Here is a 43,733-nt window from a genome sequence, read left to right as displayed (position 1 = left end):
TAGGGGGAAGTCCCAATGACAAGTGTGGCAATTATGCTAGAAGTTGCTAGCTCCGCGTAGCGGCTTTGTTCAACAGCTTATTGAACACCACTTTGGGGGTTTATAACACCCCAAAACGGCGTATATTACATGGCTCAATAGTTCCACTAAATAACTACAATGTAAACAAGTAATTACGTATGTTATAAAATCACCGTTGTTAAAATACCCCAAAACGACTTTTAATAATGTTATTGGACAAAATACAAGCAACTGTCTATATATACAGTATCAGACTTAAATAATTGAATATCATTTATGAAATCTCTCTTTCTAACCATGATTAAAGATCATATGTATAGCAAGCGTTATGCAAAGAGCACTATTGAAGCTTATTTGTTTTGGATAGCTGCCTATATCCGCTTTAATAATATGCAACACCCAAGCTCTATGGGGGATACTCAAGTGGAATTATATTTAAATCATTTAGTAAACTCGCAAAATGTAGCGCAAGGCACACAAGCCCAGGCATTGAATGCGCTAAGTTTTCTATATAAAGAAATAATTAAAAGTCCTCTCTCATTATCATTAGATTTTGTAAAAAGTGAACGCCCTAGGAAATTACCCGTTGTGCTTACACAAACAGAAGTTTCAGCGTTATTTAAACACTGTATTACAAAGCATTATTTAGCGTGTGCACTACTTTATGGTAGCGGTATGCGGTTAATGGAGGTACTACGTTTGCGGATACAAGATATTGACTTTGATTATAACTGTGTTCGAATTTGGGATGGTAAAGGGGGCAAAAATCGTGTTGTAACGCTTGCAGGAGAACTGATACCACAAATACGAACACAAATTCAATTAGTCGATAATTATTTACAATTAGACCTAAATAACCCGCTGTTTTGTGGCGTGTATATGCCGCATTTATTACGTAAAAAATATCCAAATCATAACAAACAGCTGGGTTGGCAATATTTATTTCCATCTTATAAACTCAGTATTGATCCTGAGAGTAAACAGCTAAGGCGCCATCATATTGATGAAAAGCAATTACAGCGCGCTGTAAAAAAAGCGGCTTTTAATGCACACATTAATAAACACGTTACGCCACATACTTTGCGCCACTCATTCGCTACGCACTTACTGCAAAGCGGCGCTGATATACGCACAGTACAAACACAACTCGGGCACAGCGATATTCGTACAACACAAATATATACCCATGTTTTACAGCAAGGTGCTAATGGTGTTATTAGCCCTTTTTCAAGATTATAAGCTTCCCTATTTAAAACAAAAAAGCACAACCCACACGAGTTATGCTTTTTTAATTAATCTTAAACCAACTCATTTTACAAACGAATGCCGCCGTCTATTTCTACTACGCGACCGGTAAAAAAGTCGTTTTCGATAATATATTGTGCGGTATGGGCTATTTCTGCAGTTTCACCTAAACGCCCTACTGGGGTTACGCTAAGCATGCGCTCTTTAGCTTCTGGTTTCATTACGTCGGTCATTGCGGTGCTTATAACACCTGGTGCAATTGCGCCTACGCGAATACCAAAACGGCCAAGCTCTTTAGCCCATGTAGTAGTAAGCGCTACAACGCCTGCTTTTGAAGCAGCGTAGTTTGTTTGCCCTATGTTTCCGGCGCGCGCTACACTCGACATATTAACAATAACGCCGCCTTTGCCCGACTCAATCATATGGCTGGCAGCTTCTCGGCCTGCCAAAAACACGCCAGTAAGGTTTACGTCTATTACTGATTGAAATTGCTCAAGCGACATTTTTTTAACTACTTTGCCGTCTTTTGCTTTAATAAACATGCCATCGCGTAAAATACCGGCGTTGTTGATCAATACACCAATATGGCCAAAGTCGCTATTAATGGTGTTAAATACCGCTTCCATTTCGCTCTCGTTGGTAACGTTGGCAGCGTAGCCTTGAATACTCGTAGTTACGCCGTCAAGTTGACTTAATTGCTCAGTTGCTGTGTTAAGTGCATCTTGCGCCATATCGATTAGGGCAATGTTTGCGCCCATTTTTGCAAACTTTTGCGCCATGGCAAAACCCAAGCCTTGTGCGCCACCGGTTATTACTACCGTGTTATTTTTAATTTCCACGCGTTACCCCTACTTCGAAAATAATTTAAATATGGCACTAAAATCTTCAGTACCCGCACCTTGGTGCTGCAGTGTAGCGTATAAGTCGTTGGCCATTGAGCCCATTGGCGTGGCTGATTTACTTTGTTTTGCTGCTTCCATTGCCAAGCCTAGATCTTTCGCCATTAGATCGACCATAAAGCCTGGTTTGTATTCGTTACTTGCAGGAGCCGACTCCATTACACCTGGGCACGGGTTATATAACTCTAACGTCCAGTTACGCCCTGAGCTTGCGGTCATTATGTCGCTAAGCACTTTAGGATCTAGGCCATTATTTATACCCATTTGTAGTGCTTCGCTGGTGCCTGCCATTAAAATGCTCAACAGCATATTATTACATATTTTTGCTACTTGCCCTGCGCCAATGTCGCCTGCATGAAAAATATTTTTGCCCATATCAACCAGCACAGTATTGGCTTTGTCGAACGCGGCTTTATCGCCACCTACTATAAAGGTAAGTGTGCCGGCGGTTGCGCCTGCAACGCCACCCGATACCGGTGCATCTACAAAGCTAATACCTTGCTGTGCTAACTCTTTACCAACCACGCGCGCCGATTCGGCATCTATGGTTGAGCAATCAATAACTAAGGTGGTTTTGCTTAAGCTGTTAATTAGCCCGTTTTCGCCCAAATAAAGCGCTTTAACATGCTTGCCAGCAGGTAACATGCTAATAAGTATGTCTACGTTGTTGGCACATTGCGTTGCATCTGCGGCTGCGTTTGCACCTTTGCTTTTTAGCTCGTTAACTGTATTTTGGTTTAAGTCGAACACACTTACTGTGTGCCCTGCTTTAATAAGGTTTGCCGCCATTGGCCCACCCATATTGCCTAAACCAATAAATCCTATATTGAGTTTGCTCATAGCTTTAGCCTTGTTGTAATTGTTTAAGTGGGTGGTTATTGCCATAGCGATCTTCAAAAAAGCTATCTACCACTGAGCTTGGCACGTCGCTGAGTGTTTTGTATTGCCAGTTTGGCGCACCGTCTTTGTCGATTAACAATGCACGTATACCTTCTTGAAACTCACCCACTTCGCCGGCACGTACCGACATACCTAGCTCCATTCTAAAACACTCAGCAAGGCTTTTGCCTTTACTGGTTTTTAATTGGCGGCTTACTAACGCACAGCTTAGCGGACAACCATGCTTAAGCGATTTTTGCGCTTTTAGTAGCCATTTGTCGTCTGTGTTTAAGTTTAAAATATAGTCAACCTGTTGTTGTAGCGTAGTAAACTCAGCAAGTTCTTGAATAGTTGCCAAATTTGCTTTGATATTACCTTTAGGTAAACGCCCTGATTGCTGATCTAAATCAGTTAACAGCGTAGTAAGTTTTTCGTGATTTAAGCTGGCCGTTTTACCCCACTTAATGCTGAGTAAACCCGCTAAAAGTGCATCGTATTTGTCTGCTTTTACATAGTGATCGGCAAGGGCAACAAAACGGGCATCGTCGCAATTTATAGACGCTGACGTAAGCCCTAAAAATAATCCAACACTGTGAGGCATTTTATGTAAAAAATAACTGCCGCCAACATCTGGGTATAAGCCAATAGTTTGCTCAGGCATTGCTATACGCGATGTTTCGGTTACTACGCGGTGGCTTGCACCGGCCATTAAGCCTAAGCCGCCGCCCATTACAATACCGTTACCCCACACTAATAATGGCTTTTCGTAACAGTGAATTAAATAGTCAAGGCGATACTCTTGCGTAAAAAAATCCTCTACTAAGTCGCTTGCGCTGCCTTGAGCCATAGCGTGGTGCAAACTTACAACATCGCCGCCAGCACAAAAGGCTTTGTCGCCTGCGCCTTTTAATACCACCATGGCAATACTGCTGTCTTGCGCCCATGCTTTTAGTTGCGGCTCTAATAGTTTGATCATTTCAAAATTAAGGGCGTTTAACGACTTTGGTGCATTTAGCGTAGCAAACGCTATTAAAGCACCGTTTGACGCGGTTGCCGTTTCGAATACGACTGCGTCATCTGCATGATTTAATAATGTTAAGCCGCTCATTAGCCGTTCACCCAATTTGCACGACGCTTTTCTAAAAAGGCACTTACGCCTTCTTGCTGATCTTCGGTGTCAAATAAGGCCACAAATAACTCACGTTCTAGCGGTAAAATGCTCGCCATAGGCTGATGACGCCCTTTTTGAATCAATGTTTTACATGCTGCAACCGAAGACGGACTTTGATCGGCCACTTGGTTAGCTAGTTTAAGTGCTGCAGCAAAGCTTTCGCCTTGTGGAACAACTTCTTCAATTAAGCCAATTTGCAGTGCTTTGTCGGCTTTTAAGCGCTCGCCACATAAAATCATGCGTTTTGCCCAGCCTTCGCCAACCAGCCATGCTAGGTTTTGTGTACCACCAGCGCACGGTAGTAAACCTACTTTAGCTTCAGGAAGCGCCATTTGTGCTTGCTCTTCAGCAATACGAATATCACACGCGAGTGCTACTTCTAAACCACCGCCCATGGCATAGCCATTAATAGCCGCAACCGACACGCCCCTAAAGTTACTAAGTGCTTCAAATGCTTCGCCAAATACGCGCGACATTTCGGCGGCTACGCCTTTATCGCCACCGGCAAACAAGTTTAAGTCGGCACCGGCACTAAAAAACTTTTCGCCTTCGCCGGTAAGCACTAGTGCATAAATATTTTTATTTTTGTTTAGCTTATTAACGGTGTTTTTTAAGGCAATTAATGTGTCTTTGGTCCAGGTATTTGCTGGCGGGTTTGACATAGTTAATATGGCTACATGACCTTCGGTCGTTAATTCAATGCTAGGATTAGACTTAGTATTTGACTCTGACATAAATAACTCCTTATAAAACTTCGCTGGCTGACTCTGCTAAAATACGACGCGCTATAATAACGCGCATAATTTCGTTAGTGCCTTCTAAAATTTGGTGTACACGTACATCACGTACATGGCGCTCTAATGGGTATTCTTTAATATAACCATAGCCACCATGAATTTGCAGGGCGTCGTTACATACGGTAAAGCCCACATCGGTTGCAAAACGTTTTGCCATAGCACAATACGTGGTTTTTTCGCTGTCGTTATTATCAAGCTTAAACGCAGCCAGCCTTACCATTTGGCGCGCGGCTACAAGCTCGGTGTTCATATCGGCAATTTTAAACTGCAGCGCTTGAAACGCGGCCAGTGGTTTACCAAACTGAGTACGTTCTTTTAAATATTCGCGGGCCGTATTAAGCGCCGCTTGCGCCGTGCCAATTGAACAGGTTGCAATATTAATGCGCCCACCATCAAGGCCTTGCATAGCAAATTTAAAACCTTCGCCTTCTGCACCTAATAAGTTATGCGCCGGAATACGTACATCTTCAAAGCTAATTAAGCGTGTAGGTTGTGCGTTCCAGCCCATTTTTTCTTCGGCTTTACCGTATTCAACACCTTTAGCGTCGGCAGGCACTATAAAGGCCGAAATACCTTTAGGGCCATCGCATCCGGTGCGCGCCATCACCACTAATACTTCGGTTTCGCCCGCGCCCGAAATAAACATTTTTGAGCCGTTAATTACGTATTCGTCGCCATCGCGTACTGCTTTGGTTTTTAGCGATGCGGCGTCTGAACCAGAGCCTGGCTCTGTTAAACAATACGATGCCAGTAAGTCGCCAGTAACTAGTTGTTCGCAGTATTTGTCTTTAGCGGCGTCAGTACCAAAGCTTGCTACCATCCAAGTGGCCATATTATGTATGGTTAACATGGCTGTTGTTGCGGTACAGCCCATAGCAAGTTGTTCAAAAATAATGCTTGAATCTAAGCGCGATAAGCCAAGGCCACCGGCTTCTTCTGGCGTGTAAAGGCCACAAAAACCTAGTTCGCCTGCCGCTTTAATCGTGTCTTTAGGAAAAATATGTTCGCGGTCCCACTTAGCAGCGTAAGGTGCGAGTTCTGAGTCAGCAAACTGACGTGCTGTTTGAGCAAATGCTTGCTGATCATCTGATAAATTAAAGTCCATATAGACCTCTTCAATTAGTTATGTGTTGTCTAGGTGATTAGTGAAGAGCAACGAAGGTAATAGGAGTTACCTTCGTGCCCTTCTTTATTATTAATTATGCTTTTTAAACTATTTATTATGAGTAATTACTTTAAGTTAATGCTCATATTTGGACCCGACGCTATGTCGTCTTCAAACCAACGTGAAGTAATGGTTTTAGTTTCGGTATAAAAACGAATACCTTGCTTACCGTAAGTGTGAGTGTCGCCATAAAACGAGCCTTTCCAACCAGTAAACGAAAAGAACGGCAGTGGCACCGGAATTGGCACGTTAATACCTACTTGGCCTACTTCAATTTCGTGTTGGAACTTACGCGCAACCGCGCCGCTTGAGGTAAACAGCGATGTGCCGTTACCATATGGGCTGTCGTTTATTAGCGCAATGGCTTCATCTAATGTATCTACAAACATACACGCCAGTACGGGACCAAAAATTTCTTCTTTATATAAGTCCATGTCTTTAGTTACATCGGTAAACAACGTTGGGCCTACCCAGTTACCTTGCTCGTAGCCTTCAACCGTAAAGTTTGAGCCGTCAATTAAACACTTAGCGCCTTGCTCTTTACCACCGGCAATAAGCGATAAAATACGTGCTTTTGCAGCCGGTGACGTTTGCGGGCCATACGCTGCGCCTGCATCATCCCATACGCCTGGGCGTACACCTTCAAAACCCGCTTTAATTTCATCAACCCAGTCTTTTGCTTGGCCAACAAATACCGCAACCGAAATACCCATACAACGCTGACCAGCGGCACCAACCGACGCGCCAACTAAGTTATTTACCACATGCGATTTGCTGGCATCAGGCATAATAACCATGTGGTTTTTAGCACCCACACACGCTTGTACGCGTTTAAGATTTGCTGTGCCTTTTGAATAAATATAAGCGCCAACGCCACACGAGCCAACAAACGAAATAGCGCGTACTGCTTTATCCTCTAATATGCGATCTACTTGTGGTTTTGTACCATGTACTACTTGTAACACGCCTTTTGGCGCGCCAGCTTCCATAAATAACTCAGCTAAGCGCATTGGCGTAAGTGGATCTTGTTCAGACGGTTTTAAAATAAAGGTGTTACCACACACAATTGCCAGCGGAAACATCCACAATGGGATCATTGCCGGAAAGTTAAACGGCGTAATACCCGCACACACACCTAATGGTTGCATGTAAGAATACGTATCGATTTTACGCGCTACGTTTTCCATGGTTTCGCCCATCATTAATGACGGTGCGTTAGCCGCTTGCTCAACTACTTCAATGCCACGCCATACGTCGCCTTTAGCGTCTTCAAAGGTTTTACCCAGCTCATGACAAATAATAGTGGCAAGCTCGTCGTGATGCTCTTTTAATAGCGCAGCGTATTTCATCATAATGCGCGCACGTTCAGTAATTGGCACATCTTTCCACGTTTTAAACGTTTCTGAAGCCGAGGCAATAGCTGCATCCATTTCTGCGTCTGTGGTGCAAGGTACTTGGGCTAGCACTTCTTGGTTGGCTGGGTTTATTACGTCAATAAGTTCTTTTGAGCTTGATTGAATAAATTCGCCGTTAATCAGTAGTGGTACTTGGTGCATAATTAAATCCTGTTTTATAAGAGTGTTAGTGCAGCTTTATTATTATAATTAGCGCTGCATTGATTATTATTTTATGATAAAAAATTAAAGTGCTTCTACTGCCATGGCCACGGCTTCACCGCCACCAATACATAAAGACGCTACGCCTTTTTTAAGGCCGCGATTTTTAAGTGCATGAATAAGCGTTACTAAAATACGTGCGCCGCTTGCACCAATTGGATGGCCCAATGCACATGCACCGCCGTTTACGTTTACTTTGTTTTCATCTAGTTTAAGCTCGTTAATAGCAAGCATAGTAACCATGGCAAACGCTTCGTTAATTTCCCACAGGTCAACATCGGCTGTAGTCCAACCGGCTTTTTCTAGTACCTTGTTCATTGCGCCCACTGGCGCTACTGTAAATTCGCTTGGTTTTTGAGAATGCGTGCTGTGCGCTACAATTTTACAAAGCGGGGTTAAGCCCTGCTCTTTGGCTTTTGACTCGCTCATTAAAATAAGTGCTGCGCCACCGTCTGAAATTGACGATGAGTTAGCGGCTGTAATAGTGCCGTCTTTTTTAAATGCAGCACGCAGGCTCGGAATTTTTTCTGGGCGGGCATTACCTGGTTGCTCGTCAATCGCAACGGTAACGTCGCCTTTGCGTGTTTGCATAGTGTGCGGTGCAACTTCGTTATTAAAGCTGCCGTTTTCAATTGCGGCTTTTGCTTTGGTAAGCGAGCTTAGTGCAAAGTTATCCATTTGTTCACGGCCTATACCGTATTCATCAGCGGTGTCTTGTGCAAAACAACCCATTGCTTTGTTGTCGTAAGCATCTTCAAGGCCATCGCTCATCATGTGATCTTTAATTTCGCCATGCCCCATGCGCATGCCGCCGCGAGCTTTAGGAATAAAGTACGGTGCATTACTCATACTTTCCATGCCACCAGCCACTGCTGAGTTTATAGAGCCCGCTTTAATTAGATCATGTGCCAACATTGCCGCTTTTAAGCCAGAGCCACACACTTTATTTATAGTGGTAGCGCCCGTGCTAAGTGCTAGGCCTGCTTTTAACATTGCTTGACGAGCAGGCGCTTGGCCTACACCAGCAGGTAATACACAGCCCATAATTACTTCATCAATAGCATCTGTGCTTAGGCCTGTTTCTGCCAATGCACTAGCAATAGCGGTTGCCCCCAGCTCAGTTGACTGCGCATCATTGAGTGCGCCCATAAATCCCCCCATAGGGGTGCGTTTTGCTGCTACAATAACAACGGCTTCAGTAGTCATAAAAAGGCTCCATTTAGTAATTGGCCCCGTGCAATTTAATGCGCTGAACCAAACAATTTATTTATAATCTGTTTACGAGCATACATAATATTTACGTTTACGCCAACGTAAATCTAAAATCAACTTTTAGTTGACTGTAAAAACTGTAAACTTATTTGTATTATGTTTCATTACACTTCAGTAAAAACGCCTACGCAGGCTTTAAAGCCTAACTTTAATGAAAGTTTACTCGCCATTTTCATTAGTCTAAAGTATTACACAAACATCTTACTTTACCTTTACGTAAACTTCACTTATATTGGGGTTATTCGAATGAGGTAAAACACTATTATGAAACCAGATAATCAAACAAGCTTTGCAACGTCGGCCACTGTGCCTGCCAATAATGAACAAACTTTTAGTATTAGCGAACTCGCAAAGGAGTTTGACATTACCACCCGCTCTATCCGCTTTTATGAAGACCAAGGGCTTGTTACGCCAAGTAGAAATGGCCAAACCCGTATTTACTCTAAACGCGATAAAGTCCGCTTAAAATTAATTTTACGTGGTAAACGCTTAGGTTTTACGCTGGCAGAAACAGGACGTTTGTTTGAACTTTACGACGCCGACAAATCAAGTGCTAAGCAGCTGGTAACTATGCTGGACCTTATTAGCGAGAAAAAAGCCGACCTATCACAACAAATGGACGACATTAAAGTTGTTCTTATGGAATTGGTAACAGCCGAGCGCCGTTGCCGCGACACACTTAATAAAATAGATGAGTAATACGCGGTATTAACTTAATCAATCACACAGGAATGAATCATGAGCACTATTTCACTATATAAAGAAATGAACTTTGGCCTTGGCGAAACCGCCGATATGATCCGCGGACATGTAAACAGCTTTGCCAGCCAAGAAATTGCCCCACTAGCCGAAAAAACTGACCTTGATAACGCTTTCCCAAATCAACTTTGGCCACAAATGGGCGAAATGGGTTTATTGGGAATGACAGTAGCTGAAGAATTTGGCGGTGCTGGTTTAGGTTATTTAGAGCATGTTATTGCCATGGAAGAAATTAGCCGTGCAAGTGCTTCTATTGGCCTAAGCTATGGTGCGCATTCAAACCTGTGTGTAAACCAAATTAATCGTAACGGCACGCAAGCCCAAAAAGAAAAATACTTGCCTAAGCTTATTAGCGGTGAGCACATTGGTGCCCTTGCTATGAGCGAGCCAAATGCGGGTTCAGACGTAGTTTCAATGAAACTTAAAGCCGAGAAAAAAGGTGATAAGTACATTTTAAACGGTAATAAAATGTGGATCACCAATGGCCCAGATGCGCATACTTTAGTTATTTACGCTAAAACCGATTTAACTGCCGGCGCAAAAGGTATTACTGCATTTATTGTAGAGAGCGACTTTCCTGGTTTTTCAACCGCGCAAAAGCTCGACAAACTTGGTATGCGTGGCTCAAATACCTGTGAACTGGTATTTGAAAACTGCGAAGTACCCGAAGAAAACATTTTAGGTAACTTAAACGAAGGCGTTAAGGTATTAATGAGCGGCCTAGACTACGAGCGCGTAGTACTTGCAGCAGGCCCACTGGGTATTATGCAAGCGTGTATGGATATTGTTGTACCTTATATTCATGAGCGCAAACAGTTTGATACGCCTATTGGTCAGTTTCAGTTAATTCAAGGCAAAGTAGCCGACATGTATACGCAAATGAACGCCGCACGCTCGTATGTATATACAGTGGCTCGCTCGTGTGATCGCGGTGAAACCACCCGTAAAGATGCTGCCGGTGCTATTTTATATGCAGCAGAGCTGGCAACTAAAATGGCGCTAGATGCCATTCAAATTTTAGGTGGCAATGGTTATATAAATGAATACGCAACGGGCCGCCTATTACGTGACGCCAAATTATATGAAATTGGTGCAGGTACCTCAGAAATACGCCGTATGCTAATTGGCCGCGAACTTTTCACTGAAAGCCGTTAAGGATTAAATAATGACGATTTTAACATCGAGCGTTAATCCTCACGATCCAACGTTTGTACAAAACCATAAAAATATGTCGGCGTTGGTAGATGATTTACGTAATAAAGTGGCAACCATTAGCCAAGGTGGCGGCGCTGCATTAAAAGAGCGCCACGAAGGCCGCGGTAAATTATTTGTACGTGACCGTATTAGCACTTTAATTGACGAAGGTTCGCCATTTTTAGAAATTTCGCAATTTGCCGCCTTTGGTGTTTACGAGCAAGAAATTGCGTGTGCCGGTGTAGTAGCAGGTATTGGCCGTGTTAAAGGTGTTGAATGCATGATTATTGCAAACGATGCCACGGTTAAAGGCGGTACTTACTTTCCGCTAACGGTTAAAAAGCATTTACGCGCGCAAGATATTGCTGAACGTTGCCATTTACCTTGCATTTATTTAGTTGATTCGGGCGGTGCAAACTTGCCAGAGCAAGATGATGTATTTCCCGATAAGCTGCATTTTGGTCGTATATTTTACAACCAAGCCCGTATGTCGGGTAAAGGTATTCCACAAATTGCTGTGGTTATGGGTTTATGTACCGCAGGCGGTGCCTATGTACCGGCCATGGCCGATGAAAGCATAATTGTAAAAGATCAAGGCACTATATTTTTAGCGGGTCCGCCTCTTGTTAAAGCTGCAACCGGTGAAGTAGTAACCGCCGAAGAGCTTGGTGGTGCCGACGTGCACTGTAAAACATCGGGAGTTGCCGATCATTACGCGCAAAATGACGAACATGCGTTGTCGATTGCGCGCCAATGTATAGCGCGTATTAATTACACCCGCCCTACTGCGCCGTTGCTAGAGGAAGTTAAAGCACCTCGTTATGATATTAACGAGCTTTACGGCATTGTTGGCACCGATCTTAAAAAGCCATTTGATGTACGCGAAGTAATAGCGCGCACAGTTGATGACTCATCGTTTGACGAATTTAAACGCTACTTTGGCGAAACCTTAGTAACGGGGTTTGCGAGTATTTATGGCCACCCAGTGGGCATAGTCGCTAACAACGGTATTTTGTTTAGTGAGTCGGCGCAAAAAGGCGCGCACTTTATTCAGCTATGTACGCAGCGCAACATTCCTTTAGTATTTTTACAAAACGTAACCGGCTTTATGGTAGGTAAAAAATACGAAGCCGAAGGTATAGCTAAACACGGCGCTAAAATGGTTATGGCGGTATCGTGCGCCGATGTGCCTAAATTTACCGTACTGATTGGTGGCTCATATGGCGCAGGTAATTACGGCATGTGTGGCCGTGCATTTGAACCTACCATGATGTGGATGTGGCCCAATGCGCGTATTTCTGTAATGGGCGGCGAGCAAGCAGCCGGTGTAATGACGCAAGTTAAGCAAGACGGTTTAGCCCGTAAAGGCCAAAGCATGAACGAGCAAGAAGTAAGTGACTTTAAACAGCCAATAATTGATCAGTACGAAGAGCAAGGACATCCGTATTATGCCAGCGCCCGCTTATGGGATGACGGCATTATTGATCCTGCCGACACACGTAGCGTTTTAGGACTTGCCTTAAGTGCCGCTAGTAATGCACCAGTGCAAGAGTCAAAATTTGGCGTATTTAGAATGTAATCGGAGCGTAAAATGTCAGTTACTCTACAAATAACAAAATCAAATGTGGCGGTACTCGTTTTAAGCCGCCCCGAAAAACGCAATGCATTTAACAGCGAAGTCATTCAAGAGCTTATAAAATGTATTGAACATGCTAATACGCTCGATATTCGCGCCTTGGTGTTAAAAACTGAGGGCAAACATTTTTCAGCCGGTGCCGATTTAGCCTGGATGAAATCGATGGCAGATAACAATGTTAACGATAATTTAGCCGATTCAATGCAGTTAGCTAAATTAATGCAAGTGTTAGCAACAAGCCCGCACCCTACTATTTGTGCCGTGCAAGGTGCTGCGTTTGGTGGCGCTTTAGGTTTAATTGCCTGTTGCGACATTGCAATATGCCAAGACAATGCACAATTTTGCCTAAGCGAAGTAAAGCTGGGGCTTATTCCTGCGGTTATTAGCCCTTATGTAATTAAAGCCATTGGTGAGCGTGCAGCGCGTAGATACTTTTTAACTGCTGAGGTGTTTGATGCGCATACCGCTAAGCAACTTGGGTTAATTCATCAAGTAACCGGTAATTTAGAATGTGCGCTCGACGCTATGCTGCAAACATTGATTGATAATGGCCCGGTTGCAGTAAAAGCGGCAAAAGCACTTATTAACGATGTAGCAAATAAAGAAATAACCGATGAGCTAATTGAGCTTACCGCTCATCGTATTGCCAAAATTCGTGTATCGGATGAAGGCCAAGAAGGCTTAAGCGCTTTTTTTGACAAACGTCCACCACAATGGCAACTGTAGGATTAATTATGAACGTAAATAAATTACAAAAAATACTCATTGCTAACCGTGGTGAAATAGCATGCAGAATAATGCGCAGTGCTAAATTAATGGGCTTAACCACAGTTGCTGTGTATTCAGACGCTGATAAACACGCGCAGCATGTAAAAATGGCTGACGAAGCCTACCACATTGGCCCAGCGCCAAGTAAAGACTCGTATTTAGTTGCCGATAAAATACTGCAAGTAGCAAAAGACAGCGGCGCAGATTGTATTCACCCTGGTTATGGGTTTTTGTCTGAAAACAGCACGTTTGCCAACGCATGTGAAGCAAATAATATTGTATTTGTTGGACCACCAGCAAGCAGCATTGAAGCTATGGGCTCTAAAACGCGTGCTAAAGAAATTATGGCCGCGGCTAATGTGCCATTAGTACCTGGTTATTATGGCGACAAGCAAGATCCTGCTTTTTTACAAGCAGAGGCCGAAAAAATTGGCTACCCGGTACTGATCAAAGCAGCATTTGGTGGCGGTGGTAAAGGCATGCGCGTGGTAAATCATGCTAATGAATTTATTAGCGCACTTGAAGGCGCACAGCGTGAAGCCGTTGCTGGTTTTGGTAATGACCTTGTATTGCTAGAGCGTTACGTTAACCAACCACGCCACGTAGAAGTACAAGTGTTTGCCGATAACCACGGTAACTGTGTTTATTTAGGCGATCGTGACTGCTCGTTGCAACGTCGTCATCAAAAAGTAATTGAAGAAGCCCCTGCCCCGGGTTTATCAGACGAGTTGCGCAAAGAAATGGGTGAAGCCGCGGTGCGTTGCGCTCTTGCAATAAACTATCGCGGTGCAGGTACAGTTGAGTTTTTACTGTGTGGCGATGAGTTCTTCTTTATGGAAATGAACACGCGTCTGCAAGTAGAGCACCCGGTTACCGAAATGGTTACTGGTGTTGACTTAGTTACGTGGCAAATTAATATTGCGGGCGGGCAAACACTGCCATTCAAACAAGCTGATATTAAATTGCAAGGCCACAGCTTTGAAGCGCGTATTTACGCTGAAGACCCTGCTAATGAGTTTATTCCGTGCTCAGGCACAATTGAAGCACTTTATACTCCGCTAAACAGTGAGTTTGTGCGCATTGATACTGGCATTGCAGCCGGCGACGAAATTAGCCCATATTACGACCCCATGATAGCCAAGTTAATTGTGCATGATGATAATCGCGAACAAGCGCTGAGCCGTTTACAACACGCGCTTGAGCAATTTCACTTAGCGGGCTTTAGTACTAACATTGGCTTTTTACATAACTTAGCTGTGCACCCTAGCTTTAAACAAGGCGCGCCTAGCACTCACTTTATTGCCGAGCAAGGCGATTCGTTAGTGGCGGTTGATCAATCTCTGCGCCAAGCAAGCCAGCTTATTGCAGCCTTTACTTATTTAGAGCAGCTAGTTAGCACTCAAGAAGCGCCAAATACAAGCCCTTGGCAACAACTCAGTGGCTTTGCTCTAAATGCACCGCAAAGCGTTAAAATTGCGTTTGTTGATTTAACCCTTAATGCGGTTAAAACGAATAATGGCTACAGTATTACCCATAATGAGCACGTATTTAATGTTCAAGGCAGTTTAAATAATGGCCTTTGTAGTGTATTTATAAACGGTGAAAAACACACAGCCCACGTAAGTCGCGTTAATAACGTGATCACCGTAATGCACAAAGCACTACAAACTCGCCTAGAGCTAGTAAATAAGCACTATATTAGCGATCACCAAAGTGATGCCCTGCCTTTAGCTGCGCCACTTAATGGTACGGTAGTAAAACACTTAGTTGAGCTTGGCAGTAGTATTACCAAAGGTGACCCTGTGGTTATTATTGAAGCGATGAAAATGGAATATACGCTCAACGCCCCGCACGATGGTATTTTACAAAGCTATTGTTTTGCCGAAGGTGAACTAGTAAGCCATGGCGCGTTACTGGCTATAGTTGAAGATACGACAGTTGCAAGTGACCCTGCTGAGGGAGGCGCATAATGAGCGTTTTTCCGCAAAAAGTACGTATTGTTGAAGTAGGCGCGCGCGATGGCCTACAAAACGAAAAAGCAGTAACCACTGCCGACAAAGTAGCGCTTATTAACGCGCTTGCTGCTGCGGGTTTAAAAGACATTGAAGCCGGTGCGTTTGTATCCCCTAAATGGGTGCCGCAAATGGCAGACTCAGCTGATGTGATATCGGCTCTTGATTTGCCCGATGTAAACTTAAGTGCGTTAACCCCTAACTTAAAAGGCGCACAAGCTGCGCATGCCGCTGGAATTAAAGAATTTGCCATATTTACAGCGGCTAGCGAATCGTTTTGTCAAAAAAACATTAACTGCAGTATTGAGCAAAGTATTGAGCGTTTTAGCGACGTTATGGAGTTTGCCAAAGCGCATAACATTAAAGTACGCGGCTATGTAAGTTGTGTTTTAGGTTGCCCGTATGAAGGCGAAATAGACCCTCAAGCTGTACTTTATGTTAGCCAAAAGCTACTCGCACTGGGCTGTTATGAAATAAGCCTTGGCGATACCATAGGTGTAGGCACGGCTAAAAAGGTAACTGAGTTACTTACTTTGCTATTACAGCACATTGATAAGTCGCAGCTTGCAGTGCATTTTCATGACACTTACGGCCAAGCGCTCACAAATATTTACGCGGCACTAAACTTAGGTATAGCAACGGTTGACGCGGCAGTAGCAGGCCTTGGTGGTTGCCCTTACGCTAAAGGAGCGTCAGGAAATGTTGCCACCGAAGATGTAGTTTACTTACTGCAAGGGCTTGGCATTGAGCACGCAATTGATTTACAAAGGCTTAGTGATGCAGGATGGCAAATAACAAAAGCGCTTGGCAAACAACCCGTAAGTAAAGTGTCGATTGCATTGCATGCTAAATAACATCCCCAATAATTTTTATACAAAGTATTTATAAACTAACTATCATATAGTTAGTTAAACAATTTAAGCACACAATGAGGAGTGACTCATGGCCGGATTTGATAAGGTAGTTTCTAGTTACGAAGCTGCAATGGCAGGATTAAAAGACGGCGATACCGTAATTGCCGGTGGTTTTGGTTTATGCGGTATTCCTGAGGGCTTAATTAAACAAATTAAGCAAATGAAAACCAAAGAGCTAACTGTGGTGTCTAATAACTGCGGTGTTGATGACTTTGGTTTGGGCATTTTATTACAAGACAAACAAATTAAAAAAGTAATTGCCTCATACGTTGGCGAAAATGCCCTATTTGAGCAACAGTTACTCAGTGGCGAAATTGACGTAGAGCTTACACCACAAGGCACTTTGGCAGAAAAAATGCGTGCTGGTGGTGCAGGTATTCCGGCGTTTTACACCGCAACAGGTTACGGTACGCCCGTTGCCGAAGGTAAAGATGTAAAAGAATTTAATGGTCGCCCTTATATTTTAGAAGAGTCGATAACCGGTGAATTTGCTATTGTTAAAGCATGGAAAGCCGACCGTTACGGAAATTTAGTGTTTCGCCACACTGCAATGAACTTTAATCCACTTGCCGCAACCGCTGGTAAAATTACGGTAGCCGAAGTAGAAGAAATTGTAGAGCCGGGTGAACTTGAGCCAAGCCAAATTCATACCCCTGGCATTTATGTAAACCGCGTTATTAAAGGCAACTTTGAAAAACGCATTGAGCGTGTTACTACACGAGATTAAGCAGGAGCATTAATATTATGGCATTATCACGTGAACAAGTTGCAATGCGCGTTGCACAAGAGCTAAAAGATGGCTATTACGTTAATTTAGGCATAGGAATTCCGACACTCGTCGCAAACTATGTTCCAGACGATATTGAAGTTATGTTACAGTCCGAAAATGGCTTGTTAGGCATGGGACCATACCCAACTAAAGCAGAGCTAGACGCCGATATGATTAACGCGGGTAAAGAAACCGTGACAGCTGCAAAAGGTGCAGCCATATTTAATAGTGCAGATAGTTTTGCCATGATACGCGGTGGTCATGTAGACTTAACAGTTCTGGGCGCTTTTGAGGTAGATCAAAACGGTAGCATAGCGTCGTGGATGATCCCTAAAAAGTTAATTAAAGGCATGGGCGGCGCAATGGACTTGGTTGCAGGCGCGCAAAATATTATTGTTACCATGACCCACGCCAGTAAGCATGGCGACTCAAAGCTATTAGAGGCCTGCACATTACCGCTTACCGGCGTTAATTGCGTTAAAAAAATAGTTACAGATTTAGCCGTACTAGAAGTTAAAGACGGCGCATTTCATCTGTTAGAGCGCGCTCCGGGCGTATCTGTAGATGAAATTATTAGTAAAACAGCAGGTAAATTACTTGTTGACGGTGAAGTACCAGAAATGGTGTTTTAAGCCCTAGGTTTAAACTTTACCTTGTACCGACCTCATTCCCAGTGCCAATGGCGCTGAGTTACCCAAAATCCCTCTAACGAGGGATTTTTTTTGCCTATTTTTCTAAGTTTTATTATTATTTTAAGAAGCTGAAATTTTACGCTAACTTGTAACTGCCCTGCACCACCTTGTTACCTTGTTGCACCATTATTGTGAACTTAATGCAGTAAAAGTTTCAACCTTCTGATATTATTGATTTTAATAATTGGTTCAGTTATTGCCTTATATAGGCGACTCAAACAACTTTATATTGGAAAACATGCAAACTCCTATACGTGGTCTTCGTTCATTTTGCTTCGCGGCACGAAGTTTAAGCTTTAAGCATGCAGCAAATGAGCTGTATTTAACGCCTTCGGCTGTAAGCCATCAAATTAAACAACTAGAAGAACAACTTGGCATTGAGCTTTTTGTGCGTAAAACCCGCTCGATTAGTTTAACTACAGCTGGAAAGGACTTTTTTGAAGCTATATCGCCAATAGTTAGTACGCTTGAAAGCACAATTAATGAATTTAGCCAAATGCAGCAAAATACAAATTTAACGATTACCTTGCCTGAGTTTTTTGCAAGCGAGTTGCTAATGCCTAGATTGCGCGAATGGACGTCGGCGCACCCTAATATTAATTTACAAATGGATACGCTTAAAACCCGTAAAGAGCTAACCCGACATAGCGACTTATCAATAGTGCTGTCCTCGAATAAGCCAACCGAAGGTGTTGTAACAGAGCTGTTTAACTTAGAGTATATACCTGCTTGCAATAAAAATTTGTTGTCACAATGGAAGGATGATCATTGTAAAGCCCTTAATCAAGTGCCGCTTATATTACACAAAGCACGCCCTTGGGCATGGCATCAGTGGGCCGAGAAAGCTGGAATAGTTGACTTTTCACCAACCCAAATTATACAAATTGACAGCATGTTTGGTGTAGCACGAGCAGCGCAGCAAGGTATGGGGATTGCGCTTATTCCTCTGCCTATAAGCCAAAGCTGGCTAGACGAACTCTGGTTATATAAACTATTCGAGCGCCCGCTGACCACTAAAGACAAGTACTATTTAGTGCAACACGAGCCAAGTAATGTAAATCATCCGCTTGATTTATTTGCTAAGTGGGTTATAGCTACTTTTAAAAATACACAAACCAAACCTATAGATTAATTTATTTCACTCATTGGGTGTATTTTTATCGTTTGTGATTAATGCTCAATAAATCTAAAGTTCACCTATCGAAAGTATTTCAGCTTAATTTAAGGTTTAATAATTAAGCTGGTAAAAGAATCTTATATTGTGTGTGTAAGATGTTGTCAGTGTAAAAAACGGTTCAAGTTAGGTGGTGACTTGGCTTGAACTGTTTTTATTTTTAGGCAATCCACATAATATTTACTAAAAATAAATTAGGCTTTAATACTGCTTTTTAGCTAAAGCCTTAATTAAAAAGCCCAGTAAAAGTTAAGTTTACTGGGCTTTTGTATATCTCACGTATTTTTAATCCCTTGGTATAAATTCAAGAACCGTAGCATTTATACAATAACGGTCTGTACCGCGTGGGCCTTCCCCGGGGAATAAATGCCCTAAGTGTATGCCAGTACTTTTAGAGCGCAGCTCAATACGAGTCATTCCCCAGCTACTGTCGTCATGTTCAGTAACGCTACTTTTTATTGGATGCGTAAACGATAACCACCCAGTTCCAGAGTTAAACCTATCGCGGGTATCAAATAGCGGCTCGCCACTGAGCTTATCGACAAAGGTGCCATCGGGTGTATTTTTAAAAATTTTGTATTCTTTGCAATAAGCGCGATCGGTTTTTGAATTAAATGCAACTTTATAGGCTTCACTATCGCCTAGTTTAAATGCGCCAAGGGCTTTGTAAAACGCCTCTGGGCTTGCATAGCCTTGACGTCCGTATACTTCAGTGCCATTTTCTAAAAATAAAATAGTGGGGGTTGCCCAGGTTGCCGACTTAATGGTTAAACCTTGGAGTTGATCGGCGTGGCGAAAGCTCATAGCAATACTGCCTTTGTAGTCGTTAGCTACAGCGCTTTTAAATTTTTCACAGTATGGACAGTATTCGCGTGAGTCTAATACCACGATTTGTTTACCCATTAATAAAGCGGAGTTATCTACTTGTTCGGGCGGTTTTTTGTTAAACACCACGCCAGTTGAGTGATCGGGACAATAGCCATTTGGATTTTTTTCTAAATAATTTTGATGATATTCTTCAGCTGCATAAAAAGTGTCAAGTGGCTTAATAATAGTGGCTATAGTGCCGTACTCTGCTTGCGTAAGCAGTTGTTGATATTGCGATTTAACTTGCTTTGCTACTTTCGCTTGCTCAGTGGTGGTAGTTAAAATAATTGAGCGATACTGAGTGCCTACATCGTTACCTTGGCGATTTTTTTGTGTTGGGTCGTGACTTTCAAAGTAGTTTTCGAGTAGCTCCTTTGCGCTAATAATATTGCTGTTATAGGTAACTTGCACAACTTCGGCGTAATTGTCCTCGTCAAAGCGACGTGATTGATTGGTTATATTGCTGTAAGTGGCTTTAAAGCCGTTTCCATCGGCATAACCTGACTCAGCATCAATAACACCATTAAGTGCTTCGTAGCGTTTTTCAGCGCCCCAAAAGCAACCTGAGCCAAGTACTAGTGTTTCTACGTGCATAGTCGCTTGAACATTACTTTGCACGACTTTTTCCATTGATAAAGCAACACTGCTTGCACTAAATAAAATAGCAACGCTAGATAAATAAATTAAACCCTGATACGACATAAACTACCTCTTAAATAAATGCTAAGGCCGGTTACTGTTGCGAATGTATTTTGAACAAAAAATAGTAACAGGCTTTAATAAAGACCTTACCTGTTGAATTATTATTTCAACTTGGTAAGTAATTAAATACGAGTGAGCGGCCTATAAGGTTTATATTTTATCTCTTAATCCATTTTGCTGGTCGCAATGGTGTAAATAAATCAATAGAACTATGTTAGCTTTGAAACATGTTGTATTAACAGGTTTGTTTTATGAGTTCGGCTCCTATAATTTATGCACTTAGTAACAATAGTTTATTAATAGATGCAGCACATTTAGACGCAAACAATGTATTAACTATACAAAAAAAAATTTGGGCTTTAGCTGCGCACTGTAAAAACACCGCAGAGTTTACCGACTTAGTTGCGGGGATGAACTCCCTCACCTTGTATTTAAAGTCATCTGCGGGGTTAACTAAATGGCTAGAGGCATTACCATTATTATGGGATGAGCTTAAAAGTAGTACTTTTACTGGTAAACACCATTTAATAGAGACCCTATACGAGGGTGAAGATCTTGCTTATGTAGCCCGCTTTCATAATTTAAGTATTGATGAGGTAATTAGTATACATAGCAAAGCTCAGTATCACGTTTTGTTTTTAGGCTTTCAGCCCGGATTTGCCTATTTACATGGTTTAGATACACGCCTACATACCCCAAGGCGCGCTGAGCCTCGCATTAAAGTACCTAAAGGTGCGGTGGCTATTGGCGCTGCCCAAACCGGTATTTACCCTAGCGACACTCCCGGTGGCTGGCATATTATTGGCCATACCAATACCACATTATTTAATAGCTCTCATTCGCAACCTTGCTTAATGCAACCAGGCGATACCCTTGAGTTTGTAGCGCTAAAAAACCAAGGAGCAGGCGCATGATAAAAGTACTAAAACCAGGCGTACAACTCACTATTCAAGATTTTGGCCGAATTGGCTATCGTCATTTAGGAGTAAGTAAAGCTGGCAGCTTAGACCCCTGTGCACAATTAATAGCTAATCGACTCCTTGGTAATAACGACAACGATGCGGTGCTTGAAGTAACTGTGGGCTTATGTGAGCTTGAATTTAACTGCGATACTGTCATTGCCATCCAAGGCGCTGATTTACAGGCAAAGCTTGATGAACAACCTATTTACCCAGGTTGGACATACGCTATTAAAAATAAACAAGTATTAAGCTTTGCCACAGGACGAGCGGGGTTAAGAGCATATATTGCAGTAAAAGACGGCGTGCAGTGCCCACTAATAATGGGCTCTCGAGCAACTGATTTAAATGCATGCTTTGGTGGGCTCAATGGCAAAGCACTCAGCAGTGGTGACTGCATTCCAATTAAGCCTTTTAATGGCCCTTTTATAAAAATGGGGGCTATTGCTCCACCGCAACGTAAAATTATCCGCTTGCACCCTAGCCCACACGCAAAGTTATTAGGTAAAACACTTTTGCATAGCTTTACTTCGGGTAAATTTAAAGCCAGCCCTAACAGTAATAGAATGGGCGTAAGGTTAGTAAATAATACAGATAATCTGATGCACACACATTCATTACCTTCTGTGGCTGTAAACCCAGGGAGCATACAATTGCCCCCCAACGGAGAGCCCATAGTATTACTTAATGATGGCCAAACTACCGGCGGCTATCCGCTACTAGGTACAGTGATCAGTGCTGACTTACATCAATTTGCACAGTTTAGAGCAGCCGATAATATAGAATTTGAATATGTAACCCTAGAGCAAGCACACAGAGCCCAACATAAACAAAATGCTCATTTACATCAGCTCAGTTTGGCACTCAATAATAGCAATAATAAAAAATAGGACGGTTATGCTCGATTTAAATATAAATAGAAGCATAGTGTAATAAAAGTACAAACTCCTACGGCAGTAACCTTACTCGCCGTTAATATTGTTTTAATGTATAGCGTGGTGTTCAATGACTAAATCAACTTACCCTATGGCGTGCGTATTAATTACCGGTTTTACTCCTTTTGATGGCGAAACCATTAACCCCTCTTGGCAAGCAGTGCAAAAGCTCGACGACCATATAATAATGAAACATAGAGTATGTGCTATTGAGTTATCGTGTGAGTTTAATACCTCTATTGCGCAATTACACCAAGCGATAGAGGCCCATAACCCGGCGATAGTTTTATGTGTTGGCCAAGCTGGTGGACGTAGCGAAATATCTATAGAGCGTATTGCGATTAATATAGATGACGCGCGCATTAAAGATAATGCCGGTAAGCAACCTATTGATACCCCAATTGCAAAAAATGGCCCCGATGCTTATTTTAGCAATTTACCAATAAAACGTATGCTAAGCGCCTTACATGAAAGTGATATTCCTGCGGCCATTTCTAATACTGCCGGTACTTATGTGTGTAACCATGTGATGTATGGTTTGCTGCATTATATAAACGAAAACTATACAAAAATGAAAGGCGGCTTTATTCATATTCCTTATTTACCAAGCCAAGCAGTGCACCATAATGGCGCACCAAGCATGAGTGAAGAAGTGGTAATAAATGCGCTAAAAGTAATGATAGCTGAAGCTTTGAGCAATGAGCGCGATGTAAAAATAGCAGCCGGCACCACACATTAATCATTTTGGTGCAATACGAGCTATGTTGGTGCATAAATTATTCTTATTATTTTGTAAATGCGGTGTGACTTACGTTATTAATTCTGCTAAAACAAAGGTGAGTCGCAGAGTTTTTTTGCTCTGCAATACACATAAAAACAAGAATGAGGGGTAGTCTATGTGTTCAATTTTTGGGGTGTTAGATATAAAATCTGATCCCGTACAGTTGCGTACGCAAGCCATCGAAATGTCGAAGTTATTAAGGCACCGCGGCCCTGATTGGTCGGGTGTTTATGCATCGAAAAAAGCAATTTTAGTACATGAACGCCTAGCTATTGTAGGGGTTTCTAGCGGTGCACAGCCTTTATATAATCCAGAAAAAACACATATTTTAGCGGTAAACGGTGAAATTTATAATCATAAAGAATTAGCGGCAAATTTAACCACCGATTTTACCTTTCAAACAGAATCTGACTGCGAAGTTATTTTAGCGCTTTACAAACAAAAAGGTGCCGACTTTTTAGATGATTTAAATGGCATTTTTGCATTTTGTTTATACGATGAAGAAAATGACAGTTACCTTATTGGCCGCGATCATATTGGTATTATTCCGCTTTACACCGGTCACGATGAACACGGTAACTTTTACGTAGCTTCAGAGCTAAAAGCCCTTTCACCAATTTGTAAGCACATTGAAGAATTTCCGCCTGGGCATTACCTAAGCAGTAAAGATGGCGAGCTTAAAGCGTATTACAAACGCGATTGGCAAAGCTTTGACGCCGTTAAAAATAACAGCGCAAAGGCCGAAGATGTTAAAAGCGCACTAGAGGCTGCCGTTAAACGCCAGCTTATGTGCGACGTGCCTTATGGCGTATTACTCTCTGGTGGCTTAGATTCGTCGCTTATATCGGCTATAACCCAGCGTTTTGCGGCAAAACGAATTGAAGATAACGACGAAAGCGATGCATGGTGGCCTAAATTGCATTCTTTTTCTGTTGGCCTTGAGGGCTCACCTGATTTAGCCGCGGCTAAAAAAGTAGCCGATATGATAGGCACTATTCATCACCCTATTATATTTACTATTGAGCAAGGTATAGATGCCCTGCGCGAAGTGATTTACCACATAGAAACATACGATGTAACCACTATTCGTGCCTCTACTCCTATGTATTTAATGGCCCGACAAATTAAAGCCATGGGTATTAAAATGGTGCTATCGGGCGAAGGAGCAGATGAACTGTTTGGTGGCTATTTGTATTTTCATAAAGCGCCGAATGCACAAGAGTTTCATGAAGAGCTTAACCGTAAAGTATCTAAACTGCATATGTTTGATTGCCTACGTGCCAATAAGTCGATGGCAGCATGGGGAGTTGAAGCTCGCGTACCATTTTTAGATAAAGAGTTTGTGGATGTGGCAATGCGTATTAACCCACAAGCTAAAATGTGTACAGAGGGAAAAATAGAAAAGCATATTTTACGCGAAGGCTTTGCAGATTATTTACCAGAGGAAGTATTATGGCGTCAAAAGGAGCAGTTTTCAGACGGTGTAGGTTATAACTGGATTGATACCTTAAAAGAGTTTGTAAACGAGCAAGTGAGCGATCAAGAGCTTGCCAATGCAAAGTTTAAATACCCTATAAATACCCCCGATTCTAAAGAGGCATATTATTACCGCGCTATTTTTGAATCTCACTTTCCTGGTGATGCCGCCGCTAAATGTGTGCCTTATGGCAAATCGGTAGCGTGCTCTACGCCCGAAGCGCTGGCATGGGATGCGTCGTTTCAAAATAATGCTGACCCTTCTGGACGTGCCGCGCTTATTCATAACGATGCGTATGCTAGCAAAAGCTAAGCGAATTTATTTAGCGCCTCACAAGCCAGCATGGCTTGTGAGGCGCTTTATAACACTCACATCGTCTCAAGCTGTTTTTTATAACCACACAGCTAACTTAGCCGGTTCAAGTGCTTTAATTGTTATTTATAAAAAGGGCTTAACCTCTAAATTGATGCAATATATTGCGTCAAAATCGAATCATCCTGCGACTGTATTTTTAAATCAAAATGAGATAACTAAACCTTATTGTAAAATTCGCTGGTTTAACCAAACAAATGAAATTAAGCGCTGTGGGCATGGCACTTTGGCTGCAGCTAACTTTTTACTTCATTATTTTTCTTATTGCCCACAGGTATTTATTACAAGCTGTAATGAGCGTTTTAAAATAAAAATTAACAGGCAACAAGCTCAGTTGGTATTAGCAAGTATTGAGTCGATAAAATCCCCCTGCTACTGTAAATTACAGCAAGTATTTTCATTATCAATAAAAGCCGCGTACAGCAGTGCCAATAAAAACGGTTACACCTTGTTATTGTTCAATGCACAAGACGATTTAACATGCTTACAAGTTGATTTTAATGCCCTAAGTCACCTGCATAAAAATGCGGTTATTGCGCTAACAGTACAAAATACTCAAGCACAAAATGCCACTGCACATTTTAGATACTTTGCCCCGCAGTTTGGTGTAAACGAAGATACCGCAACGGGTTCAGCAGTATCGGTTATTGCGCCATTATTATTTAGACTATACGGTTTAAATAAAGTTACGCTTATACAGCAATCGCCTAATGGCGCGTTGTTAAACTATAAACTTAACAACGGCCAAGTTGTTATTTACTAATAATTTATAGCGGCCTTAATAGGCATAAGGCAAAGTAATTATTATCGTCTTGCCATGTTTGCTCTAAACTTAAATTAGCTTGTGCCGCAAGCTGTTTAAACGATTCTAGGGTGTACTTATGAGAATTTTCGGTATGAATACTTTCACCTTGTTTAAAATTAATTTGTTGGTTATTAATTATCACTGTTTGCTCGCAAAGGCTCACTAAGTGCATTTCTATGCGGTTATGCTGCTCGTTATAACGTGATTCATGGTTAAAATTGGCTAAATTAAATGATCCATTTAGTTCGTCATTGATTCGTTGTAATAAGTTTTTATTAAATGCAGCGGTTACACCGAGTTTATCGTCGTATGCATCTAACAGTACTTGGCGCTGTTTTACCAAGTCAATCCCGATTAAAACATAGCCATTTACACCACATAAATGCTGAAAGTTTCTCATTATTTCAATGGCTTTAAGCGTATTAAAATTACCTAAGGTGGAGCCTGGGAAATACACTAAATTAGTTTGGCTATCGAGGGCGGTTTCTTTAATAAGCTGTTTAACCATTGCGCTATCGGTAAAGTCGCCTAATAACGGAGCAATAACCAGTTCAGGGAATAACGGCGATAAATGCGCTAATGAATAGTTAAGCATTTCTGTAGATATTTCGAACGGTACAAACGTTTTTACTTTGCTCATATGAGCTAATAAGTGGGCAATTTTTTTGCCTGAACCACAACCGGGTTCTATTATTGATAAGCTTTCAGGTAGGATTTGTGCAATCTCTTTTGAGTGTCTTTCTAAAATAGTCAGCTCGGTACGGGTTACGTAATACTCTTGCAGCCTTGTTATTTGCTCAAATAATGCAGCCCCCTTGTCGTCATAAAAATATTTACAGGGGAGTGATTTTTGTTGCTGGGTTAAGCCACTTATTACATCTGTTAAAAACTCACAGTTACTTATAGAGGTATTTATACTGCACTGCTTTATTGTTGTCATTTGGCTCATGTTTTATCCTTAGCGAGTCTTATACCACTACACATCCAGGCTTGATGGGGATAATAAAAGTTTCTGTAGGTAGTACGTAAATGATTAGCTGGAGTTAGCACACAACCGCCACGTAATACCATTTGATTGCTCATAAACTTACCATTGTACTCTCCTGCCACGCCTGCAATTGGCTTAAAACCAGGGTAAGGTAAATAAGCACTGTTTGTCCATTGCCAGCAGCTATCTGTAAGCTGCCCAATAGCAGCGCTACTATCGGCCATACTTGGCAATAAAAGTGACGGATGTGCTGTATTGCTTGGTGCGTGTTGTTGGGCTGCATATTCCCATTCAAATTCTGTGGGCAGGCGTGCATTAACAAAACTTGCATAAGCGCTGGCTTCATAGTAACTAACATGACAAACCGGCGCGGCTAAGTTAAGGGGTAATAGTCCATAATGGGTAAACTCAAACCACTCCCCGTTTATATAATGCCAATACAATGGCTGTGTTAAATTATTAGCCTGTATATGTGCCCAACCATCACTTAGCCAATGTTGCGGGTTGCTATAGCCAGAGCTATTAATAAAGGCTAAATACTCTGCATTAGTCACTAATCTATTAGCAAAGCTAAATGGATGAACCAGCACCGGGTGTTTAGGTTGTTCGTTATCGTAGGCAAATTGGTTTTCAGCATTGCTCCCTATATTAATAATTGCTTGGTCAAAGTTTATAAATTTTATAGCGGCACTGGATTGCTGGTTTGGTATTTGAGTTGGCTTTAGTGATTGGTACGCAGGAAATATTGGGTTAATAGAAAAGTTATACTTAATATCCATCAACATTAGCTCTTGGTGTTGTTGCTCGTGATTTAGGCCAAGAGTAATTATTTGCTCTATTTCTGGAGTTATTTCAGTATTTAACACGCTAATAATGGCTTCATCAACATATCGTCTGTATGCAATTACGTCATCAAGACTCGGCCTCGATAGGCTGCCTCTGTTGCCCCGCTTAAATTGCTCACCAATTCCGTTGTAGTAAGAATTAAATAATATTTTAAACTCAGGATTAAATACTTTGTAATTACGGCTATGAATGCCAAGCAGAAATGTTTCAAAAAACCAACTGGTATGCGCAAGATGCCATTTACTTGGGCTTACGTCGGCCATTGCTTGTAATTGACAGTCTTCTGCACTTAACGCACTAATGAGTGATAGGCTATATTTACGTACCGATTTAAAATGCTCACTAAGCTCATTTTTTCCAACTAAATGTTTAATATCATTAGTCATAGTCGCAATTTACTCCTTTAACTACTTTACTGTTAAAATATAACCTAATGTTAAATCATATACTAAGTATTCCTAGATTAAAGGGGCGTTTATATTAGGCACCTTTAATTAGCAGCTTATTAGTATTTACATACTCCGTGACAGTAATTATTTACCTATGTGTTTTTATAATTCTGATTTCGGATAATATGCGCTGATTTATAAGTGTTCTCGTATATGTATTAGTAAATAGTAAACTAATTTAACAAGTTAGAGAGTGTTTGTTTTTTATACTTAAAAGCAACAAATATCATCATTTTGACTATAATATCAGCAGTCTAAATACAAAATCATTTACATTTAGTATTTAACTCATACACTAGTAAAGTTAATGATCAAAAATCAGATTAGTTAGTCTTCTAATTATTTGTGTTTAAACTAATATAATTACAAGACTAATATAATTAATTACGACACTGGGTAACATCCAGGGTTAGAACAACAAATGAGGTATTGCATGAGCGAAGAGCATGACAAATATAGTATTGATAGTACGGACTATACCGTAGGTCAAGACAACGTACAAAAATGGGGGTTAGATATACATAACTCTGTTTTCGGCATAAGTGCTGGTCTGATTGTCATCTTTTTGATCGCTATTTTAGTTACCGATCCACAAACAGCTAAGTCTGCACTTGATAGTATAAAAACAGATATTATTAATAACTTTGATGCCTTATTTATGTGGGCTGCTAACTTTTTCGTTATTTTTTGTTTAGCACTTATTGTATCGCCTTACGGTAAAATACGTTTAGGGGGAGATGATGCAGTACCTACTCACTCTCGCCTTTCATGGTTAGCTATGTTATTTGCTGCAGGTATGGGTATTGGCTTAATGTTTTGGGGTGTTGCAGAACCGCTTGCTTATTATACTGGCTGGTTTGAAACACCTTTAAATGTAGCTCCTAATACACCAGAGGCAGCAAAACTAGCAATGGGCGCAACTATGTTCCATTGGGGTCTACATCCGTGGGCTATTTATGCAGTTGTCGCACTTTCACTTGCGTTCTTTACTTATAACAAAGGCTTACCACTGTCTATCCGTTCTATTTTTTATCCTATTTTAGGTGATAGAGCGTGGGGATGGCCTGGCCACCTTATCGACATTTTAGCTGTGCTTGCAACACTCTTTGGTCTTGCAACTTCACTAGGGCTAGGAGCACAACAAGCCTCTGCAGGTATAGATCATGTATTTGGTACCTCTGGTGGTGTTGGTTCACAAATTTTAGTTATTATTGGGGTTTCACTTTTAGCTATTATTTCGGTAGTTAGAGGGATTGATGGCGGAGTAAAAGTACTTAGTAATGCCAATATGTTAATTGCCTTGGTTTTACTTGTGTTTGTATTTTTAGTTGGCTTTGCTGTTGCTATAGGTAATGTTCCTACTACCATAATGGGCTATGTAGAAAATATTATTCCCTTAAGTAATCCTCATGGTCGTGAAGATGAAACCTGGATGCATGGCTGGACTGTATCGTACTGGGCGTGGTGGATTTCCTGGTCACCGTTTGTAGGTATGTTTATTGCGCGTGTTTCTCGTGGTCGTACTATACGTGAATTTTTAATTGCGGTATTACTAGTGCCTACTGCTGTTACTATTTTATGGATGTCTATATACGGCGGTATTGCTATTGATCAGGTGGTTAATAATGTAGGTGAGCTAGGTACTAACGGCCTTACTGAAGTACCACTTGCTATGTTCCAAATGTTTGATGCATTACCTTTGTCTAACATTTTATCGTTTGTAGCGATTATTTTAGTATTGGTGTTTTTTATTACGTCATCGGACTCTGGTTCATTGGTAATTGATTCGATCACCGCTGGTGGCAAAATTGATGCACCTGTACCACAACGTATCTTTTGGGCTGTGACCCAAGGTGCAGTAGCTGCCGCACTACTTTGGATAGGTGGTACTGAAGCTATACAAGCGCTACAAGCTGGCGCTATATCTGCCGGGTTACCTTTTACTATTGTATTGTTGTTTATGTGTTTAAGCTTAGTGTTGGGCTTACGTACTGAACCTCGTACTAAAAAGTAACCGTACTTATTACCCTTACTGGTAACTATAAAAAGTACTAATAAAAACGCCGCAAATTATGCGGCGTTTTTTATAGCTATAAAATAAAGTTTATACCCACAAATCATCTATCGGCGTATCTAAGCGATAATGATGACTCAGCTGCGCTTGTAACAACTCAGCTGTGGCCAATGCATCTGTTAAGGCATTATGATTATTATACGCAGGGAGTGAGTAGCGCTTACGACAATCATTTAATCGTAACGAGCCTATTTTAGAGTTAAATAGTCGCCCTATTAAGCCCTGGCGTGCTGTTAATGCTCTTTTTTCAATATCCATAGTATCAACTAACGCAAACTCTATACCTTCGTGCAGCCTAAGTAACAACGCATTATTTAAAAATGGCCGCTCAATTGCTGCATAATGTACCACTACTACTTTACCGCTGAGCGCGGCAAGCAAAGGCTCAATAATACGATTAAAGTCTGGTGCATCATCAACCTCTGAGTGCGTAATGCCATGAATGATTATAGATTCTTCATGTAAGTTTCTGCGCGGTTGTACTACCCAATGGCGACTGTGCTTGCAGTATATTCGCTGTAAGTTAAAAGGCACTAAACCAACACTCACTATATCATCTGCTTCGCTATCTAAGCCGGTGGTTTCAAAGTCCATCGCTACAAATGGCACATCAGCTATTGCTGCACCAGGCTGATTAAAAGCCGATGCATAAAACTGCTGTAACAATGCATTTTCACTGCCATTTGCTAATTGCTGATACTTAAGCGGCCAGTCAACTATTGCTTGCTTTTGCTTGCTCATAGAAAAATCACTTCACACTTGTATTTGAAATAAAGCTAAATTTTAGATAGTTTTGCGCTTTTTCAAGGATCGCAAATGCCTCTTTTAAATTACGCTGCTCAAACGGTGAAAGTTGATGTGGATCTAAATTATTATCGGGTTCTTCACCTTGCTCTATTTGTAATGCTTGATGACGAATTCGCATCATAGCTATATATTCCAGTGCATCACGTAAATCTTGTGCTTTACCCTCGGGTAAGCTTTTTGCAGCAATTATATCCTCAAGGCGGTCAAACGAGTTTTGTTTTCGTGAACCAATCGCTAATGCATGCACCCGTATTACATCAGAAAGTGGTGCTGTACCACGGCGTTTTAAGTTCATTGAGTGCTTATGCTGGCCGTTATGCTCTAAAACAAATCCCTTAAAGAACCCTAGAGGCGGCGTTCGATTACGCGCATTAGCAGCCATATTTGCCAAAAACACCCTATTTGCTTTGCTTTGTTTAGCAACAAAGACTTTGAGCTCATCGGCCCATTTTGTTTTACCCCAAACGCCGTCCAAATCAAAAAATATGGAGCTGTGTAATAACGTTTGTGGCTTTGGTTTCGCTATCCAATCTGCAAATTGCTCAAACCACTGAGAGCGAGTTTTACGCCACTTTTTGAATGACGCCATAATTTCGCCATCGCAATAGGTGTAGCCACATTGTGCTAAACCATCGCAAACAAAGTCTGCAATATTTTGAAAATACTCGTTATGTAACTCATCGTTGTAACTGTCATCTAAAATAAGCGCATTGTCTTGATCAGTTACTATCAGTTGCTCATCGCGCGCCATGGAGCCTAAAGCAATAAAACAATAAGGCACGGGAGCAGGGCCATACTTTTCTTCAGCTAATATTAATAACCTTTGCTTAAAAGTACGGCCAATCACTGCTATGGCTGTACCAACCATATGAGAGTTTGCATCTTCGTTAACCATACGCACAAATACATTAGGTAACTGGCGGGCATAATGGGTTAAGTCTTCCACTGATTGCTGGGCCAAAATACCACGCACTAATAACAAGCTACTTTGCGACTCGTAACGTAAAATATCAGACAGTGATATTACCCCAATCGGCCGGCGTTTTTGCACTACCGGCAAATGATGTAGGCTGTCTCTCAACATAGCCAATACAGCTTCGAAGACGTAGGCATTAGCATCTAAAATCACTAAGTTAGTAGACATAATATGCTGTGCTTGAGTATCAAACGACAGCCCTGGCGCAACCACTTTATTACGTAAATCTCGGTCGGTAATTATGCCAACTACTTGGCCATCATCCTCTTCCGGGTCGTCGTTAACGGGCTTATTTATATCTGTAACCAGTACTGATGAAACCGCTTCTTCGCTCATTAATTTAGCAACATCTTGCACCGTAGAAGTGGTTAATACCGTCACTACATCACGATGAATAAGCGACTTTACTTTTGCTGTCGTTAAATCGTTACTGTCGGCTTGCTCAACAATAGCTTGGTGCAAACGTACATTGCCATCGGTTTCAAAGTAATCAGCAAATGCATCAAACTCATCGCAATAACGATTAAACAGTTCAACATTAATGCAGTAAACCAATGTGTCTTCTAGTGCAGTGGCCGGAAAACGCACTTTGCGGTTCATCAATAGGCCCATTTGGCCAAATATTCCACCCACGGCTAAACGATTATAAAGCTCGCCATTACGGCGATACATTTCTACCGAGCCGCTTCTTATAACGTACAAGTCGGCAATATCTTGGCCTAACTGTAAAATCTCTGTTTGCGCTCTAAAGTATGCAACTTCAACTTGTTGCGCCAGCTCGTTAAGCGCTTTAATGGGTAAATCGTTAAAAGGGGGATGCTGTGCTAAAAACTGCGCTATTTCTATTTGTTCGGCTTGCATAGTTGCTTCCTACATAGCGATATTATGATGTGTTTTATACTAATTTAATGCAATTGGTATTACCTAAAGACTAACATTACCAATCTTAGGTTAAAACATACAGTGGATACAAAAAAAGAGTCAATAAAGACTCTTTTTAAATTAATTTAATAAAATATTATTTACTACGCTGGGCTTGTTTTTTAGCGTTTTTAGCCTCTTTACGTTGCTGTAAAATAGCCTGAGCCTCATTACCAATATGGCCTTCGCCACGCGCTTGTGCAAGCTCTATTTGCTTTTGACGCTCAGCAAAACGTTCTCTCTGCTCATCACTTACATTATCAATACAATGATGACACGACACGCCTTCCATATATTCAGCTTTTAGCTTTTCGTCTTCGGTGATCGGCATACGACACGCATGACATTGGTCATACGAGCCTTTTTGCAAGTCATGATTAACCGCTACACGATTATCAAATACAAAACATTCGCCTTCCCACATGGTTTCATCTTTTGGTACTTCTTCAAGGTATTTTAAAATGCCGCCTTCAAGGTGATACACTTCATCAAAGCCCTGCTCTTTCATATACGCTGTTGATTTTTCACAGCGGATACCGCCAGTACAAAACATAGCTACTTTTTTATGCTTGCTTGGATCAAGGTTTTCTTTAGCCCACTGCGGAAATTCACGGAATGTTTTGGTGTTAGGATCAACCGCGTTTTGAAAGGTACCTATTTCAATTTCGTAATCGTTGCGGGTATCTATAAGTATCACATCTGGGTCTGAAATTAATGCGTTCCATTCATTTGGCTTAACATAACTACCCACTACTTTTAGCGGATCGATGCCCTCAACCCCCATAGTCACAATTTCTTTTTTTAGTTTTACTTTGGTGCGGTAAAATGGGCATTCGTCATCGTAAGATTCTTTAGTAACAATGTTATCAAGGCTTGGCTGTTGTTCAAGCCATTTGAGAAGATTATCTATGCCAGCACGTTTAGCTGAAACCGTACCATTAATACCCTCAGAGGCGATTAGTAAAGTACCACGAACTTCATTTGCCTCCATTACATCTAGTAATGGTTTTCTAAGCGCTTCAAACTCAGGTAATGCTACAAATTTATACAGTGCACACACTATAAAGTGCTCGCTGGTTAAATTATCTTTATGAACAGCCGTCATAATTATTCCTATTTTGCTTTTTAATATATATACCGAATCGTAAATCCGGCGCATCTTGGGCGCGTATTTTACGCTTTTTGTGATTAAATGCAAAAATTAGCCTTATAATTTGCATTTTACTGTTAGCCATACGCCTCTGTGGGCTATAATGCGCCGATAGAATTAAGATATAACTTGCTCATTTTGGAGAAACACACCTTGCACTTTACTGATCTTGGGATTGATAATCGCCTTGAAACACAACTAGCACACCAAGGGATCACCCAGCCTACCGACATTCAAGCACATGCAGTGCCTACAGCACTTGCAGGGCATGACATTTTCGCCCAGTCTAAAACAGGGTCAGGCAAAACCTTGGCGTTTTTATTACCCGCTGTTCAACGAGTAATGAAACAAAAAGCACTCAGTAAACGCGATCCTCGGGTACTTATTGTTGCTCCAACACGTGAGCTTGCTACGCAAGTATTTACACAACTGCGTTTATTAATCGCAGGTACAAACATTAAAGCCGTAAAAATACTCGGCGGCGAAAATTTTAATGACCAAATTAAAGCGCTTAGAAACGATCCGCAGTTTGTAGTTGCAACACCAGGTCGTCTAGCCGATCACCTTACAAAGCGTACGTTACAATTGAGCGGTCTTGAGCTGCTTATTTTTGATGAAGCAGACCGTATCCTAGATTTAGGCTTTACCGAACAACTTAAAATGATTAATGACTTGGCCGATCATCGCCTGCGCCAAACATTATTGTTTTCGGCTACACTAGATCATGCACAAGTAGATGCACTATCACGCAACTTATTAAAAAAGCCTAAGCAAATAATGCTCAGCGCTGCAAACGAGCAACACTCAGATATTAAACAAAGCTTATATCTTGCTGATCACCTTGATCATAAAGAAGCCTTACTTGAGCACTTTTTGAATCAAGACGATGTTGGCCAATGTATTATATTTACAGCTACCCGTGCAGATACCAGCCGTTTGAGCGAAGCGCTTTGCGCTAAAGGTTTTAAAGCACAGCCATTAGCAGGTGATTTAGCACAAAATAAGCGTCTCGATATTATGGATGCATTTAGCCGCGAAAACTTCAAAATATTAATAACCACAGATGTTGCGTCACGTGGCTTAGATTTACTCAGTGTTACCCATGTTATAAATTTTGATTTACCTAAACACGCTGAAGAATATGTTCACCGAATTGGGCGAACAGGTCGAGCTGGTTTTAAAGGCAGCGCACTGTCGTTAGTAGGCCCTAAAGATTGGCCAAGTTATTTAGCAATTAAAGCATTCTTAAATGATGAATTAAAGTTTGATAGCGTTGATGGTTTAAAAGCTAAATTTAAAGGGATTAAAGAAAAGAAACCAGTTGCAATTTTAGCCACAGAAAAAACAGTAGCAGCTAAAAAGCCAGTGTTTAAACGCAAAGCTAAGCCTAAAAAACCATCAGCTCCCATTAAAGCCCCTATTAATATTGATGGCGATACTCCTATGCGCCGCAGAAAAAAGCCTGAACAGGAATAATTATGAGTTACCTTGGAACCACACAAACCTTATTTGTAAAAGAAGTTAGTAACGAAGGTGCTTACCTAGACGGCCACGATTTAGGCGAAGTATTTTTACCAAAACAAGAAATAAAACATGAGCTTGAAGCTGGTGATAGCATTAGCGTATTTATATTTTTAGATAATGCTAATTTACCTACAGCAACAATTAAAAAGCCTCATGCACAAGTAGGTGAATATGCCCTACTGCGTGTTAAAGAAATTAATAGTATTGGTGCCTTTTTAGATTGGGGCTTAGAAAAAGATGTACTAGCGCCGTTTAATGAGCAAAAACCGCGTATGCAAGAAGGTCATTCGTATTTAGTGCGTTTGTACCTAGACAATGCCAGTAAGCGTATTTGTGCATCAAATAACTTTAATCGTTTTTTATCTAAAGATGAGCCGCAATACACCCATTTACAAGAAGTCGATTTGATCATAGCGGGTAAAACTGACATTGGTTACAAAGTCCTTATTGAAGAATCTCACTTTGGTGTTATTTTTTACAATATGGTATTTAAAAGCTTATTTGTAGGGCAAAAACTAAAAGGCTTTATTCAAAAAGTGCGTGAAGATAGCAAAATTGACGTTGTATTAGAAAAACCAGGTATGGCTAAAGTTAGTAATCTTGGCGATGTTATAATGGAAAAGCTAAAAGAGGAAGGTGGCGTTATTGCTTTAGGTGATAAGTCTGATCCTGAAACAATTAAGAAAATATTTTCGACCAGTAAAGCTAATTATAAAAAGGCAATTGGTGGATTATTTAAACTAGGATTAATAGAAATTGAAGCGAAATCCATTCGCTTAAAATAACAATTTATTATTATGCGTTGAGTGTAGCCTAAGTGCTGCACTTAGCGCTTATAACTAACCTTTCACTACCCAATAATATATTTATACGGCAAAGTACATTGTGTATATTGCTTAGAGTAATTGAGCACGTCTTCTTTATTTTGCAAATTTAATGGCGCTAAACGAAATACTTTATCTTCACATTCTCGTTTAAGGCTATCATGGCTATCTACACATTCATTTGTAGATACATGCTGCTGAGTTAATCTATCCTCATTTTTATAACAAAGGTGATAAGCGTAATTTTGCAATGTTTGTTTAAAATCGAATATATTTACGGGATATATAGCAACAATATCCGTAACTGTCGTTACTCCATCATACACTTTACTAGAAAAAACATATTTGTTTACTGAAAATCCAGCAACAATAATCACTATAGAACCTAACATTAGTCTCAAAATAAAACCCTTACTGCATTTTGATTTTATTAATGTAACATAAAACAAACATCTCGCAAGGGTTCTGGCAATAAAGTCTGAACTTTTGTTAAATTATTCTATAGATTTATTAACATCTGCCAAAACAGTAACAGGATTGTCTGCTTGAGTAATTGGACGTCCGATCACCAAGTAATCGCTGCCTGCATCTATAGCTTGTTTAGGAGTCATAATGCGTTTTTGATCGCCAGCATCACTCCCTACTGGGCGAATACCAGGCGTTACTAGCTTAAAGCCTGCGCCTAACTCTGCTTTTAATTGTTGTGCTTCTTGAGCAGAGCAAACAACACCATCAAGTCCTGCTTCTTTTGCCAACTTCGCTAAATAAATAACTTGCTCTTGTGGTGTTTTTTCTACGCCTAAACGCTTTAACTCTGTCTCATCCATACTCGTTAGCACGGTAACAGCAATTAATAATGGGGCTTTATCGCCAAATGGAGCTAGTGCTTGTTTAGCTTTGCTCATCATCTCAAAGCCACCACTTGCATGCACATTAACCATCCATACACCCATTTTTGCCGCCGCAGTCACTGCTTTTGCCACTGTGTTAGGAATATCATGAAATTTTAAATCTAAAAATACATCAAAACCTAAATCAATTAACTCTTTTACAAATGCAGGGCCAAAGTAAGTAAACATTTCTTTGCCTACTTTAAGGCGACATGAATCGGGTGATAGCTGTTTTACAAAGTCTAAAGCGGCTTGCTGATCATCGTAATCGAGTGCAATAAGAATTTTTTTTGATTTTTCGAAAGGCATAACTATCCTACTTTATAGCGAAAGTGTTATTTGAAAACTAAAAGATTAAAATCCGTCTAAGCCCTTGCTTGGTACAGTAGTTTCCCAATGCTTACAAGAAGGACAATTCCAATAAATTGTATAACTAGTAAAGCCACAATGCTGACATTGAAAGTCTGGTTTGGTGGCAATATAAGAAGTGACCAGTTTATCTATTTGGTCGAGCACCTCTTTAGTATTTTTATCTTGAGCGCCCATTAGTTGTAATAAAAAACTAAACCCGCGTATGGTTGGTTGGCGCTTTAAGCTATCAGTTAAAAACTCAAAAGCTTGCTCTGTATTACCTTGCTCTAACAAAGCTTGGCAATGTTGTATTTTTATTAGCACTCCACCTTTGTCGAGTAACTCACTGATCAGCTGATGAAATTGATGAGTTAAATTTAGATGCTTATAACAATGTGCTAATTTATCGACAAATAAAGGAGCAAAAAATGTAAATTGGCAAATTAATTCGCGCCAATAGTAAATTGCCTTTACGTAGTCTTCTTTAGTATATGCAGACAAACCAAGTTCATATAAAGGACGTATCGCTTTATGATTCAAACTAATGGCTTTGCGCATTAATGAGGGGTTATTATCACTTAACGCCAGCTCACAGTAAAAGTTAGCTATGGCTTTAAAGTGTTGTTCTTTTGAAAATAATTCACTATGCGCTTCAAACATATTAATCCCTTTTTGCCACTCTCGGGTTTGCGAATATAGAGTGATAATAGGATCTAATGCTTCACTGTGGTCCATTTTAACAAGCCAAACTAAATGCTCTTCGGCACTATCTAATAGCCCAGCCATAACATAATCTTCTGCTAATTCTAAACGACTAGCAGCAGCTTGTTGCTCATTAAGGCTTGGGTGTTTTAAAAGGAGTTCGTGAATTTTTATTGCGCGGTCTAGCTCGCCTCTGCGGCGAAACATAGTTGCAAGCGTTGAATAATGTTCAACCGAGTCAGCTGCAACTTCTAGTAAATTAATTAAATGTTCAAGGCCTTGATCTTCTTCCCTGTCGAGTAAAAACTTTAAGCCTTTACTATATTCAGAGGTGATCTGCCGATTAAATTGATGAGCTTGATTTTTAGCACTGTTTTTTCCCATTATCCAGCCGTAACCGGCAGCCACAGGAAGTAGTAAAAATAACAGCTCAATCATAATTATGAGTCTTTATCAGCAGCAGGCTTTTTTTTACTTTGTTCAGGTGCTAACTGTTTTTTTAAACGATAATTTTGCCACTTAAGTTGTGAAAATAATTTAAAGCTTACAAAACAACCAATTACAACACCTAATAAAAAGCAAATACTTATTATAACGGCTAAAGGCAATGTATTGCTGGCTATAATATAGTTTATTTGTACTAATTGTGGATTTTGAGAACCCAATACAAATGCACTGATCAAGCAAAGTGCAACCAGAATAATTTTTAATACCTTAAACAAGTACCCTACTCCAATAAGTTAACTAGGCAATGCTCTCGTTTACACGATCACGTAATTCTTTACCTGGTTTAAAATGTGGTACATGTTTACCATCTAGCTCTACTGTTTCGCCAGTCTTAGGGTTACGACCGGTACGTGGAGCGCGATAATGCAAAGAAAAACTACCAAAACCTCTGATCTCAATACGATCTGAAGAAGATAATGAGCCGGCCATTTGTTCAAGAATTTCTTTTACTGCATTTTCAACATCTTTCACTGGAACGTGTGCGTGTTGCTGTGCAAGTGTTTCTATCAGTTCTGACTTAGTCATAGCATTTCCTTAAAAGAAATAATGGAAGGGCATAAACTGCCCTTCCAATTAAAGACTGATTAATTAGTCTTTTTGTGCATTTGCGAAAGCAGCAGCCATTGCGTTTTCAAACACTGGCTCGTCTTTCTTAAGCTTTTCTATTACTTCTTTCTCTTCAGCTTCGAAAAGAGCTTTAACAGATAAGCTTAAAGTGCGGTTCTTGCGATCAACACCAACATATTTAACTTCAATTTCGTCGCCTACAGAAACAACAGTAGTTGCATCTTCAACGCGCTCTTGAGCGATATCAGCTACACGGATGTAACCTTCAACGCCTTCGATAAGTTCAATAGTTGCGCCTTTAGCATCAACTTCAGTCACTTTACCTTTAACAATAGCACCTTTTTTGTTTGCATCAAGGTAGTTATTGAATGGGTCAGCTTCGATTTGCTTAACACCTAGAGAGATACGTTCGCGCTCTGGGTCAACTTGCAATACGATAGCAGTGATTTCGTCGCCTTTCTTGAATTCACGTACAGCGTCTTCGCCAGGTGTATTCCAAGAAATGTCTGAAAGGTGTACAAGACCATCAATACCACCGTCAAGACCGATAAAGATACCGAAGTCAGTGATTGATTTGATCTTACCAGTAACTTGGTCGCCTTTGTTTTGTAGACGAGCAAATTCCTGCCAAGGATTAGCAATACATTGCTTAAGACCAAGAGAAATACGACGACGTTCTTCGTCTATTTCAAGAACCATAACTTCAACGCTGTCGCCAAGGCTAACAACTTTTGAAGGATGGATGTTCTTGTTAGTCCAATCCATTTCAGAAACGTGAACTAAACCTTCAACGCCTTCTTCGATTTCCACGAAACAGCCGTAATCTGTAAGGTTAGTAACACGACCAGAAAGTTTAGAACCTTCTGGGTAACGACCAGCGATAGCTGCCCATGGATCTTCGCCAAGCTGTTTAAGGCCTAGAGATACACGAGTTTTATCTTTGTCGAATTTAAGAACTTTAACTGCGATTTCGTCGCCAACATTAACGATTTCTGAAGGGTGCTTAACACGCTTCCACGCCATATCAGTAATGTGTAGTAGACCATCAACACCACCAAGGTCAACGAATGCACCGTAGTCAGTAAGGTTCTTAACGATACCTTTAACTTCTTGGCCTTCAACAAGGTTAGCAAGAAGCTCTTCACGTTCTTGTGAGTTTTCAGATTCGATAACTGCACGACGTGAAACAACAACGTTGTTACGTTTTTGATCAAGCTTGATTACTTTAAATTCAAGCTCTTTGCCTTCAAGGTGAGTTGTGTCACGTACTGGACGAACATCAACAAGTGAACCAGGTAGGAAAGCACGGATTGAATCAACTTCAACTGTGAAACCGCCTTTAACTTTACCGTTGATAACACCAGTAACAGTTTCTTGCTCTTCACATGCTTTCTCAAGACGGATCCACGCTTCGTGACGCTTCGCTTTCTCACGAGAAAGGATAGTTTCACCGAAACCGTCTTCAATTGCATCTAGTGCAACATCTACTTCGTCGCCAACAGCAACTTCAAGTTCACCAGCAGCATTTTTGAACTGCTCAGCAGGGATAGCACTTTCTGATTTAAGACCAGCATCTACAAGTACAATGTTGTTCTCGATTGAGATTACTGTACCTTTAACGATAGAGCCTTGCTCTGCTTCAAAACCCTTTAAGCTTTCTTCAAATAACTGCGCAAAATTTTCTGACATACGAATATACGTCTCTATATATTATACCAATAAGCAACCATGCTGCATGGGGTTGTTAAAATAGCACTGGCATCCTGCTGGTGCATAAAATGTGTTTAGCTTCGTTTAGGAAGCCGACCTTCAGAGATAGCCGTATCCAATAAAGTTAATACCTTATCATATACTTGCTGTGCATTAAGCTCGCTAGTATCAAGCTCAATAGCATCCTCTGCAGGCACAAGTGGCGCAACGGCACGATTCATATCGCGATCATCACGCTCTTGAATGTCTTTTAATAGACCACTCAGTGTAACATTAAGACCGCGAGCATTCAACTCAACAAAACGTCGTTTGGCGCGTTCTTGTGCACTGGCGGTTAAAAATATTTTTAGCGGTGCATCTTTAAAAACCACAGTACCCATATCACGACCATCAGCAATTAGACCTCGTTCAGTTCTAAATGCGCGTTGGCGACGTAATAACGCTTCGCGTACGCGAGGTAGTGCTGCTACTTTTGATGCTGCAGCCCCTACTTCTTCGTTACGGATTGTAGTGGTTACATCCTCACCTTCTAAAACAACCTTTGCTGCATTAGTTTGACTATCTACCAAAAACTGCACATCTAAGTTAGCAGCTAAGGGAACTAATGCATCTTCGTTATCTAATGCGATTTGATGGTGAAGTGCCGCTAGAGATAAAACGCGGTAAATTGCGCCACTATCAAGTACATCCCATCCCAACTTTTCGGCTAACAAGCGACAAACAGTTCCCTTACCTGAACCACTTGGGCCATCTACGGTGATCACGGGCATTAATAACGCCTGCATTTAAACCTCCTACAATGCACACCTAAGTAAACCGCAATATTATACGTCAGTTATTTAAATAGATCGCTATTAGTGTGTAACTTTTTATTAATTAACATCAAAAACCTACTCACTAACTGATGCTAATACATTGAAAAATGTCGGAAATGTTTTATAAGTACACTTAGGATCATTAATCGTGATTGGCTTTCCACCTACGGCAACCATAGCAAAACACATGGCAATGCGATGGTCATCGTAAGTATCAATTGCTACATCGTTAAAGTGTTTCGGGGGAGTGATTTCTATAAAATCGTGCCCTTCTACAACTTCTGCGCCCACTTTTCTGAGCTCAGTTGCCATAGCGTGTAGTCGATCGGTTTCTTTTACGCGCCAATTATAAATATTACGAATAGCCGTTGGCCCTTTAGCGAACAGAGCCACAGTGGCTAATGTCATTGCTGCATCAGGTATGGCATTTGCGTCAATATCAACACCGTTTAATTGGCCTTTACGAACAACTAAACGCTCATCATACCAATCTATTTTAGCGCCCACTTGTTCCATTACTTTAGCAAAGCCAATATCGCCTTGCACCGATTTAGCACCAACACCTTTAATTTCAATTTCGCCACCGGCAATTGCAGCTGCAGCTACAAAGTAAGATGCAGAAGACGCATCGCCTTCAACCATAATACGTTCAAGTGACTGGTACTGTTGACCACCTTTTACGGTAAAAGTTGCATAATTACTATGCTCAACTTCTATTCCAAAGCGTGCCATTACATCAAGGGTAATATCAATGTAGGGTTTAGATACTAAAGTGCCTTTAATCGTTATTTTGGTATCACCATTAAACAGTGGTGCAGCCATTAGTAATGCAGTTAAAAACTGACTTGATATACTGCCGTCAATTGCAACTTCACCACCGTTAATTTGCCCACCTATAATTTTAAGCGGTGGGTAATCTTTATTTTTGCTGTAAGTAATATCACCGCCAAGTGCTTGCAGCGCATCGACTAAATGCCCTATTGGGCGCTCTTCCATGCGTGGCTCGCCAATCAGTTCGTACTCACCTGCAACCGCAGCAAGTACAGCGGTTAAAGGACGGTAAGCTGTGCCTGCATTACCTAAAAACAAAGGCTCTCTTGGGGTTTTAAATACCCCACCAACACCTTGTACTGTAGCAACTGTTCGCTCTTGGTTTAAACTAACGTTAACACCTAATAATTGTAACGCGCCCAACATATGGCGTATATCATCGCTATCAAGTAAGTTTTCAACAACAGTAGTGCCATTTGCTAATGCCGCTAATAACAATATACGGTTTGATAAGCTTTTTGAACCCGGCAGAGTGACGCTGCCATTAACACGCGAAATAGGTTCTAAGCGTAATTGTTCCATTAGCTATTTTCCTTTGCAAAAGCAGCCATAAAATCAACAAGCGCTTGCACGCCCTCAAGTGGCATTGCGTTGTAAATACTGGCGCGCATTCCACCTACAATTCTATGGCCTTCGAGTGCTAGCAAGCCTGCTTCGTTTGATTGAGCAACAAACTTACTGTTTAAGCTTTCATCATTTAACCAAAAAGGGACGTTCATACGCGAGCGACTATGCTTAGCTACTTTATTAGAATAAAAATCAGAATTATCGATAAAATTATAAAGTAGTTCAGCTTTTGCAATATTTTGTGCTTCCATGGCTTTTACACCACCATTTTGCTCAAGCCATTGGAATACTTCAGCCGCTAAATACCATGCAAATGTTGGTGGCGTATTAAACATACTGCCCTGCTTGGCCTC

General features: G+C 41.0%; 41 protein-coding genes (1 of these 41 only partly in view). 19 read left to right on the top strand and 22 right to left on the bottom strand.

The annotated features are described in order from the left end of the window. Positions 1-297: 297 nt before the first annotated feature. Positions 298-1,260: an integron integrase gene (locus J5X91_RS07575; protein WP_129545978.1), complete on the top strand. Its 963-nt coding sequence runs from the start codon at positions 298-300 to the stop codon at positions 1,258-1,260. Positions 1,261-1,334: 74 nt separating this feature from the next. On the opposite strand, the gene J5X91_RS07570 is transcribed toward J5X91_RS07575, so the two are convergent. The 7 genes from J5X91_RS07570 to J5X91_RS07540 form a co-directional block, all read right to left on the bottom strand. Further along, complete coding sequence (locus J5X91_RS07570) at positions 1,335-2,105, bottom strand: SDR family oxidoreductase (RefSeq protein WP_129545786.1); 771 nt, start codon at positions 2,103-2,105, stop codon at positions 1,335-1,337. Positions 2,106-2,114: 9 nt separating this feature from the next. Continuing rightward, entirely contained in the window at positions 2,115-3,005 is an 891-nt protein-coding gene (gene mmsB / locus J5X91_RS07565) for a 3-hydroxyisobutyrate dehydrogenase (RefSeq protein WP_086996141.1), read from the bottom strand. Positions 3,006-3,009: 4 nt separating this feature from the next. Continuing rightward, positions 3,010-4,152: an enoyl-CoA hydratase/isomerase family protein gene (locus tag J5X91_RS07560; RefSeq protein ID WP_208834345.1), complete on the bottom strand. Its 1,143-nt coding sequence runs from the start codon at positions 4,150-4,152 to the stop codon at positions 3,010-3,012. Beyond that, on the bottom strand, positions 4,152-4,949 hold the full coding sequence (locus J5X91_RS07555) for an enoyl-CoA hydratase (protein ID WP_011328137.1): 798 nt from the start codon (positions 4,947-4,949) through the stop codon (positions 4,152-4,154). The genes J5X91_RS07560 and J5X91_RS07555 overlap by 1 nt, the downstream gene beginning before the upstream one ends. A 10-nt stretch (positions 4,950-4,959) precedes the next feature. After that, entirely contained in the window at positions 4,960-6,117 is a 1,158-nt protein-coding gene (locus tag J5X91_RS07550; RefSeq protein WP_011328136.1) for an acyl-CoA dehydrogenase family protein, read from the bottom strand. 125 nt (positions 6,118-6,242) lie between these two features. Further along, positions 6,243-7,733, bottom strand: a complete 1,491-nt coding sequence (locus J5X91_RS07545; protein ID WP_011328135.1) for a CoA-acylating methylmalonate-semialdehyde dehydrogenase — start codon at positions 7,731-7,733, stop codon at positions 6,243-6,245. Between the two features lie 84 nt (positions 7,734-7,817). Then, complete coding sequence (locus J5X91_RS07540; RefSeq protein WP_208834344.1) at positions 7,818-8,999, bottom strand: acetyl-CoA C-acyltransferase; 1,182 nt, start codon at positions 8,997-8,999, stop codon at positions 7,818-7,820. A 330-nt stretch (positions 9,000-9,329) separates the two neighbouring features. On the opposite strand from J5X91_RS07540, the gene J5X91_RS07535 reads away from it, so the two are divergent. The 9 genes from J5X91_RS07535 to J5X91_RS07495 all read left to right on the top strand — a co-directional run bounded on the left by J5X91_RS07535 (position 9,330) and on the right by J5X91_RS07495 (position 18,941). Next, positions 9,330-9,764, top strand: coding sequence for a MerR family DNA-binding transcriptional regulator (locus tag J5X91_RS07535; protein ID WP_011328133.1), 435 nt, complete (start codon positions 9,330-9,332; stop codon positions 9,762-9,764). A gap of 39 nt (positions 9,765-9,803) precedes the next feature. Next, positions 9,804-10,979, top strand: coding sequence for an isovaleryl-CoA dehydrogenase (locus J5X91_RS07530; protein ID WP_011328132.1), 1,176 nt, complete (start codon positions 9,804-9,806; stop codon positions 10,977-10,979). Between the two features lie 10 nt (positions 10,980-10,989). Beyond that, a complete protein-coding gene (locus tag J5X91_RS07525) occupies positions 10,990-12,597 on the top strand; it encodes a carboxyl transferase domain-containing protein (RefSeq protein ID WP_182677685.1) in 1,608 nt (535 codons plus the stop codon). Between the two features lie 12 nt (positions 12,598-12,609). Next, the gene (locus tag J5X91_RS07520) at positions 12,610-13,380 is read left to right on the top strand and encodes an enoyl-CoA hydratase/isomerase family protein (protein WP_011328130.1); all 771 of its coding nucleotides are present in this window, start codon (positions 12,610-12,612) and stop codon (positions 13,378-13,380) included. An 8-nt stretch (positions 13,381-13,388) separates the two neighbouring features. Further along, positions 13,389-15,392: an acetyl/propionyl/methylcrotonyl-CoA carboxylase subunit alpha gene (locus J5X91_RS07515; RefSeq protein WP_208834343.1), complete on the top strand. Its 2,004-nt coding sequence runs from the start codon at positions 13,389-13,391 to the stop codon at positions 15,390-15,392. Continuing rightward, positions 15,392-16,288 carry a hydroxymethylglutaryl-CoA lyase gene (locus tag J5X91_RS07510; protein WP_179806576.1) on the top strand — a complete coding sequence of 299 codons (897 nt, stop codon included), beginning with the start codon at positions 15,392-15,394 and terminating at the stop codon, positions 16,286-16,288. Before J5X91_RS07515 ends, J5X91_RS07510 begins: the two co-directional genes overlap by 1 nt. Before the next feature lie 88 nt (positions 16,289-16,376). Then, positions 16,377-17,075: a CoA transferase subunit A gene (locus tag J5X91_RS07505; RefSeq protein WP_011328127.1), complete on the top strand. Its 699-nt coding sequence runs from the start codon at positions 16,377-16,379 to the stop codon at positions 17,073-17,075. 17 nt (positions 17,076-17,092) lie between these two features. Further along, positions 17,093-17,749, top strand: coding sequence for a 3-oxoacid CoA-transferase subunit B (locus J5X91_RS07500; RefSeq protein WP_011328126.1), 657 nt, complete (start codon positions 17,093-17,095; stop codon positions 17,747-17,749). A 298-nt stretch (positions 17,750-18,047) separates the two neighbouring features. After that, positions 18,048-18,941 (top strand): LysR family transcriptional regulator, encoded by an 894-nt coding sequence (locus J5X91_RS07495; RefSeq protein ID WP_192532035.1) that lies wholly within the window; start codon positions 18,048-18,050, stop codon positions 18,939-18,941. Between the two features lie 327 nt (positions 18,942-19,268). On the opposite strand, the gene msrA is transcribed toward J5X91_RS07495, so the two are convergent. Beyond that, positions 19,269-20,552 (bottom strand): peptide-methionine (S)-S-oxide reductase MsrA, encoded by a 1,284-nt coding sequence (gene msrA / locus J5X91_RS07490; RefSeq protein ID WP_208834342.1) that lies wholly within the window; start codon positions 20,550-20,552, stop codon positions 19,269-19,271. Between the two features lie 251 nt (positions 20,553-20,803). Here msrA and pxpB point away from each other — a divergent pair, with 251 nt between their 5' ends. The 6 genes from pxpB to J5X91_RS07465 all read left to right on the top strand — a co-directional run bounded on the left by pxpB (position 20,804) and on the right by J5X91_RS07465 (position 25,839). Continuing rightward, positions 20,804-21,466 carry a 5-oxoprolinase subunit PxpB gene (gene pxpB / locus J5X91_RS07485; RefSeq protein ID WP_011328123.1) on the top strand — a complete coding sequence of 221 codons (663 nt, stop codon included), beginning with the start codon at positions 20,804-20,806 and terminating at the stop codon, positions 21,464-21,466. Next, a complete protein-coding gene (locus J5X91_RS07480; protein ID WP_182683315.1) occupies positions 21,463-22,401 on the top strand; it encodes a biotin-dependent carboxyltransferase family protein in 939 nt (312 codons plus the stop codon). The genes pxpB and J5X91_RS07480 overlap by 4 nt, the downstream gene beginning before the upstream one ends. A gap of 42 nt (positions 22,402-22,443) precedes the next feature. Further along, complete coding sequence (locus tag J5X91_RS18170) at positions 22,444-22,524, top strand: hypothetical protein (RefSeq protein ID WP_303394021.1); 81 nt, start codon at positions 22,444-22,446, stop codon at positions 22,522-22,524. Next, a complete protein-coding gene (pcp, locus tag J5X91_RS07475; RefSeq protein WP_011328121.1) occupies positions 22,517-23,185 on the top strand; it encodes a pyroglutamyl-peptidase I in 669 nt (222 codons plus the stop codon). The genes J5X91_RS18170 and pcp overlap by 8 nt, the downstream gene beginning before the upstream one ends. Before the next feature lie 157 nt (positions 23,186-23,342). Further along, on the top strand, positions 23,343-25,016 hold the full coding sequence (gene asnB, locus J5X91_RS07470) for an asparagine synthase B (RefSeq protein WP_208834341.1): 1,674 nt from the start codon (positions 23,343-23,345) through the stop codon (positions 25,014-25,016). Continuing rightward, a complete protein-coding gene (locus J5X91_RS07465) occupies positions 25,000-25,839 on the top strand; it encodes a PhzF family phenazine biosynthesis protein (RefSeq protein ID WP_208834340.1) in 840 nt (279 codons plus the stop codon). Before asnB ends, J5X91_RS07465 begins: the two co-directional genes overlap by 17 nt. Before the next feature lie 4 nt (positions 25,840-25,843). Here the strand turns inward: J5X91_RS07465 and egtD are convergent, their stop codons facing one another. Beyond that, a complete protein-coding gene (gene egtD, locus J5X91_RS07460) occupies positions 25,844-26,830 on the bottom strand; it encodes an L-histidine N(alpha)-methyltransferase (protein WP_208834339.1) in 987 nt (328 codons plus the stop codon). Continuing rightward, complete coding sequence (gene egtB, locus J5X91_RS07455) at positions 26,827-28,101, bottom strand: ergothioneine biosynthesis protein EgtB (protein WP_208834338.1); 1,275 nt, start codon at positions 28,099-28,101, stop codon at positions 26,827-26,829. Before egtB ends, egtD begins: the two co-directional genes overlap by 4 nt. Before the next feature lie 496 nt (positions 28,102-28,597). Here egtB and J5X91_RS07450 point away from each other — a divergent pair, with 496 nt between their 5' ends. Then, positions 28,598-30,178, top strand: coding sequence for a BCCT family transporter (locus J5X91_RS07450; RefSeq protein ID WP_058373341.1), 1,581 nt, complete (start codon positions 28,598-28,600; stop codon positions 30,176-30,178). 90 nt (positions 30,179-30,268) lie between these two features. On the opposite strand, the gene J5X91_RS07445 is transcribed toward J5X91_RS07450, so the two are convergent. From J5X91_RS07445 to J5X91_RS07435, 3 genes are all read right to left on the bottom strand, one after another. Next, the gene (locus J5X91_RS07445) at positions 30,269-30,979 is read right to left on the bottom strand and encodes a 3'-5' exonuclease (RefSeq protein ID WP_208834337.1); all 711 of its coding nucleotides are present in this window, start codon (positions 30,977-30,979) and stop codon (positions 30,269-30,271) included. A gap of 7 nt (positions 30,980-30,986) precedes the next feature. Next, a complete protein-coding gene (locus J5X91_RS07440) occupies positions 30,987-32,882 on the bottom strand; it encodes a putative nucleotidyltransferase substrate binding domain-containing protein (RefSeq protein WP_208834336.1) in 1,896 nt (631 codons plus the stop codon). Between the two features lie 157 nt (positions 32,883-33,039). Beyond that, entirely contained in the window at positions 33,040-34,047 is a 1,008-nt protein-coding gene (locus J5X91_RS07435; protein ID WP_058373338.1) for a rhodanese-related sulfurtransferase, read from the bottom strand. Positions 34,048-34,245: 198 nt separating this feature from the next. Here J5X91_RS07435 and J5X91_RS07430 point away from each other — a divergent pair, with 198 nt between their 5' ends. Together J5X91_RS07430 and J5X91_RS07425 are read left to right on the top strand one after the other, a co-directional pair. Beyond that, a complete protein-coding gene (locus J5X91_RS07430) occupies positions 34,246-35,568 on the top strand; it encodes a DEAD/DEAH box helicase (protein WP_179806583.1) in 1,323 nt (440 codons plus the stop codon). Positions 35,569-35,570: 2 nt separating this feature from the next. Next, the gene (locus tag J5X91_RS07425) at positions 35,571-36,401 is read left to right on the top strand and encodes a S1-like domain-containing RNA-binding protein (protein WP_208834335.1); all 831 of its coding nucleotides are present in this window, start codon (positions 35,571-35,573) and stop codon (positions 36,399-36,401) included. 65 nt (positions 36,402-36,466) lie between these two features. Here J5X91_RS07425 and J5X91_RS07420 read toward each other — a convergent pair whose 3' ends face one another. From J5X91_RS07420 to serC, 9 genes are all read right to left on the bottom strand, one after another. Next, positions 36,467-36,841: a hypothetical protein gene (locus J5X91_RS07420; protein WP_208834334.1), complete on the bottom strand. Its 375-nt coding sequence runs from the start codon at positions 36,839-36,841 to the stop codon at positions 36,467-36,469. Between the two features lie 93 nt (positions 36,842-36,934). Continuing rightward, entirely contained in the window at positions 36,935-37,639 is a 705-nt protein-coding gene (gene pyrF, locus J5X91_RS07415) for an orotidine-5'-phosphate decarboxylase (RefSeq protein WP_208834333.1), read from the bottom strand. Positions 37,640-37,684: 45 nt separating this feature from the next. Then, positions 37,685-38,821 (bottom strand): lipopolysaccharide assembly protein LapB, encoded by a 1,137-nt coding sequence (lapB, locus tag J5X91_RS07410; RefSeq protein WP_086996072.1) that lies wholly within the window; start codon positions 38,819-38,821, stop codon positions 37,685-37,687. Positions 38,822-38,823: 2 nt separating this feature from the next. Beyond that, positions 38,824-39,105, bottom strand: coding sequence for a LapA family protein (locus J5X91_RS07405; RefSeq protein WP_086996069.1), 282 nt, complete (start codon positions 39,103-39,105; stop codon positions 38,824-38,826). Positions 39,106-39,127: 22 nt separating this feature from the next. Further along, the gene (gene ihfB, locus J5X91_RS07400) at positions 39,128-39,415 is read right to left on the bottom strand and encodes an integration host factor subunit beta (RefSeq protein WP_011328106.1); all 288 of its coding nucleotides are present in this window, start codon (positions 39,413-39,415) and stop codon (positions 39,128-39,130) included. Between the two features lie 63 nt (positions 39,416-39,478). Beyond that, positions 39,479-41,146 carry a 30S ribosomal protein S1 gene (rpsA, locus tag J5X91_RS07395; RefSeq protein WP_011328105.1) on the bottom strand — a complete coding sequence of 556 codons (1,668 nt, stop codon included), beginning with the start codon at positions 41,144-41,146 and terminating at the stop codon, positions 39,479-39,481. 95 nt (positions 41,147-41,241) lie between these two features. Then, a complete protein-coding gene (gene cmk / locus J5X91_RS07390) occupies positions 41,242-41,952 on the bottom strand; it encodes a (d)CMP kinase (protein ID WP_011328104.1) in 711 nt (236 codons plus the stop codon). Between the two features lie 105 nt (positions 41,953-42,057). Continuing rightward, positions 42,058-43,335, bottom strand: a complete 1,278-nt coding sequence (gene aroA / locus J5X91_RS07385; protein ID WP_011328103.1) for a 3-phosphoshikimate 1-carboxyvinyltransferase — start codon at positions 43,333-43,335, stop codon at positions 42,058-42,060. Continuing rightward, on the bottom strand, positions 43,335-43,733 hold the end of the coding sequence (gene serC, locus J5X91_RS07380) for a 3-phosphoserine/phosphohydroxythreonine transaminase (RefSeq protein WP_011328102.1). The gene runs 684 nt beyond the window's last position; the window shows 399 of its 1,083 coding nt (coding positions 685-1,083); its start codon lies off the right edge, out of view — the gene reads right to left on this strand; its stop codon occupies positions 43,335-43,337. The genes aroA and serC overlap by 1 nt, the downstream gene beginning before the upstream one ends.

Origin of the sequence: Pseudoalteromonas sp. K222D (assembly GCF_017653575.1) — a bacterium.
GTDB lineage: Bacteria > Pseudomonadota > Gammaproteobacteria > Enterobacterales > Alteromonadaceae > Pseudoalteromonas > Pseudoalteromonas nigrifaciens.
Note: the sequence above shows the minus strand (reverse complement) of the source record. Positions and strands in the feature narration are given on the sequence as shown.

Excerpts from the sequence above, each read along its gene's own strand:
- J5X91_RS07575 (WP_129545978.1), top strand. The coding sequence starts at position 298 with ATGAAATCTCTCTTTCTAACCATGATTAAAGATCATATGTATAGCAAG.
- mmsB (WP_086996141.1), bottom strand. The coding sequence starts at position 3,005 with ATGAGCAAACTCAATATAGGATTTATTGGTTTAGGCAATATGGGTGGG.
- J5X91_RS07560 (WP_208834345.1), bottom strand. The coding sequence starts at position 4,152 with ATGAGCGGCTTAACATTATTAAATCATGCAGATGACGCAGTCGTATTC.
- J5X91_RS07555 (WP_011328137.1), bottom strand. The coding sequence starts at position 4,949 with ATGTCAGAGTCAAATACTAAGTCTAATCCTAGCATTGAATTAACGACC.
- J5X91_RS07550 (WP_011328136.1), bottom strand. The coding sequence starts at position 6,117 with ATGGACTTTAATTTATCAGATGATCAGCAAGCATTTGCTCAAACAGCA.
- J5X91_RS07545 (WP_011328135.1), bottom strand. The coding sequence starts at position 7,733 with ATGCACCAAGTACCACTACTGATTAACGGCGAATTTATTCAATCAAGC.
- J5X91_RS07540 (WP_208834344.1), bottom strand. The coding sequence starts at position 8,999 with ATGACTACTGAAGCCGTTGTTATTGTAGCAGCAAAACGCACCCCTATG.
- J5X91_RS07535 (WP_011328133.1), top strand. The coding sequence starts at position 9,330 with ATGAAACCAGATAATCAAACAAGCTTTGCAACGTCGGCCACTGTGCCT.
- J5X91_RS07530 (WP_011328132.1), top strand. The coding sequence starts at position 9,804 with ATGAGCACTATTTCACTATATAAAGAAATGAACTTTGGCCTTGGCGAA.
- J5X91_RS07525 (WP_182677685.1), top strand. The coding sequence starts at position 10,990 with ATGACGATTTTAACATCGAGCGTTAATCCTCACGATCCAACGTTTGTA.
- J5X91_RS07520 (WP_011328130.1), top strand. The coding sequence starts at position 12,610 with ATGTCAGTTACTCTACAAATAACAAAATCAAATGTGGCGGTACTCGTT.
- J5X91_RS07515 (WP_208834343.1), top strand. The coding sequence starts at position 13,389 with ATGAACGTAAATAAATTACAAAAAATACTCATTGCTAACCGTGGTGAA.
- J5X91_RS07510 (WP_179806576.1), top strand. The coding sequence starts at position 15,392 with ATGAGCGTTTTTCCGCAAAAAGTACGTATTGTTGAAGTAGGCGCGCGC.
- J5X91_RS07505 (WP_011328127.1), top strand. The coding sequence starts at position 16,377 with ATGGCCGGATTTGATAAGGTAGTTTCTAGTTACGAAGCTGCAATGGCA.
- J5X91_RS07500 (WP_011328126.1), top strand. The coding sequence starts at position 17,093 with ATGGCATTATCACGTGAACAAGTTGCAATGCGCGTTGCACAAGAGCTA.
- J5X91_RS07495 (WP_192532035.1), top strand. The coding sequence starts at position 18,048 with ATGCAAACTCCTATACGTGGTCTTCGTTCATTTTGCTTCGCGGCACGA.
- msrA (WP_208834342.1), bottom strand. The coding sequence starts at position 20,552 with ATGTCGTATCAGGGTTTAATTTATTTATCTAGCGTTGCTATTTTATTT.
- pxpB (WP_011328123.1), top strand. The coding sequence starts at position 20,804 with ATGAGTTCGGCTCCTATAATTTATGCACTTAGTAACAATAGTTTATTA.
- J5X91_RS07480 (WP_182683315.1), top strand. The coding sequence starts at position 21,463 with ATGATAAAAGTACTAAAACCAGGCGTACAACTCACTATTCAAGATTTT.
- pcp (WP_011328121.1), top strand. The coding sequence starts at position 22,517 with ATGACTAAATCAACTTACCCTATGGCGTGCGTATTAATTACCGGTTTT.
- asnB (WP_208834341.1), top strand. The coding sequence starts at position 23,343 with ATGTGTTCAATTTTTGGGGTGTTAGATATAAAATCTGATCCCGTACAG.
- J5X91_RS07465 (WP_208834340.1), top strand. The coding sequence starts at position 25,000 with ATGCTAGCAAAAGCTAAGCGAATTTATTTAGCGCCTCACAAGCCAGCA.
- egtD (WP_208834339.1), bottom strand. The coding sequence starts at position 26,830 with ATGAGCCAAATGACAACAATAAAGCAGTGCAGTATAAATACCTCTATA.
- egtB (WP_208834338.1), bottom strand. The coding sequence starts at position 28,101 with ATGACTAATGATATTAAACATTTAGTTGGAAAAAATGAGCTTAGTGAG.
- J5X91_RS07450 (WP_058373341.1), top strand. The coding sequence starts at position 28,598 with ATGAGCGAAGAGCATGACAAATATAGTATTGATAGTACGGACTATACC.
- J5X91_RS07445 (WP_208834337.1), bottom strand. The coding sequence starts at position 30,979 with ATGAGCAAGCAAAAGCAAGCAATAGTTGACTGGCCGCTTAAGTATCAG.
- J5X91_RS07440 (WP_208834336.1), bottom strand. The coding sequence starts at position 32,882 with ATGCAAGCCGAACAAATAGAAATAGCGCAGTTTTTAGCACAGCATCCC.
- J5X91_RS07435 (WP_058373338.1), bottom strand. The coding sequence starts at position 34,047 with ATGACGGCTGTTCATAAAGATAATTTAACCAGCGAGCACTTTATAGTG.
- J5X91_RS07425 (WP_208834335.1), top strand. The coding sequence starts at position 35,571 with ATGAGTTACCTTGGAACCACACAAACCTTATTTGTAAAAGAAGTTAGT.
- pyrF (WP_208834333.1), bottom strand. The coding sequence starts at position 37,639 with ATGCCTTTCGAAAAATCAAAAAAAATTCTTATTGCACTCGATTACGAT.
- lapB (WP_086996072.1), bottom strand. The coding sequence starts at position 38,821 with ATGATTGAGCTGTTATTTTTACTACTTCCTGTGGCTGCCGGTTACGGC.
- ihfB (WP_011328106.1), bottom strand. The coding sequence starts at position 39,415 with ATGACTAAGTCAGAACTGATAGAAACACTTGCACAGCAACACGCACAC.
- rpsA (WP_011328105.1), bottom strand. The coding sequence starts at position 41,146 with ATGTCAGAAAATTTTGCGCAGTTATTTGAAGAAAGCTTAAAGGGTTTT.
- cmk (WP_011328104.1), bottom strand. The coding sequence starts at position 41,952 with ATGCAGGCGTTATTAATGCCCGTGATCACCGTAGATGGCCCAAGTGGT.
- aroA (WP_011328103.1), bottom strand. The coding sequence starts at position 43,335 with ATGGAACAATTACGCTTAGAACCTATTTCGCGTGTTAATGGCAGCGTC.